This is a genomic window from Streptomyces sp. SM11 (genome assembly GCF_002910905.1).
Lineage (GTDB): Bacteria > Actinomycetota > Actinomycetes > Streptomycetales > Streptomycetaceae > Streptomyces.
The window spans coordinates 1-45,823 of the sequence record NZ_NEUE01000167.1 but is presented as its reverse complement, the minus strand read 5'-3'; the positions used below and the strand labels follow the sequence as shown (position 1 = coordinate 45,823).

Annotated in this window: 46 protein-coding genes and 2 pseudogenes; 14 read left to right on the top strand and 34 right to left on the bottom strand. The window is 71.9% G+C overall.

From position 1 onward, the window contains the following. Positions 1–110: 110 nt before the first annotated feature. The 14 genes from B9S58_RS37970 to B9S58_RS15205 form a co-directional block, all read right to left on the bottom strand. The gene (locus tag B9S58_RS37970; protein ID WP_181009316.1) at positions 111–251 is read right to left on the bottom strand and encodes a hypothetical protein; all 141 of its coding nucleotides are present in this window, start codon (positions 249–251) and stop codon (positions 111–113) included. Positions 252–893: 642 nt separating this feature from the next. Next, positions 894–1,487 (bottom strand): DUF1772 domain-containing protein, encoded by a 594-nt coding sequence (locus tag B9S58_RS15265; protein ID WP_103532653.1) that lies wholly within the window; start codon positions 1,485–1,487, stop codon positions 894–896. Between the two features lie 151 nt (positions 1,488–1,638). After that, entirely contained in the window at positions 1,639–2,574 is a 936-nt protein-coding gene (locus tag B9S58_RS15260; RefSeq protein ID WP_258044524.1) for an alpha/beta hydrolase, read from the bottom strand. Then, entirely contained in the window at positions 2,571–3,413 is an 843-nt protein-coding gene (locus tag B9S58_RS15255) for an indole-3-glycerol phosphate synthase (RefSeq protein WP_103532652.1), read from the bottom strand. Before B9S58_RS15255 ends, B9S58_RS15260 begins: the two co-directional genes overlap by 4 nt. Positions 3,414–3,424: 11 nt before the next feature. Further along, complete coding sequence (locus B9S58_RS15250) at positions 3,425–4,147, bottom strand: N-(5'-phosphoribosyl)anthranilate isomerase (protein ID WP_103532651.1); 723 nt, start codon at positions 4,145–4,147, stop codon at positions 3,425–3,427. Continuing rightward, complete coding sequence (locus B9S58_RS15245) at positions 4,144–5,289, bottom strand: acyl-CoA dehydrogenase family protein (RefSeq protein ID WP_103532650.1); 1,146 nt, start codon at positions 5,287–5,289, stop codon at positions 4,144–4,146. The genes B9S58_RS15250 and B9S58_RS15245 overlap by 4 nt, the downstream gene beginning before the upstream one ends. 179 nt (positions 5,290–5,468) lie before the next feature. Beyond that, positions 5,469–5,843, bottom strand: a complete 375-nt coding sequence (locus tag B9S58_RS15240) for an ectoine synthase (RefSeq protein WP_103532649.1) — start codon at positions 5,841–5,843, stop codon at positions 5,469–5,471. Continuing rightward, positions 5,806–6,669, bottom strand: a complete 864-nt coding sequence (trpA, locus tag B9S58_RS15235; protein WP_103532648.1) for a tryptophan synthase subunit alpha — start codon at positions 6,667–6,669, stop codon at positions 5,806–5,808. Before trpA ends, B9S58_RS15240 begins: the two co-directional genes overlap by 38 nt. Further along, the gene (locus B9S58_RS15230; protein ID WP_103532647.1) at positions 6,659–7,675 is read right to left on the bottom strand and encodes a hypothetical protein; all 1,017 of its coding nucleotides are present in this window, start codon (positions 7,673–7,675) and stop codon (positions 6,659–6,661) included. The genes trpA and B9S58_RS15230 overlap by 11 nt, the downstream gene beginning before the upstream one ends. A gap of 3 nt (positions 7,676–7,678) precedes the next feature. Further along, on the bottom strand, positions 7,679–7,942 hold the full coding sequence (locus tag B9S58_RS15225; RefSeq protein WP_103532646.1) for an acyl carrier protein: 264 nt from the start codon (positions 7,940–7,942) through the stop codon (positions 7,679–7,681). 97 nt (positions 7,943–8,039) lie between these two features. Then, positions 8,040–9,542 (bottom strand): AMP-binding protein, encoded by a 1,503-nt coding sequence (locus B9S58_RS15220; protein ID WP_103532645.1) that lies wholly within the window; start codon positions 9,540–9,542, stop codon positions 8,040–8,042. Next, positions 9,539–10,387 carry a MaoC/PaaZ C-terminal domain-containing protein gene (locus B9S58_RS15215; RefSeq protein ID WP_103532644.1) on the bottom strand — a complete coding sequence of 283 codons (849 nt, stop codon included), beginning with the start codon at positions 10,385–10,387 and terminating at the stop codon, positions 9,539–9,541. Before B9S58_RS15215 ends, B9S58_RS15220 begins: the two co-directional genes overlap by 4 nt. Beyond that, positions 10,384–11,643, bottom strand: coding sequence for a beta-ketoacyl synthase (locus B9S58_RS15210; RefSeq protein ID WP_103532643.1), 1,260 nt, complete (start codon positions 11,641–11,643; stop codon positions 10,384–10,386). Before B9S58_RS15210 ends, B9S58_RS15215 begins: the two co-directional genes overlap by 4 nt. A gap of 90 nt (positions 11,644–11,733) precedes the next feature. Beyond that, positions 11,734–12,948 carry an aminotransferase class I/II-fold pyridoxal phosphate-dependent enzyme gene (locus tag B9S58_RS15205; protein ID WP_103532642.1) on the bottom strand — a complete coding sequence of 405 codons (1,215 nt, stop codon included), beginning with the start codon at positions 12,946–12,948 and terminating at the stop codon, positions 11,734–11,736. 412 nt (positions 12,949–13,360) lie between these two features. Here B9S58_RS15205 and B9S58_RS15200 point away from each other — a divergent pair, with 412 nt between their 5' ends. Further along, complete coding sequence (locus B9S58_RS15200) at positions 13,361–14,167, top strand: bacterial transcriptional activator domain-containing protein (RefSeq protein ID WP_103532641.1); 807 nt, start codon at positions 13,361–13,363, stop codon at positions 14,165–14,167. Positions 14,168–14,236: 69 nt separating this feature from the next. Here the strand turns inward: B9S58_RS15200 and B9S58_RS15195 are convergent, their stop codons facing one another. The 3 genes from B9S58_RS15195 to B9S58_RS15185 are packed head-to-tail and all read right to left on the bottom strand — an operon-like array spanning position 14,237 to position 16,242. Next, positions 14,237–14,992, bottom strand: coding sequence for an SDR family NAD(P)-dependent oxidoreductase (locus B9S58_RS15195; RefSeq protein ID WP_103532640.1), 756 nt, complete (start codon positions 14,990–14,992; stop codon positions 14,237–14,239). Beyond that, positions 14,989–15,972, bottom strand: coding sequence for a 3-oxoacyl-ACP synthase III family protein (locus B9S58_RS15190; protein WP_103532639.1), 984 nt, complete (start codon positions 15,970–15,972; stop codon positions 14,989–14,991). Before B9S58_RS15190 ends, B9S58_RS15195 begins: the two co-directional genes overlap by 4 nt. 9 nt (positions 15,973–15,981) lie before the next feature. Beyond that, on the bottom strand, positions 15,982–16,242 hold the full coding sequence (locus B9S58_RS15185; RefSeq protein WP_103532638.1) for a hypothetical protein: 261 nt from the start codon (positions 16,240–16,242) through the stop codon (positions 15,982–15,984). A gap of 204 nt (positions 16,243–16,446) precedes the next feature. Between B9S58_RS15185 and B9S58_RS15180 the strand changes: the two genes are divergently transcribed. The 6 genes from B9S58_RS15180 to B9S58_RS15155 all read left to right on the top strand — a co-directional run bounded on the left by B9S58_RS15180 (position 16,447) and on the right by B9S58_RS15155 (position 22,669). Further along, positions 16,447–17,331 carry a class I SAM-dependent methyltransferase gene (locus B9S58_RS15180; RefSeq protein ID WP_103532637.1) on the top strand — a complete coding sequence of 295 codons (885 nt, stop codon included), beginning with the start codon at positions 16,447–16,449 and terminating at the stop codon, positions 17,329–17,331. A gap of 5 nt (positions 17,332–17,336) precedes the next feature. Continuing rightward, entirely contained in the window at positions 17,337–18,848 is a 1,512-nt protein-coding gene (locus B9S58_RS15175) for an NAD(P)/FAD-dependent oxidoreductase (RefSeq protein WP_103532636.1), read from the top strand. A gap of 40 nt (positions 18,849–18,888) precedes the next feature. Next, positions 18,889–20,397 (top strand): FAD-binding protein, encoded by a 1,509-nt coding sequence (locus B9S58_RS15170; RefSeq protein ID WP_258044521.1) that lies wholly within the window; start codon positions 18,889–18,891, stop codon positions 20,395–20,397. 67 nt (positions 20,398–20,464) lie between these two features. Then, positions 20,465–20,965: an SRPBCC family protein gene (locus B9S58_RS15165; protein ID WP_103532634.1), complete on the top strand. Its 501-nt coding sequence runs from the start codon at positions 20,465–20,467 to the stop codon at positions 20,963–20,965. Beyond that, positions 20,962–21,843 (top strand): alpha/beta fold hydrolase, encoded by an 882-nt coding sequence (locus B9S58_RS15160; RefSeq protein WP_103532633.1) that lies wholly within the window; start codon positions 20,962–20,964, stop codon positions 21,841–21,843. The genes B9S58_RS15165 and B9S58_RS15160 overlap by 4 nt, the downstream gene beginning before the upstream one ends. 58 nt (positions 21,844–21,901) lie before the next feature. Further along, positions 21,902–22,669 carry a 4'-phosphopantetheinyl transferase gene (locus tag B9S58_RS15155; RefSeq protein WP_103532632.1) on the top strand — a complete coding sequence of 256 codons (768 nt, stop codon included), beginning with the start codon at positions 21,902–21,904 and terminating at the stop codon, positions 22,667–22,669. Here the strand turns inward: B9S58_RS15155 and B9S58_RS15150 are convergent. From B9S58_RS15150 to B9S58_RS15100, 11 genes are all read right to left on the bottom strand, one after another. Next, positions 22,659–23,651, bottom strand: coding sequence for an AraC family transcriptional regulator (locus B9S58_RS15150; RefSeq protein WP_103532631.1), 993 nt, complete (start codon positions 23,649–23,651; stop codon positions 22,659–22,661). The genes B9S58_RS15155 and B9S58_RS15150 overlap by 11 nt on opposite strands. A 186-nt stretch (positions 23,652–23,837) precedes the next feature. Beyond that, positions 23,838–24,350 carry an anthrone oxygenase family protein gene (locus B9S58_RS15145; RefSeq protein WP_103532630.1) on the bottom strand — a complete coding sequence of 171 codons (513 nt, stop codon included), beginning with the start codon at positions 24,348–24,350 and terminating at the stop codon, positions 23,838–23,840. Positions 24,351–24,409: 59 nt separating this feature from the next. Beyond that, positions 24,410–25,045: a hemerythrin domain-containing protein gene (locus B9S58_RS15140; RefSeq protein ID WP_103532629.1), complete on the bottom strand. Its 636-nt coding sequence runs from the start codon at positions 25,043–25,045 to the stop codon at positions 24,410–24,412. Positions 25,046–25,186: 141 nt separating this feature from the next. Further along, a complete protein-coding gene (locus B9S58_RS15135; protein WP_103532628.1) occupies positions 25,187–26,014 on the bottom strand; it encodes an NmrA family NAD(P)-binding protein in 828 nt (275 codons plus the stop codon). A gap of 127 nt (positions 26,015–26,141) precedes the next feature. Beyond that, entirely contained in the window at positions 26,142–26,606 is a 465-nt protein-coding gene (locus B9S58_RS15130) for a DUF1772 domain-containing protein (protein WP_258044519.1), read from the bottom strand. Between the two features lie 126 nt (positions 26,607–26,732). Continuing rightward, positions 26,733–27,329, bottom strand: a complete 597-nt coding sequence (locus B9S58_RS15125; protein WP_103532627.1) for a hypothetical protein — start codon at positions 27,327–27,329, stop codon at positions 26,733–26,735. 71 nt (positions 27,330–27,400) lie between these two features. After that, positions 27,401–28,567, bottom strand: coding sequence for an ROK family glucokinase (locus B9S58_RS15120; protein ID WP_103532626.1), 1,167 nt, complete (start codon positions 28,565–28,567; stop codon positions 27,401–27,403). Positions 28,568–28,700: 133 nt separating this feature from the next. Beyond that, the gene (locus B9S58_RS15115) at positions 28,701–29,558 is read right to left on the bottom strand and encodes an ATP-binding cassette domain-containing protein (RefSeq protein WP_103532625.1); all 858 of its coding nucleotides are present in this window, start codon (positions 29,556–29,558) and stop codon (positions 28,701–28,703) included. Then, a complete protein-coding gene (locus B9S58_RS15110; RefSeq protein WP_103532624.1) occupies positions 29,555–30,601 on the bottom strand; it encodes an ABC transporter permease in 1,047 nt (348 codons plus the stop codon). The genes B9S58_RS15115 and B9S58_RS15110 overlap by 4 nt, the downstream gene beginning before the upstream one ends. Then, positions 30,598–31,578, bottom strand: a complete 981-nt coding sequence (locus tag B9S58_RS15105; RefSeq protein WP_103532623.1) for a sugar ABC transporter substrate-binding protein — start codon at positions 31,576–31,578, stop codon at positions 30,598–30,600. The genes B9S58_RS15110 and B9S58_RS15105 overlap by 4 nt, the downstream gene beginning before the upstream one ends. A gap of 302 nt (positions 31,579–31,880) precedes the next feature. Further along, on the bottom strand, positions 31,881–32,639 hold the full coding sequence (locus tag B9S58_RS15100; protein ID WP_103532622.1) for a GntR family transcriptional regulator: 759 nt from the start codon (positions 32,637–32,639) through the stop codon (positions 31,881–31,883). Positions 32,640–32,769: 130 nt separating this feature from the next. Here B9S58_RS15100 and B9S58_RS15095 point away from each other — a divergent pair, with 130 nt between their 5' ends. Continuing rightward, the gene (locus B9S58_RS15095) at positions 32,770–33,789 is read left to right on the top strand and encodes a Gfo/Idh/MocA family oxidoreductase (protein WP_103532621.1); all 1,020 of its coding nucleotides are present in this window, start codon (positions 32,770–32,772) and stop codon (positions 33,787–33,789) included. Between the two features lie 166 nt (positions 33,790–33,955). Here B9S58_RS15095 and B9S58_RS15090 read toward each other — a convergent pair whose 3' ends face one another. The 3 genes from B9S58_RS15090 to B9S58_RS15080 all read right to left on the bottom strand — a co-directional run bounded on the left by B9S58_RS15090 (position 33,956) and on the right by B9S58_RS15080 (position 37,208). Further along, positions 33,956–35,128: a cytochrome P450 gene (locus B9S58_RS15090; RefSeq protein ID WP_103532620.1), complete on the bottom strand. Its 1,173-nt coding sequence runs from the start codon at positions 35,126–35,128 to the stop codon at positions 33,956–33,958. Between the two features lie 36 nt (positions 35,129–35,164). After that, positions 35,165–35,887, bottom strand: coding sequence for a response regulator transcription factor (locus B9S58_RS15085; protein WP_103532619.1), 723 nt, complete (start codon positions 35,885–35,887; stop codon positions 35,165–35,167). A gap of 100 nt (positions 35,888–35,987) precedes the next feature. Then, the gene (locus B9S58_RS15080; protein WP_103532618.1) at positions 35,988–37,208 is read right to left on the bottom strand and encodes a sensor histidine kinase; all 1,221 of its coding nucleotides are present in this window, start codon (positions 37,206–37,208) and stop codon (positions 35,988–35,990) included. A gap of 145 nt (positions 37,209–37,353) precedes the next feature. On the opposite strand from B9S58_RS15080, the gene B9S58_RS15075 reads away from it, so the two are divergent. Next, positions 37,354–37,557 carry a hypothetical protein gene (locus B9S58_RS15075; protein ID WP_103532617.1) on the top strand — a complete coding sequence of 68 codons (204 nt, stop codon included), beginning with the start codon at positions 37,354–37,356 and terminating at the stop codon, positions 37,555–37,557. A gap of 34 nt (positions 37,558–37,591) precedes the next feature. Here B9S58_RS15075 and B9S58_RS15070 read toward each other — a convergent pair. Then, positions 37,592–38,422: pseudogene (locus B9S58_RS15070) on the bottom strand (DMT family transporter); the annotation flags it as partial. Positions 38,423–38,464: 42 nt separating this feature from the next. Here B9S58_RS15070 and B9S58_RS15065 point away from each other — a divergent pair. The 3 genes and pseudogenes from B9S58_RS15065 to B9S58_RS15055 all read left to right on the top strand — a co-directional run bounded on the left by B9S58_RS15065 (position 38,465) and on the right by B9S58_RS15055 (position 40,834). Continuing rightward, positions 38,465–39,220 (top strand): SDR family NAD(P)-dependent oxidoreductase, encoded by a 756-nt coding sequence (locus B9S58_RS15065; protein WP_103532655.1) that lies wholly within the window; start codon positions 38,465–38,467, stop codon positions 39,218–39,220. Positions 39,221–39,396: 176 nt separating this feature from the next. Further along, positions 39,397–39,750, top strand: a pseudogene (locus B9S58_RS15060) (aldo/keto reductase); the annotation flags it as partial. A 34-nt stretch (positions 39,751–39,784) separates the two neighbouring features. Continuing rightward, the gene (locus B9S58_RS15055) at positions 39,785–40,834 is read left to right on the top strand and encodes an IS110 family transposase (protein ID WP_374935681.1); all 1,050 of its coding nucleotides are present in this window, start codon (positions 39,785–39,787) and stop codon (positions 40,832–40,834) included. A 59-nt stretch (positions 40,835–40,893) separates the two neighbouring features. Here B9S58_RS15055 and B9S58_RS15050 read toward each other — a convergent pair whose 3' ends face one another. Further along, positions 40,894–41,763, bottom strand: a complete 870-nt coding sequence (locus B9S58_RS15050; RefSeq protein ID WP_103532615.1) for a patatin-like phospholipase family protein — start codon at positions 41,761–41,763, stop codon at positions 40,894–40,896. 218 nt (positions 41,764–41,981) lie between these two features. Here B9S58_RS15050 and B9S58_RS15045 point away from each other — a divergent pair, with 218 nt between their 5' ends. After that, positions 41,982–42,746 carry a DUF4239 domain-containing protein gene (locus B9S58_RS15045; protein ID WP_258044517.1) on the top strand — a complete coding sequence of 255 codons (765 nt, stop codon included), beginning with the start codon at positions 41,982–41,984 and terminating at the stop codon, positions 42,744–42,746. Between the two features lie 408 nt (positions 42,747–43,154). Beyond that, the gene (locus B9S58_RS15040; protein WP_146063509.1) at positions 43,155–44,162 is read left to right on the top strand and encodes a hypothetical protein; all 1,008 of its coding nucleotides are present in this window, start codon (positions 43,155–43,157) and stop codon (positions 44,160–44,162) included. A gap of 73 nt (positions 44,163–44,235) precedes the next feature. Here B9S58_RS15040 and B9S58_RS15035 read toward each other — a convergent pair whose 3' ends face one another. Beyond that, positions 44,236–45,684, bottom strand: coding sequence for an NF041680 family putative transposase (locus B9S58_RS15035; RefSeq protein ID WP_103532603.1), 1,449 nt, complete (start codon positions 45,682–45,684; stop codon positions 44,236–44,238). Between the last annotated feature and the right edge of the window lie 139 nt (positions 45,685–45,823).

Sequence of the window (45,823 nt, the reverse complement as noted above, 5' to 3'; positions counted from 1 at the left end):
TTGCCGTCAACAGCCACGCCCACCAGTTCCGCAGCGTCAGCGGCCGGGTCCATCGCGTGCCGGGCGAGCCAGGCGCCCACAGCATCATCCAGGACATCGCCGTCCAGCCGCTACAGCAGACGGCCCAGGGTCGTCGCACGTGGCAGCCCACGCAGCCCGATCCTCTCCCGCACTTCAGGGGCGGCATCGACGGCGAAGCGGGAGATGCCGGCCAGCGTCGTGGCGCCGCCGAGCACCGCGAGCAGACACAAGGCAAGCAGGGCGCCCAGCCGGTACCGCGGCGGCCCCGCACCCGCCGCGGATCGGGCAGGCGGTCCAAGACCTGGGACAGCGAGGCGAGTTCGGGTAGGTCGATGTTCCCGCGGTGGCGCTGCAGGACATCGATCAGGGAGGATGACACGCGAACGCGACCCCTGTTCTTGATCAACGGCTTCGAGAACCTTGATCATCAGAGGTCGCGTTCGTCACGTCCAGACCCGGGCAAGCAGGCCATCAGGGGCCGTCCACGGGCAAGTCACTCGTCTCGCCGCATGAGAACGCACGCGCCCTGTCCCGACGATCCGATGGATCGGCGCCCAGACCGCCGGATCGTCGACAGCACGACTGAGGTCCGTCATCCGGAGCTTCTCCGACCAATGCGACAGCACCAGCGCCTCATCAGCCGTGAGCTCAATCGTGACCTGACTATCGCCCATGCCCACCCCTACGGGGGGACAGGGTGCGTGATCCGCCGGGTCGAGCGTTACGGGGGATGGAGCGCCGAACACGCCAGTCGCCCCCTTCACTCACCGGAAAAGGAAGAAGGCTTCCCTACGCGAACGCAAACATAAGTCTATAAGCGGCGTTTCTCTTCCACGGGCAACGGCCAGCCCGTGAATCCGTTCACGGATTCCTTACTGTCGGAGCTCCACGGGGGAATCAGCCTTCCCATGACGGAGCAGCGCGGCGCACAGAGCACCGAGACTCAGTACGCAGAAAAGAGTCCGGAAGATGTTCGCCGGCACCCAGACCGACTTGAAGTCGTCGATCACCGCATGCAGATTCTGGGCGGACGCGGGGTCGCCGAGCGCCGCGAGGTCCGCGTTGAGGGGAAGGTTGACCGCGACGGTGAGGACGAGTGCCAGCAGGTAGCAGACGGCCGCGACGGTCAGCGGCAGGGCCACCGTGCGGCGCTTGCGGCGGAAGGCCACGGTCGCGGCGGCGACCGTGAGTGCCAGCGCGGCCAGGAAGACCAGGCCGAACAGCGCATTGCCGTCGATCGCCGCGTTGAACCGCTGCATGGCCGCCGCGTACGCGGCGTCGTCCAACTCGGCCAGGCCCGGCATCACGGAGATGTCGTAGGCGAAGAACAGTCCCGCCATCAGCCCTGTGCAGAGCACCGAAGCCACCAGCAACGGCGCGGTGACGCGGTCACGGGCGGGCGGAGTGCCGCCGTGCCGGCCCGGGCCCGCCGAGTAGGGGGCGGCGTGGGGTGGATAGTGGCTCATGTCGCGAGTCCTGTCGGTCGGATGGACCATTCCGGATGGTGGCGTACGGTTCGCGCGGCAGAACGGAGCGTGCACGCGGTGCGCGCGAACATCCCAGCAGGTACAGGGCCCCGAGGTCCATACGCCACACGCTCACGCGCATACGAGTACGTCACCTCGGGCGGTCCGAGGATGCGGCCAGGCACTCCTCCAGGAACGTCAGAGCCCGCGCGTGGTAGAGCGGGGCGGCCCGACCGAGGCTGAGGTTGTGCCCGGCCTCCGGCAGCCGTTCCACGACGGGGCGGCGCGTGCCCGTGAAGCTGGCGGCCACGGCCGCCAGTTCGTCCCGGTCCAGGCACCACCAGCCCTCGTAGGCGCCGAAGGTGAGTCGCACGGGGCAGCGGACGTGGGCGGCGGCGGCCGGGAACCGGGCCGGCCACCGCCCGGTCTCCTCCTCCTCGGCGGCCGGGACCTCGCGGAGCAGGGCGCGGCTGGCGCGGAAGGTGCCGCCCGGATAGAGGCGCAGCGGACCCCAGTTGAGCCCGCCCGCGCCGCCGCCCAAGGTGTCCGGGAAGTGGGCGGCGGCCGGTGCGTAGTGCCAGCCGCAGCCATTGAGGTCGAGCCCGAGCAGGCGGTCGGCTGCCGTCGCCCCGGACCAGGGCTCCCCCGCCAGGTGCAGGGCCGCCTTGCCGCCGTCGGAGTGCCCGAGCAGGAAGAACCCGGCTCCGACGGGGTGCAGTTCGGCGTACTCGGCGAGCGACCGGCGCAGCAGCCGTGCTTGTTCGGCGAGCGGCAGACCGCGCGGGAGGACGGCACGGGAGAGGCCGTATCCGGGCCGTTCCACCGCGAGGACGGTGTGGCCGAGCGCGGTGGCGAGCGCGAGCAGCGAGGTGTGTGGGGCGACCGGCCCGGCGAAATAGCCGGGCGACATCGCCCGGCCGTGGATGGCGACGAGCACGGACCTCGGCGCCCTGGTGGCCGGTTCGGCCCGCCAGGCGCCGAGACGGTGGGGGCCGCTGCCGAGCACGATCTGCTCCACACCCTCGGGGGCGGGGTCTCTCGGGGCGAAGGTCTGCCGGGCTACCGGCCCCGTCGACGCGGTGCTCACGCGGGCACGCCTCCGGCCTCGTCGACGGGACCCGCCGGCTGCTCCGGCCCGGCGGGCGTCAGCGTGCTGGGCGCGGGGACGGGGTGCGGCAGACCTGGGGGCGCTTCGACGGTCGGCGGGACCACGAAGCGCCCGGCCGCCCCGGTGTTCGCGGCCAGCTGCGCGTCGAGCTCGGCCAGCCAGGCCTCCACGCTCGGGGCGCGCAGGAGCGAGGTGCCGATGAGCAGGCCCCGGTAGCCCTCGGCCAGCAGACCGGCAGCGGTGGTGGGGGCGCTCACCGCACTGGCGCTCACGGGGCAGAGCGTGCCCGCGGCGCGTACGGCGGGCAGCAGCGCGCGGCTGCGGTCCAGGTTCCCGGCATCCCGTTCGCGTGCGGTGATGTCCTTGTTGTTGACCGCGACGACGCAGGTCCGCGGGTCCGGCAGACCGATCGCCTCCTCGGCGCGGGTGATCTCCACGAACGGGGTGAGCCCGTGCGCCTGGCACTCGCGGGCCAGGTCGTGCAGGGACTCCCGGGGCAGCAGCGCGGCGGTCAGCAGGACCGCCGAGACGCCCGAGCGGGCGGCGGTGGCGATCTGGTCGCGCCGGGTCACGAAGTCCTTGAGCAGAACCGGGACGTCCACGCGGGCGGTCACTTCGTGCAGCATGGCGGGCGACCCGCCGAACCACCGGCCGGTCACGACGGACACGCACGGGGCCCCGGCCCGCCCGTAGGCAGCGGCGATGTCGCCGGGGGTGCGGCCCCGCAACAGGTCGACGCCGTACGCGTCGCGAGATTTCACTTCCATGATCACGGGGCGCTCCGCGCCGAGGAGCGCGGAGAGGAAGGGCTGCGTCATCGGGTCTTTCCTCACGAGGTGACGGGGTGTTCCCCAGGGAGTGGGGCTGGGGTTGCGGTCCAGGCGCGGTCCAGCACCGCGACCCGGGCGGGGTCGAGCGGACCACCGTCGGCACGGGCGGCGTTGTCGATGTCGACGCCCCGGAACCCGGGGTGTGAGGCGAAGGCGTGGCCGGGGGCGTCGGCCTCGGTGAGGCCGCCCGCGAGGAGGAACGGCAGGGGCAGGGTGGGCAGCAGTGCCTCCAGCGCCTCGGCCGGCACACGGTGGCCGGTGCTGCCGACAGCCCCGCCCCGGGTCGCCGCGTCGACGAGGAACAGATCCGCCCCGGCACGGGCGTACGCCTGGAGGAAGGGCCGCTCCACGCACGCCCCGTCGAGGACGTGCACCGCCTTGACCAGCACCGCGTCGGGCAGGGCCGAGCGCAGGGCGGTGACGGCGGCGGGCGGTTGGTAGGCATGGAGCTGGATCCAGCGCACCCGGGCGGCGCGGGCGGCCGAGGCGATCCGGTCGGCGTCGTGCAGGAACGTGACGAGCACGGGCTCGGCACGGCCCGCGGTGCGGACGGCGTCGGCCAGTTCGGCCAGCTGAGTGCCGGTCAGGTCGCGGGCCCCGTTCTCCACCCCGTACCAGAGGCCGACGAGATCGGCGCGCGCGGCCACGGCGGACGCCTCCTCGGGGGTGGTGGCACCGCACACCTTGAGCAGGCGCGGGTGCGGTCCGGTCGGGGCGCTCATCCGCCCAGCCCCAGGACCGAGGCGACGTGGTTGTACTGGATGTCGTTGGTCCCGGAGTAGAGGGTGCCGGCGACAGCCGCCCGGACCTCCTTCTCCAGGCCGACCTCGGCGAGGTAGCCCGCGCCGCCGAAGACCCGGACCGCGGAGAGGCTGGTGGACAGGGCGGCCTCACTGGCGAGGATCTTGGTGATGGCGAGGTCGGCGGTGACGTCCTCGCCCGCCGCGAGTCGCTCGGCGGTGTCGTAGAGCCACTTGGCGGAGGTCTCGGTGCGGATCTTCATGTCGACCACGCGGTGGGAGACCGCCTGGTAGTCGCCGATGGGATGGCCGAACGCCTTGCGTTCCCTCGCGTGGGCGGCGGTGCGGTCGAGCCGGTGGCGCATCTCACCGAGCTGGACGGTGAAGCCGAAGAGGATCTCGCGCTTCATGACGTGGTCGAGGACGAGCAGTCCGCCGCCCACCCGGCCCAGCACCCGCTCGGCGGGTATCCGGCAGCCGTCGAGGTGCAGGGTGGACAGCGGGGCGGTCCGCAGCCCCATCTTGGCGGTCGATCCGCCGACGGAGAGCCCCGGGGTGTCCCGGTCCACGAGGAAGGCGGTGGTGCCGAGCGGTCCGCCTTCCGGGCGCGTACGCGCGTAGACGACGAATACGTCGGCGATCGGGCCGTTGCTGACGAATGCCTTGCCACCGGTGATGACGTAGTGCGTGCCGTCGCGCTCGGCACGGGTGGTCATCGCCATGGCGTCCGAGCCGCTGTCGGGTTCGGTGATGGCGTGTGCGCCGATCAGCTCGCCCGAGCAGATTCCGGGCAGATAGCGCTCGCGCAGCGCGTCGCTGCCGAAGGCGGTGAGCGGTACACCGGTGCTGGCCATCGAGGTGGTGGCGCAGAAGTTCAGTCCGGACTCCCGGCAGGTCTCGCCGAGGGTCTCCAGGACATGCAGGGTGGTGAGGAGGGGCTGGCCCGCGCCGCCCCATCGCTGGGGGAACGGCAGCCCGAGGACGCCGCTTTCGGCGAGGGACCGCCAGCGGTGCGGTTCGAACGCGGACCGGGCGTCCGCGTCGATGTGTCCTTCGCTCAGGATCTTGCCCCACTGGGCCATGCCAGCGCAGAGCGCCTGCTGATCCGCGTCTCGGTTCCTCATGGCGGAGCCTTCCGTACGGGCCGTGCGGGTGGCCTCGGTCGATGACGGGCTGAGAGGTGACGGCGGTTCTCCGCCGTCGTCAGGTCGGCGGGCGCCCGTGGTTCAGGCGCCCGTCGGGTGAGCGGCCTGGAGCGTGCGTGCCGGGCGTCGCCCGGCAGGCGGCGGTTCGACGACAGGCACTAGTAGGCGGAGGAGACGTTCTCGTCCAGGCTGTGGACCTCGTCGCCGCGGAGCGCCGGGGCGAAGACGCAGACCAGACGCAGGTCCTCGTGGGGCGAGGCGATCAGGAAGTGCGGGTCGTTGTTGTCGAGCGAGTAGAGGACGCCCGGCGTCAGCGGATGACTGGTGCCGTCGAGTTCCACCACCTCGCCGGAGCCCTCGATGCAGTAGCAGGTCTCCAGGTGGTTGCGGTACTCCAGGCGGGACTTGGTCCCGGCCCGTACCGTGGTGTCGGTGACGCTGTAGCCGAGGCCGTCGGCGTCCAGTATGAATCTGCGGCTGAGTCCGTTGCCCCAGTCAACTGTCTTGACGGTCTCGATGTTTCGGATGAGCACGGGTGTCCTCCTTCGGGCGGACGGTAGCGGGACGACCGAGGGCGGCTGCGAAGGAGCGGTAGCCGTCGACCGGGTCGGACCCGGCCTCCAGGCTCCGTTCCAGCGCGGCCACTCCGGCGGAGCCGACGATCGCCGCGTCCGCGCCGCTCAGGGCCACGGAGGCGAGATCCTCAGCGGTGGACACCCCGAAGCCGACGGCTATCGGGGAGGCGGTGAGGTCGCGAAGGGAACCGACGAAGGGCGCGAGGCCGGCGTGTCCGCCCTCGGGCGATCCGGCGCCACTGCGCCCGTAGCGCGCGACCAGGTAGAGGTATCCGGTGGCATGGGCCGCCGCCTCGGCGACCGTGGCCGGTGAGCTGGCCGGGTAGCAGGTGGTGACCTCGGGCAGGCCCGCCGAGCGCAGCGCCTCGTGGTGGGCCGACCGCAGCCGGGGCGGCAGGCCGTGGGCCAGGAGGGCGTCGGCGCCGCTGTCCGCCACGGCGCGGGCGTAGTCGGCGGGCGGGACGGTGCGCAGGCTGTGGCTCCAGTCGGCGAGGACCGCGATCCGCAGCCGCTTCAGCGTCGGTCGTACGGTGGCGACGAAGGCGAGGGTCTCGCGCAGTGCGACACCCCGTGCCAGCGCCCGGTCGGCGGAGCGGCGCACGACGGGCCCGTCGGTGGGCGAGTCGGGGAAGGGGACGGCCAGTTCCAGGCAGTCGACGTCGGACTCGTCCAGCAGCGCGACGAGATCGGTCAGGACGGGCAACGACGGGTCGCCCGCGTTGAGGAAGACCGCCAGGCCCAGCTCCTCGCGGGCGCGGGCCTCGGCGAAGAAGTCAGCGGGCACGGTCCACCCCCGTCAGCCGCTCCAGCAGGTCGATCGCCGCCCCTTCGTCGAGCGCTTCGCCCGCCTCGGCAACCGCCTTGGCCCAGTCGTCGCGATGCCCGGCCGCCATGGCGAGCGCGGCGGCGTTGAGCTGGAGGGTGGCGCGCAGGGAGCCGCCCGCCCGGCCCGCGAGGACGGTACGGAAGTGGCCCGCGGCAGCCTCCCGGGCGACCGGGGCGAGGTCGTCGGGCGCTCCGTCGGCGGGGACGAGGTCGCCCGCTCGAAGCGTCAGCGTGCTGCCGTCGGGAAGGTGGATGGTGTTGTCGCAGATGCTGAGGAGTTCGTCCGCGCCGAGCGGGTTGGTGACCAGCCACGTCGTCGGGGCTCCCGGCCGGGCTGCGACGGCCCGCAGAGCCGGTGGGATCTCATCCCCGCTGACCCCGGTGACCTGGGCGGCCACCGGGACAGCCGCGAGGAAGGGGCCGACGGTGTTGAGGAACCGGCCGAACACCCGCATGGACGTGGGGATGGCCAGCAGAGCGAGCCGGGCCAGCTGCGCGGGGTAGACGAACGGCCCGGTGAAGGCGATGCCGTGGGCGTCGAGTTGGCCGGACGCCTGGTCCAGTGAGGCGGCGAGCGGGACACCCAGCCGGTCCAGGAGATCGATGGAGCCGGTGCGCGCGGTGTGGGCGCGTGAGCCGGACTTGACGACCCGTACCCCGCAGGCGGCGGCGACCAGCGCGGAGGCCGTGGAGAGGTTGACGGTGGGCGGCCCGCCACCGGTGCCCACCACGTTGACGGTGCCGGGCCACGGCGTCGCGGGCCGCGCCGGGCGCCGCCGGTCCAGTGTGTCGAGGAGAGCGAGGAGGCTGTCGGGCTCGGGCAGGGCCGCGGTGAGCGAGGCGAGGAGCGCCAGCGTGTCTCCGTGGTCCAGTGCGCCGTCGGCCAGCGCCTGCCACAGTGCGTCCCACTGGTCCGGGCCGGCCGGTGCGCGCCGGTCGACGATCGGGACGAGGGCCGGGTGCACGGCTCAGCCGCCCGTGGCGGCGGCACTCCGGGAGCGCGCGATGTAGGCGTCGATGGCCTTGACGCTGCGGAAGTTGTCGGGGTCGAGGTCGGTGTCGCCGACCGCGAGCCGGAAGTGGTGCTCGACCCAGGCGATCAGCTTGAGGACGCCGAGGCTGTCGATGGCGCCGTCGGCCAGGAGGTCCAGGTCGTGCGGGAGCTGGGAGGGGGTGAGGTCGGGCAGGAACTCCCGGACGATGTACTCGCTGATCTGTTCGGTGTTGCTCACAGAGTGCTCCTTGGCGGTTTGCTCGTACAGGGTCTTCGGAAGGCTTCGGACCTGCCGAGGGACTGCCGGCGGCCCACGACGGGCGGGCCGGACCGGGTCAGGATGCGGTGGCCGCGGTTGCGGAAGCGGTCACCGTCGCGAGCGCGCGACGGTCCACCTTGCCGGTGCCGGTACGCGGCAGGGGCTCACGTACGGGGGTGAGGAGACCCGGTACCCAGCCGCGGGCCAGCCGGGCGGTGCAGTGCCGTTTGAGGTCGAGGCTGGTGGCGGTGGAAGCGTGGTCCAGCCGGACGACCGCGACCAGGCGGCGGCCCTCGACCGGGTCGGGGACCGTGGTCACCCCGGCCTCCAGCACGTCGGGGTGTTCCAGCAGCACCTGTTCGACCTCACCGGTGTTGACGGCGACGCCCCGGATCTTCACCTGGTGGTCGAGTCGGCCGACGAGCCGGAGGGTGCCGTCGACGTCCCTCTCGACCAGGTCCCCGGTGCGGAACCACCGGGTGCCCGTGCCGCCGTCCGCCGCCGGGTCCAGGACGAACTTCTCGGCGGCCCGGCGCGGATCGGCGTACCCGGTGCTCTGGAAGGGCGTGGCGACCTCCAGTTCGCCGCGGCCGGGCCCGGTCAGCAGCCGGCCGTCGGAGTCCCGCAGCCGGATGCGTACGCCCGGGAGGGGGCGGCCCAACGGCATCGGGACGGAGGACGGCAGGCGCCGGTCGACCTCGTGGATCAGGCTGTCGTTGGTCTCGGTGCAGCCGTAGATGTTGTGCAGCCGGGCGCCGGGGACGAGTTCCGCGAGATCGGCGAGCACCTGCTCGGGCAGCACGTCGCCGGTGAACGCCGCGTGCCGGACGGCCTCCAGCGGGTCGCCGTCCTCCGCGCGGGCCTGGGCGCAGACCAGGGCGTGGAAAAGGGGGACGGCCTGGACCACCTCGACGCGGTGGGTGCGCATCAGGCGGAGCAGCCTGGAGCCGCTGGCCGCCGTCGAGGCGTCCACCAGCACCACCTGACCGCCGTGGGCGAGGGTGGTCCAGACGTCGAGCAGGCAGAGGTCGAAGTTGAGCGGGGCGTAGTTGAGGACGGGGGTGGACTCGGTGATGCCGAAGGCGTCGGCGGCCCAGCCGGTGAAGGCGTCCACCGCCTTGTGCGGCAGGGGGACGGCCTTGGGGATGCCGGTGGAGCCGGAGGTGGTGAGAACCACGGCGGTGCCCGGCGGCACCGCTCCCGCACGGTACTCGCCACCGTGCGGGACCGCCGCCGTGACGGTCGGCCCGGCGAGCGCGTACCGGCAGCCCGACTCCGCCATCACCGCCGCGAGGTGGTCGGACGGCAGAGTGGGCGAGGGCAGCAGCACGGGGCGTCCCGAGGCCAGGCAGGCGAGGATGGTGGCGACGGTGCCGGGCGACTTGTCGTCGAGCACGGCGAGCGTGGCGCCGACAGGCACGTGCTCGGCGAGCCGCGCGCGGGCGGCGTCGGTCGCGTCGGCCAGTTCCCGGTAGCTGGTGGGGGCTCCGTTCCACCACAGGGCTGGGGCGTCCGGGGTCTTCTCGGCCCAGCGGAGTACGGCGTCGGCGGTCCCGCCGTACCGCTCGGCACCGGTCATCGGCCGGCTCCCGTCGCGGGGCCCAGCCGGAGCCGGCCGCTCTTGACCGCGGCGGCGCCCCGGGAGCGCACGGTGAACGCGACGGTGTCCCCGGCGGCGGAGGGGGTGAGGTCGAGGGTGGTTCCCTCGCCGGGCAGGACCGGGCGGGCGAAGCGCGCGCCGACGGCCAGGACCCGGTCGACATCCCCGTCCGCGTAGCGTTCGGCGGCCTCCTCCACGGCGAGCGAGACCAGACTCATGCCGTGCGCGATGACGTCCGCGAAACCGGCTCGCCGGGCGGCCCGCGGATCGAGGTGGACCGGGTTGAGGTCTCCGGCGGCGTGGCCGTAGTCGGCGATCCACTCCCGGTCGATTCCGAGTTCGCGGCTGACCGTGGCGCCGGGCGCCTCCTGGCGGGGCACGGCCGTGGGGACGAGCGTGCCGCGAGGTTCGGCGGCCCGGATGCCGACGAGCAGGATGTGGGCGGTGAGCCGGGCCTGTTCGGCGCCGGTCGTCCGGTCGGTGAGCGTGGTGGTCAGGACGAGCCGGGTGCCCTTGGGTTCGGCGCGTACGGCGTCCAGTCCGGCGGACGCGTCGAGCGGGGCCCCGGCGCGCGCCGGGTGGTGCAGCTCGATCTCCTGGGCGAGGTGCACCAGGGAGTACGGGCCGTGCCCGGCGGCGAGATCGGCGACGGTGCGTTCGGCGAGGGGGTGGGTGAGGACGAAGGCGGCGAGGGGGCCCGTCCCGGCCCGGTCGGACGCCGGGCGGCCGAGCGCCCGGCGGGTGACGGTGCGGTAGCGGCGGGCGGCGCCGGCGTCGAGGAGCGGTGCGGACGGGTCGAGTGCGGATCCGGGCAGGGTCGTCATGCGGGGGTCACCACCAGGCTGCTGTTGTGGCCGCCGAAGCCGAAGGAGTTGGTCAGCGCGGGGCCGGTGGGGACAGGCCGCGGGGTGCCGTGGACCACGTCGATCTCCATCTCGGGTTCCGTTCGTGTGTGGTTGGCGGTGGGCGGCACCGCGCCGGCGTTCATCGTCAGCACGGCGACCACGAGTTCGACGGCTCCGGCCGCTCCGATGAGGTGGCCGAGCACGCCTTTGCTGGCGGTGACCGGGGGGCCGTGGGGCCCGAACACCTTGGTCAGGGCGGTGGCTTCGGCACGGTCGTTGTGCACGGTGGCGGTGCCGTGGGCGTTGACATGGGCGATGTCCGACGGTGTCAGCCCGGCGTCGGCGAGCGCGCCGGACATGGCCTCGGCGGCGAACGCCCCGTCGGGGTGCGGGGCCGAGAGGTGGTGGGCGTCGGAGGTCGCGGCGTATCCGGCGACCAGGCCGTGCACCCGGCCGCCCCGGGCCCGTACGTCCGCCGCCCGTTCCAGCACCACGAAGGCGGCGCCCTCGCCCATCACGAACCCGTCCCGGCTCTCGTCGAAGGGCCGGCACGCGGTGGCGGCCTCGGTACGGGTGGAGGCGGCGTTGAGGTTGCCGAACCCGGCGAGGGTGATGGGGGTGAGGGTCGCCTCGCAGCCTCCCGCGATCACCACGTCGGCGCGGTGGTCGCGGAGCATGGCCGCGCCGATCCCGATGGCGTCGGCTCCGCTGGCGCAGGTGGTGCTGACGGTGAGCGCCGGTCCGTGCCAGCCCAGTTGGAGGGCGATCTGGGCGGCGGCCGCGTTCGGCATCGTCATCAGGGGCATCATCGGGCGCACCCCGCCGGGGCCTCTCGCCGCGAAGTTGACGGACTCGGCGTCGCTGGTGGTGCGACCGCCGACGGCGTTGCCGACGACGATGGCGCAGCGGGCGGCGGGCGCCTGCGGCAGCCCGGCGTCGGCGTGGGCGGCCAGCGCGGCGGCGAGCCCGTAGCGGGCGAAGGGATCGAGCCGCCGGGCGGCCTTGCTCGCCAGTGCCTCCTGCCAGGGCAGGCCGTGGCCGGTGAGCTCCGGCACCCGGCAGCCGATGCGGATGCGGTGGTCGGCGGTGTCGAAGTGGGTGAGGTCGACCGCGAGGGAGCGGCCTGCCGAGACCGCGTTCCACAGGTGGTCGGTGGTGAGTCCGGCCGGGGTGACGGTGCCGATCCCGCTGATGGCGACGTCCGGCCGGGCGGAGCGTTCCGCCTCGTTGCGCATTCTCCTGTGCTTCCTTCCCGTTCCGGTGACCGGCCGTCGGCCGTGGACACGGTGGGCCGCGAGCGCGTGGGTGCGCCGGCGGCGGGGAGGTCAGCCCGCCAGCAGGCCGCACTGCCCCGCGGCCTTGAGGAAGGCCTCGGCGGCGAGTTCCACGTCCGCGTCCGTGTGCCGTGCGGTGACGGCGATCCGCAGCCGGGCCAGGTCACGCGGTACGGCGGGGGTGACCACGGGCAGCCCGACCACGCCCAGGCGGCGTGCGGTGGTGGCCAGGTCGTAGGCCGACTCGTCACTGCCCGCGATGAGCGGGACGACGGCGGTCTCGCTGTCGCCGGTCCGCATGCCGCCCGCGGTCACCAGCTCCCGGAACCGGGCGCCGATCCGCTGGACGTGGGCGACGCGCTCCGGTTCGGCGCGCAGCACGCGCAGCGCCTCCAGGGCGGCACCCGCCGAGGCGGGTGCGAGGGCCGCGGAGAAGAGGAACGGCCGTGCGGCGTATCGGAGATGGCCGATGAGCTCGGCCGGACCGGCGACCCAGCCGCCCATGGAGGGGATGGCCTTGGACAGGGTGCCGAGCTTCACGTCCACCCGCACCTGCCGGTCGAAGTGCTCCTCCACCCCCAGACCGGTGCGACCGATGACGCCGAGGGCGTGGGCCTCGTCGGTCATCAGCAACGCCTCGTGGGCGTCGCAGACCTCGCGGAGTCGGGGCAGTGGCGCGATGTCGCCGTCCATGGAGTAGACGCTGTCGACGATGACCAGGCGGACTCCGCCGGGGGCGGCGGCCTCCATGCGGCGGGCCAGGTGGTCGGTGTCGTTGTGCCGGAAGCGGACCACGGTGGCGCCGCTGAGGCGGCAGCCGTCGACGATGCTGGCGTGGGCGTACTTGTCGACGTAGACGGTGTCGCCGGGACCGACCAGGGCACCGATCGTCCCGACGTTGGCCGCGTAGCCGGAGCCGAAGACGATGGCCCGTTCCCGCTCGGCGACGGCGGCGACCTCGGCCTCCAGCTCCTCGTGCAGGGGGATGGAGCCGGCGAGGGCCCGCACTCCGTGGTTGCCGGTGCCGTAGCGGTCTGCGGCGGCCCGGGCCGCCGCCACCACCCGCTCGTCACCGGAGAGGCCGAGGTAGCTGTAGCCGGACATCATCAGCAGCCGTCGGCCGTCGAGGTCGACGTAGGCCGTGTCCCGCTCGGCGGTGTAGGGGACGAAGCTGTTGCGGCGCTCGGACTCCCACTCCAGGGAGTCCACGCGGCGCCGCGTCGCTTCCAGTTTGTGCGCGACTCTCCCCCACGCTGCGGATGCCATCGGCCGTCCTCTCATTCGTGACTGCCATTGCACACGGGTGCAACGAATCTGATGCGCCTCGAATTCAACGGCCTTCTCGCAATCGAGACGCAACACGGGAGCAAGATCAAACAGTCACCAATCTTTTGGCATGTGCCAGAGCCCCCGATTCACCGTTCGTTAACGTTTGCAACTTTACCGTGCGGTTGACACACACCCCTTTTGAACGAGAATGCTGTTTACTCAGCTGTGGAGAAGATTTGACCAAGCCCGTTCCGGCCCACCGCAGACCTCGCACGGGATCCTCACGTCCGCTCGGTCCAGAGTCGCGCCCCGGGCCCTGCGCACGGAACCGCACGCACGCCAGAAAGTCGACTTCCGTCATCCATGTCGCCGAGGAAGTCGCCTCAACCATTTCTTGGGGGGATCGACCGTGCTCATCAGGCTTGTCGGCCTTGTCTCCATCGAACATGAATCCGAAGCCCCACGGGTCCTGGCCAGCCATCAGGCGCAGATCGCCCTGGCCCGGCTCTGCCTGGAGCGTCCTTCCGGCACAGGCCGGGAGCAACTCGCCGACACCATATGGCCCGATGGCCTGCCCACCACCTGGGCCTCGGCGTTACGCAGTGTCGTCAGCCGCCTTCGGCCTCTCCTCTCGGAGCAGGAGAACGCCGAGCCGGCGGTGATCGCATGCGGCGGGCGCTACCTGCTCCAGCTGCCGGAGTACGCCCAGGTGGATGTGGAGCGCGCGGAGCAGGCCGCCTTCACCGCCGCCGTCGCCCACCGTGAGGGCGACCACAGCACCGCGCAGCGGCTCGCCACCACCGCCGTGTCCCTGCTGCGCGGGCCGTTCCTCGCTTCCCACGAGAGCGAGTGGGTGGAGTCCGTCCGGCGCCACCTCAAGGAGTTGCGGGTCTCGGCCCTGGAGACCGCGAGCAGTTCCTCGTCCGCGCTCGGCGACACCCACCACGCCCTGCGGTACGCGGAGGAGGCGGTGCGTCAGGCGCCGTTCCGGGAGAGCGCCTACCGCTGCCAGATGACCGCTCACCGCCTGGCCGGGAACAGAGCCGAGGCCCTGCGGATATACCAGCAGTTGCGCGTCGTCCTCGCCGAGGAGCTGGGCTGCGATCCGAGCCCCGAGAGCGAGGCCGCCTACCTGGGCCTGCTGGAACGGACCCGGCTCCCGGTGTCTCCCGCCCGGGCGGAGCGGGAGGCCTTGTCAACACACCGGCTGAACTGAACCCGGAACGGCATCGGGGAGGAACGCGGTCCGCGTTCCTCCCCGATGCCGTTCCGCCGCGGTGCCGGCTCACATGATCGAGACCCCGCTGTCGATGCTGACCACCTGTCCGGTCATGCAGTCCTGGTCGAGGAAGAGGGAGACGCTGCGGGCGACCTCCTCGACCGTGACGAACCGCGGGACCGGCGCCTTGCGCGCCATGTCCGACACGATGCTCTCCGGCAGCTGATCGGTCATGCCGGTGATCATGAACCCGGGTGACAGGGCATTCACCGTGACCCCGCGCCGGCCGCACTCCGCCGCCAGCGCACGGGTCATCCCCATGACACCCGCCTTGGAGGCGGAGTACGCGGTCTGCCCCGCCGTGGCGATGAATCCCGACGGCGAGACCACGTTGACGATCCGGCCCCAGCGCCGCCGCAGCATGTACGGCAGCGCCACCCTGCTGGTGTGGAACGATCCCAGCAGGTTGGTACGGATGACCTCGTGCCAGTCGTCCGGGGACTGCATCGCCATCAGGGCGTCCTTGCGGACGGCTCCGTTGTTGACCACCACGTCGATGGGGCCGAGCGCCTCCTCGACCTCTCGGTGGAGCCGCTGGGTCTCCTCCCACGACCCGACGTCCGCGCCGACGACGACCGAGTCGTTCGTCAGCTTCTCGCTCACCGCCCGGGCCTGGTCGGCCGAGCTGCGGTAGTGGACGGCCACCCGGCAGCCCAGCGCGTCCAGTTCGACCGCCAGCGCCTGCCCGAGGCCGCCCGAGGCGCCGGTGACCAGAGCCACCGGCGCCTCGGGCCGCTTGCCCGCTTCCTTTCCTCCGCTCACGCGGCGCCTCCCCAGCGCATCAGGACCGAACCCCAGGTCATGCCCGCCCCGAACCCGGCGAGCAGCACCAGCTCCCCGGCCTTGATCCGATCCGCGTCCAGCGCCTCGGTGAGCGCCAGCGGGATGGAGGCCGACGCGGTGTTGCCGTACCGGTCCAGATTGGTGATCAGGGCCTCCGGGCGCAGACCCGAGTGCTGCATCACGGAGTTGATGATGCGGATGTTCGCCTGGTGCGGGATGACGTGGTCCACCTCCGTCGGAGAGATCTTGGCGCTCTCCAGCGTCTCGCGCACCGTCCGCACCGTGTAGCGGACGGCGTTGAGGTAGATCTCGTTGCCCTTGATCTGGGCGAAATGGAGCCCCCGCGCGACCGTTTCCGGTGTCGTGGGCATCCGACTTCCGCCCGCCTGGACCTTGAGTGCATCTGCACATGATCCGTCCGCGCCCAGGTTCCAGGCCAGAACGGGATCTTCCGGACCCGGTACGAGCACCACCGCGGCCGCGCCGTCGCCGACGAGGATGGAGAGGTCCCGGTCGGCGGGATCGGCGGTCAGGGTGTGGGTGTCCGAGCCGACGAGGAGGATCGGGCGGCGGTCCATGCGCAGGATGCCCATGGCCGCGACCAGTCCGTAGACGAAGCCCGCGCACTCGGAGTTGACGTCCATCGCCCCGCCGCCGATGCCCAGTTCGTGGTGGACGAAGGCGGATGTGGCGGGGGACGGCTGCTCGGGGGTGGCCGTTGCCACGATCAGATGGGCGATGTCGGCACCGGTCAGTCCCGCCTTGGCGAGTGCGGCGCGGCCCGCGTCGATGGCCAGGGACGCGGTGGTCTGCCCCGGGTCCACCGCCCGCCGCTCACGGATGCCGCAACGGCTGACGACCCAGTGCTCGTCGACCCCGAAGCGTTCGGCCAGTTCGGTGCTGGTGATGACCCGCTCGGGCAGGGCCTTGCCCCACCCGGCGACGGCGAATCCACTCATGGGCCCGCCTCAGGCCTCGGCCGGCTGCGGCGCCAGGTCGACCAGTTTCGCGTACACGTCCCGCATGGTCGTGCTGTCGTCCAGGTCCGCGAAGAGGGACTCGTCGGCGGGGACGTCCGGGTGCTCGTTCTGGAAGTTGTAGAGCCACTCCATCAGGTCAAGCGAGTCCACACCCGGGATGTGCCGGATCGGCGCGTCGGGCGTCACTTCGGTGGCTCCGGAGACGGCGGCGAGCTGCTCCGAGAGAACCTCGACAGTCGGCAGTGCCATGATTGTTCCTCTCTCAACGCGACGTACGGTCGTGTCGGCATGCAAGCCGCTCCTCGCAACCGGGCCGCAACAGGGCGGTCACACGCCGCTGTTGCGGACGGATTGCACAGGTCCGCTTGGCTCCCTCTGAGCACGGTTCAGGACCGGACAGCCGTACGACGCGCTCTGCGCCCGGTCGGCAGAAGCTGCGAGGAGAGGACGAGGATGGCGACGATCGCCTCCCACACCGCGGAGCCGGAGGTGGACGCAGTCCGCCACCACTACGAGGTGGGAAACGAGTTCTACCGTCTGCTGCTGGGTCCCAGCATGATGTACAGCGGCGGCTACTGGCAGGAGGGCGAGGGCCTCACCGAGGCACTCGACATCGCACAGGAACGCAAGCTCGACGCGTTCGCCGAGCTCGCGGAAGCGGCGGGCAAGGGCCGGGTGCTGGACATCGGCTGCGGCTGGGGCACCCTGATGGACCGGCTGACGCGGAAGCACGGCGTACGCGAGGCGGTCGGCCTGACGCTGAGCCGCACCCAGGCCGAGTTCATCGCGGGCCTGGACAACCCGGCCCTCACCACCCGGGTGCAGAGCTGGTCGGAGCACAGCGACCCGGGGGCCTACGACGCCGCGTTCTGTGTCAACGCACTGGAGCACTTCGTCCCCTCCAGCCTGTCGCCGAAGGAGCGCACCCAGCGCTACCGGTTCTTCTTCCGGCAGGTGCACGAAGCGCTGGTGTCGGACGGCCGGTTCGTCCTGCACACGATGACCGCCGAGGCCCAGCCGATCGGCCGGAAGATCCTGGCGGACCTGAAGTTCCTCCAGCGTTCCGAGTTCGCCGGGATGCACATCCCGCACCTGCACGAGCTGACGGCCGCCGCCGAGGGCCTGTTCGAGGTGGTGGAACTGGTCAACGAGCGTGAGGCGTTCGCCCGGGCGTGCCGCGCCTGGCTGGTGCTGCTCGCCGAGCGGCGCGAGGAGGCTGTGGCGCTGGAGAGCGAGGAGGTGGTGGCCCGCTTCGAGCGCTACCTGGACATCTTCGCGTACACGCTGGAGGACCGCTTCTTCAACAACTTCCGGCTGACGCTCGCCCGCAAGGGGTGACCGGGATGGCTCAGGCACCCCTGGACCCGGCCCGCGATCTGCGGGTGGCGGTGATCGGCAGCGGATTCTCCGGGCTCGGCACCGCTATCCGGCTCATGCAGCAGGGCATCGACGACTTCCTGGTCTTCGAGAGGGCCGACGAGGTCGGCGGCACCTGGCGCGACAACACCTACCCGGGCTGCGCCTGTGACGTGATGTCGCACCTGTACTCCTTCTCGTTCGCACCGAACCCGAACTGGAAGAGCACCTTCGGCAAGCAGGGGGAGCTCTTCGGCTATCTGCGCGACTGCGCCGACCGGTTCGGGGTGCGCTCACGCATCCGCTTCCGACACGAACTGACCGAGGCGCGCTGGGACGACCTGCGCAAGCGGTGGCTGATCTCCACCACGGGCGGCGACTACACCGCCCGGGTCCTGGTCACCGGCACCGGCTACCTCAGCGAGCCGGCCATCCCCGACATCCCCGGTCTCTCCGAGTTCCGGGGCGAGGTCTTCCACTCCTCGCGGTGGCGCCACGACCTGGACCTCACCGGCCGCCGGGTCGCCGTCGTCGGCACCGGGGCGTCCGCCATCCAGTTCGTCCCCGCCATCCAGCCGGAGGTCGGGCAGCTCGACCTCTACCAGCGCACCCCGCCCTGGATCGGCCCGAAGAACGACAAGGCCAACAGCGCCCTCCAGACAAAGCTGCTGACCTCCGTCCCCGGCTACCAGCGCTTCCGCCGGAACTTCAACATGTGGGGCCGGGAGATCCTGGCGTTCGTGATGGCGCGCCCGGCCGTCGCCGGGAAGATGCAGAAGATGGCCTCCGACCACCTCAAGAAGAGCGTGCCGGACGAAGCGCTCCGGGCCCGGCTCACCCCGGACTACGTGATGGCCTGCAAACGGCTGCTCTTCTCGAACACGTACTATCCCGCGATCCAGCAGCCCAACGTCGAGCTGGTCACCGACGACATCTCCAAGGTCACCGCGGACGCGGTGGTCACGGCCGACGGCCGGGAGCGCCCGGTGGACACGATCGTGCTCGGAACCGGATTCGAGGCGGTACGCCGCCCGATCGCGGAACGCGTCCTCGGCCGGGACGGCACCAGCCTCAAGGACGCCTGGGGCGAGGGCATGAGCGCGCTGCGCGGCACGGGCGTCGCCGGGTTCCCGAATCTGTTCATGCTCCTCGGACCGAACACCACCCTGGGCCACTCCTCCCAGGTGATCATGATCGAGGCGCAGATCGCCTACCTCCTCGACGCCCTGCGAACGATGGACAAGCGTGGTCTGGCCAGCGTGGAGGCGCTGCCCGAGGCCCAGCGCGCCTACAACCAGAAGCTCGACCAGCGGCTGGACGGCACCGTGTGGAACGCCGGCAACTGCCGCAGCTGGTATCTCGACGAGCACGGCCGCAACCCGTCCATCTGGCCGACCTACACCTGGCGCTTCCGGCGGGCCACCAGCCGGTTCGACCCCGCGGAGCACCGGCTGAGTACCAGCGAGGACCTGCGGGCGACCGTGCCCACCGCTTCCTGAACGCCGCACGCGTGACCGACGAGACATGGAGTCCCTCCCCGTGAACCTGCACAACCCTTCCCGAAGAGCAGTGCTCGGCACCGTCGGCGCCGCCGCCACGGTGATCGGCTGGAACGCCACCGCCGGCAGCTGGGCCTGGGCCGCCGACCCGGCTCGCCGACCCGGCGACCGCATCGTGTCCGTACCGCAGCTGGACGGCACACTCACCACGGACACCAGCCAGTTCGGCTCCTACAGCCACGACTTCGGGCGGCTGGTCAACGGCACCGTGCCCTGGGCGGTCCTCACGCCGGGCTCGGTCCAGGACATCGCCAGGATGATCCGCTACGCGCGGTCCAACCGGCTGAAGCTGGCGGTCAACGGCCGCAGCGGCACCGGCGGCGACCTGGAGTCCCACTCCTGCTACGGCCAGGCCGCCGTGCCCGGCGGCATCTCGGTCGACGCCCGCGGCATGGCGCGCATCCTCTCCACCGGCGGCGACTCCATCACCGTGGAGGCGGGGGCGACCTGGGCGGAGATCACCGACCACCTGCTGCCCCGCGGCCGCACCCTGCCCGCCCTGCCGGACTACCTGCCGCTCTCGGTGGGCGGGACGCTCAGTGTCGGGGGCATCGGCCTGACCATGGGCTCCGAGGGTCTCATCGCGGACACCGTGACCTCGATGACCGTGGTGACCGGCACCGGTGAGGTCGTCACCACCTCGAGGACCCGGCGCTCCGACCTGTTCCACACCGCGCTGGCCGGGGGCGGTCAGGTCGGCGTCATCGTCAAGGTGACGCTGCGGACCGTGCCGGCCGCCGAGCGGGCCACCGTCTTCAGCCTGTTCTACAGCGACGTCACGGCCTTCATGAAGGACTCGGAGATCCTGCTCGCCGACCACCGCTTCCAGATGCAGGGCGGCGAGATGGTCCGCAAGCCGGACGACTCCGGCTGGCGCTACAAGATCGAGGCGGTCGCCACGTACTCCGGCGGTCACGTCCCCGACCGGGCGAGGCTGCTGTCGGGCCTGGAGGACCTGCGCGCCGAGGCGCACATCGAGGACTACGCGCTGCGCGACTACCTCTTCCGGCTGGACGGCTACGAGGCCTTCCTCAAGGAGGCCGGGCACTGGTTCGAGGCCAAGCCGTGGCTGAGCCTCTTCCTGCCGCGCCGCTCGGCCGCACGCTTCCTGCGCCTGGTGGAGAGCCAGCTCACCACGGAGAGTCTGGGCGCCGGGGTGCTGCTCACCTACCCGTACCCGACGTCCAAGATCACCGCGCCCATGGCGGTCCAGCCGAGGGACAGGACCGGATACCTCTTCGACCTGCTGCGCTTCCCGAATCCGGGGACCAGCGACGCCGAGGTCGCACGGATGGTCCAGCAGAACCGCTGGCTGTACGACCGTGCCGTGGAACTCGGCGCCAAGCGCTACCTCGTCGGGGCGGTGCCGGACCTGACCGCCTCGGACTGGCGGCGCCACTTCGGCAGGAGCTACGGGGCGCTGTGCCACGCCAAGCGCCGCTTCGACCCCGGCAACGTCCTCACCCCCGGTCAGGGCTTCTTCGGCTGACCGAGCAGGGCCCCGGGCCGCTCCCGCGGGAGCGGCCCTTCCCGTTCACCCCGCAGGAGGAGGAGCAGTGAAGAAGTACGAGCTCGTCGACGAGGCCTTGCTCGCCGCCGGTCCTGACGCCGTCTGGGAGGCCCTGCTGGGCGAACTCGCGGGCGAGGCGCGGTGGTGGGTGCCCGACAACACCTTCGAACCGGTGGACGGCGCCCCCGACCGGGTCGGCGCGCTGACCCGGGTCACCGTCCACACCAAGGGCGTCGACAAGGGCGGCAAGAAGCTCCGGTTCACCGCCCGCACCACCGTCGTGCAACGGGCGGAGCGGCTGGCGTTGGAATACGTGGACGGGGCGTTCCGCGGCACCGCGGAGTTCACGCTCACCCCGCTGGGGGACGGCGGCACCCGGCTCGTGATGTCCTTCCGCGCCAGTCCGCAGGGCCAACTCGCCCTCCTCGCCAACCTGGTGGACGTCGGAGCGATGCACACCCGCGCCACCCGCGCGGCGTTCGGCAGGCTCAACCAGCTGCTCGCCACCACCCCGTCCGCCGCTCCGGCCGCCGGGAGGACACGGTGACCGCGCCCGCCGCCGGTGAGGTCTTCCTCACCACCGAGGACGGCGGGCGGCTCGCGCTCTCCGTACTGACCCCGCTGGAACACGACACCGAGCGGCGGCCCCCGGTCGTGCTGACGCACGGCTGGGGCGGCAGCCGCCGGGTCTGGAGCCCGGTCACCGACCGGCTGCTGCGCCGTGGCTTCCCGGTCGTCCTCCACGATCTGCGCGGTCACGGCGCCTCGACCGCGGGCTCCTTCGGTATCAGCGCCGAGGCGATGACCGCCGACCTGGCGAGTGTCGTCGATTACGCCGGTGGTGCGCCGATCATCGTCGGCCACTCCGGGGGCGGGTTCGCGGCGCTGTCGCTGGCGGCCGCCTCCGGGCCGGGCGCCGGCCCGGTGGGGCTGGTGCTGGTCGCCTCGGCCGCGCACGACCAGGACACGCCGGAGAAGGAAGCCTCGATGATGGAGGCCCCGCTGTTCTCCTGGGCGCTGCGGCGGCCCGCGCTCGGGCGGCTCCTGCTCGGCCGGATGACGGGTACGGCACTGGACCCACGCCTCCGCGAGGTGAACCGCCAGGTGTTCGCCGGGACCGCGCCACCGGTGCGGGCCGCCTGCTTCCGGTCGTCCCGGGGCATGGACCTACGGGCGGCGCTGGCCTCCGTGCGGGTCCCGGCCGCCGTGCTGGCCGGAGAGAAGGACAAGGTCATCCGGCCCGAGCTGGGCCGGGAGCTGGCGTCCGCGCTGCCGGACGCCACGTTCATCCCCCTGCCCGGCGCCGGACACGTTCTGCCGCTGGAGCGTCCGGACGAGGTGGTCGCGGCGGTCCTCCGAGTCTGCGGGGAGACCGCCGGACAGCTCTTGAGCGACGAGGCCGTGAAGCGGGCGGGCTCCCGGTGACCGGCGCCGCGACGCACCGCCCGGGCGTCCTCGGTGCGCTCCGGGCGGATCTCCGGCCGTGATCGAACGGGTCGTCCCGGAGGGGGTCGCGCGGGCGGAGGCGTTCGACGACGTGCTGCCCCACCTGCCCGACCCCCGGGAGCTGGCGCTGCTGCGCGGACGACCCGAGGCGACCGTCCGCCGGTTCGCCGCCGCGCGGTCCTGCGCCCACCGCTGCCTGGACCAACTCTCCCTGCCGTACGTACCGTTGCTGCGCACCGCGGAGGGCGGCCCGGTGTGGCCGTCCGGTGTCGTCGGGAGCATCACGCACTGTGCCGGCTACCGGGGTGCGGTGGCGGCGCGCACCGGGGTGTGGGCGGCGCTCGGTGTGGACGCCGAACGGGCCCTGCCGCTGTCTCCCGGCGTGCTGGACCTCGTGGCGACGGGGCCGGAACGGCGCGGGGTGGCGGAGCTGTCCGGTATCCGTCCCGACGTCCCCTGGGACCGGCTGCTGTTCAGCGCGAAGGAGTCGGTCTACAAGGCCTGGCACCCGGCAACGGCCCGCTGGATCGGGACCCGAGCCATCGAGGTGGCGTTCACCACCGACGGCCTGTTCACCGCCTCGGTACGTCCGGAGCGCACGCAACCGCCCCCGGCCCGTCGGCGCCCCGTGGACGCGCGCGCGACCACCGCCGGAGGCGGCGTACCGCATCGGGCGCGAGGCGCGTACCCGTACACCGGCCGCTGGTATGTCGGGGACGGACTGCTGCTCACGGCCGTGGCCGTGCCGGGCGCCGGTACTCGGAGTCCGGGGCTGCCCCGGCCGGCGGTGCGCCTCAGCGTCTGAGCAGCACGGTCCGGCCGTCGGACCCGGTGGCCAGGGCTCCCTCCGACCGCTTGCCCCGGCGGTACTCCTGCGGGCTGACGCCGCGTTCGCGTTTGAACGCGGCGCTCAGCGCGAACGGCCCCGAGTACCCCACCTGTTCGGCGATCCTGGCGACCGAGAGATCCGGGTCGCGCAGCAGGTCGGAGGCGAGTGTGAGCCGCCACCCGGTCAGGTAGGACATCGGCGGCTCGCCGACCAGCTCGGTGAAGTGACGTGCCAGCTTGGCCCGGGAGACCTCGACGGCGAAGGCGAGCGAGGCGACCGTCCACGGTTCGCTCGGCCGGTCGTGCAGCAGCATCAGCGCCCGGCCGACCACGGGGTCGCTCTGGGCGCGGAACCAGAGCGGCGCCCCCGTGCCGGGCTCGACCAGCCAGGAGCGCAGCACATTGATCAGCAGCAGATCCAGCAGCCGGTCCAGGACCACCTCCTGGCCGACGTCCTCCTGGTCCATCTCGGCCGCCAGCATGCCGATCAGTGGCGTCCGGGCGGCCGACGCGGGCTGCACCAGCAGGGCGGGCAGACTGGCCAGCAGCCGGCGGCCCACCTCGTTGGGCGCCTGGTAGGTGCCGCTCAGCATCACCGTGGAGCCGGAGCGGTGCGGCTCGCCCCAGGTTCGCACGCCCAGCGACATCGTCTCCGTGACGTCCTCGCCGTCGGCGGTGCTGCACCTCTGCTCGGGGGCGACCGTGACGCCGGGCGACGTGGCCGGGTCGTCGACGAGGGTGTACGGCTCGGGGCCGCGCAGGACGGCGACATCCCCGGCGGCCAGCTTGACCGGTTCGCCGCCTTCGCGGAGCACCCACGCCGACCCGTGCAGCAGGGTGACGAGCGACAGCGGCGCGCGGTCCTCGACGCGCAGGCCCCACGGGGGGTTGAACACGGATTTGAGCAGAAATGCTCCCCGGGCCTTGGGACTTCCCAGCAGGCCGCTGAACGCATCCACCACAGTCACCTCATACCGTTTCGCCATCGTGGTCCCGCGAGTCGGCCCGGCTCCGGCCGCCGCCCTCGTGGGAAGCGCCGGCCACCGCACGGACCGGTCCCGGGAGGCCGGTCGCCCTGTCCGGGTCCTCCTGCCAACGGTCCGGAGCCGGCGGCGGTTCCCGATTCTCCGCTCGACACCTCCCCATCACCGTGTCCGGGCGGCCACCCGCCGCCTGGCCGCGTCACCGAGCAGCGCGAGGGCCCCCAGGCAGGCGGCCGTACGGACGGCGTTGGCAGTCCGCCACGGCCGCTCGTAGGCGGTCCGGGCGGCCCGCACCGCCGCCGACGGTGCCACGGGAGCGTTCCGGAGCCGGCGGTTCAGCGGCAGGCTGACGCCGATGGTCACCGCGACGCTGAGCCCGTAGAGCACCGCGGCGGCCCTGGCCCGCCGGGCGGCTTCGCCCTGCTCGGCGTGGCGGAGCCGACGGGCGGCGACCCCGGTGGCCACGAACACCCCGAGGAAGAGGGCCCCGAAGGAGGCGCTGTCGTCGAGGGCGTCGTTGGCCCGGCGCATCGCGCTGACGAACCCCTCGTCGTCGCGGCGCGCCAGCGCGGGCATCACACCGATGTCGAAGGCGAGGTACAGCCCGGCCATCAGACCGGTGCCGACGGTCGCGGCGAGGAGGGCGGGTTCGGGACGGGAGGAGGCTGGGCTCATGGTGTCTCTCCGCTCGTTCGGTGGTACGGGCCGCCGGCTCCGGCGGACGCGGGTCCGGCTCAGGTGGGTTCCAGCAGTCCTGTCACGGAGCGGCGGTAGCGCTTCAGGAGCAGCGTGCGGCCGATCAGCCGCACCGGTCCCGGTATCACTCCGTCCGGGTCGGGGAGTCCGTCCAGCAGCCAGGGCGGCAGGATCCGCTTGACGCCGAAGGGGGCTGCGGCCAGGACCCGACGTTCCAGAGCGGTGAAGACGTCCGGCGGCACCCGGGCGAAGACCGGGAACGTCAGCTCCTCCTCCTCGTGCAGGTGTTGGTGGAGTACGGAGTCGAACATGCCGGCGGGGCCGTCCAGTGCCTCGGCCCGGCCCGTCTCCAGGGCCCGGGCCACCCGGAGCATGGAGTCGTCGAGTGCCACGTGGTCCTGGACCATGCGGTGCGATCCGGCGGCGATCTCGGGCGCGTGCTCGATCAGGCCCGGCCAGAGGATCTCGTCCTCGGTACGGTGGTGCCAGTCGACGATGGCGCGGAACTGCCGCCACCACTCCGCGACCGCGGGCACTCCGGCCGATGTCAACAGCGGCACCGCGGCTACCAGTCGGCGGGAGTCACGTCGCAGCGCGAGATGCGTCTGCGCGAATCCGCGGAGGTGGCGGGGCAGCGCGCCCACACCTCTGCCCTCCCACGCCGGCCCGTCCATCGCGTCCCTCTTTTCTCCGGGCGTTCCGGCGCTGCGCTGCCGGACCCCCGACTTGTCGGTATGTGGCGACACACGGTCGACAGGGTGGTCCGCCGACCGGCTCCCCGGCCGGCGGACCACCGCTGCTCGGAACAGGAGCGGTCAGGCGTTCCAGGCCCCGCCTGCCGCCGCCCCCTTGGCGTAGTCCGCGAAGTCCTTGGGCTCCCGCCCGAGCGCTTCGCGGACGCCGTGCACGATGCTGGCGTTGCGGCCGTCGACGATCAGCGTGAAGAGATCGGCGAACTCCTCCGGCTCGCCCAGCTCCCGGAGCGCCGCACGGTAGTCGTCGACGCCGACCGGGATGTAGGTGACGGTCCGGCCGGTGGCGGCCGACAACTCGCGCGCCACGTCGTGGAAGCTCAGCAGCCGCGGTCCGGACAGCTCGTACGTCTTGCCGATGTGGCGGTCGTCGGTGAGTGCGGCGACCACGACGTCGGCGATGTCGTCGGCGTCCACGAAGGGCTCGACGGCGTCACCGGTCGGCAGCGCCAGCTCGCCGGAGAGGACCGGGTCGAGGAAGAAGCTCTCGCTGAAGTTCTGGTTGAACCAGTTGCAGCGGACGACGGTCCAGTCGCAACCCGAGGCCTTGAGGGCGTCCTCGCTGGCGACCGCCCCTTCCTCGCCCCGGCCGGAGAGCAGCACGAGGCGCTTGACGCCCCGCGCCACCGCGACGGCGGCGAACCGCCCGACGGCCTCCCTGGCGCCGGGGAACGCCAGGTCCGGGTAGTACGTGACGTAGGCCGCGGAGACTCCGTCGAGAGCGGCCTCCCAGGTGTTCTCGTCCTCCCAGACGAAGGGGATCTCGCCGGAGCGCGAGCCGACGCGGGCCGGGCGGCCCAGCGTCTCCAGTCGCTCCACGACGCGCCGTCCGGTCTTGCCGGTGCCGCCGATGACGAGGATGGGCGGCGTGTTCTGTCCGTGAGTGCTCATGACTTCATTAAAGTCTCCGGAACGCAGACGTTGAATAGCTCACAGACTCATTTTCATTCGCCATCGTCTCATCCCGGCGGCGCTTCGCGTAGGTACGGACCCGCGCCCACGGAACCGGGGCACCGCCTCAGCCGGTGACGGCCACGGCGACCAGGACGAATGCGGCGGCGGCCAGCAGCGTGCGCAGGGCGTGCAGAGCGTTCCACCGGCCCTCGAACGCCGTACGGGCGCTCCGCTCGTCGCCCCGCCCCTTCGACGCCTCCAGGGCGTTGTTCAGCGGGACATTGCCACCCGAGGTGACGAGGTGGCCCACCAGCGCACAGACGGCTGCGACGCCCACCAGGGCCGTGTCGCCGCCCGCCCGCCCGTCCGGCTCGACGAAGAACGAGGCCACGGGGAAGGCGAGCGACCCGAGGAAGAGAACGAGGAAGAGCGGACCGGGAACCTTCCGGTTCACCGTCCGCATGATCAGGGTGAACGACGCGTCGTCCACCTCCTTGAGGGCGGGCATGACGCCCGACAGGAAGGCGAGCATGTATCCGGCGTACAGACCGGTACAGGCGAGGGCGAGGATCTCCAGAACTTCCGGCATAGCGATCATCATCGCCTCCCGGAACACTTCCTCGCAGGTTGTCTTCGAGACGAGCCGGGGGCGCGCGGCCGGTTCTCGGCTACCGGCGGTCCGCGCGTCCCGGTACGCCCGCCGGACGGCGGGGCGTCAAGGGGTCGCCGCCGAGACCACGTACACCACCGGGCTGGCCGGGTCGGTCATGTTGACCGTGATGTTCTGGGTGGGGCGCGGCTTCTTGTTGCTGTGCGTGGTGCTGGCCCAGTCCTCGCCCGGGCCGAAGAACCAGCCGGCGATCTTGATGTCCCGGGAGCTGATGTCGATCGTGTCCGGCTTCAGCGCCGCGCGTCCCGTGCCCACTCCGGTCAGGAAGCGGTCGAGACCGGCGGAGGTCGTCCGGAACTTCGCGTACATCCGGCTGGCTTTCCAGTTGTTCGTCTCGTAGTACTGGACGCCCTGCCCGTTGCCGGGGATCGGGATCTCGAAGATCCGGCGCTGCATCTTGGAGGGCCAGCCCTCGCGGAGGCCCTGGGCGGCAGCCTCGGCCTCCTTGTCCTGGCCCGAGCGGCGGCTCTGACCGGCCGAGATCAGCAGGTAGCCAGCCGGGATACCGATCAGCAGCACGATGATCGTCGCGGTGATGAAACGCCGTTTGAACACATGCCGCCGGTCCTCGGGTGGCTTGCCCTCGCCGTCGCCCGGAGACTCCGACTGGTGCGGCACCGCGGGGTGCTCGGCTGCGATCATGATCAGGTGGTCCCTAAGGTGCTGCGGTGACGGCGTACTGAAGGGTCGACGCCGAAGAGGGCGGCTGCGGTTCAGTCGGCGGTACGGGTGGACCGCGTGTTGCGGATGGTGCTCGCCGCCTGGTCGTAGATCTGGGCGTACCTCTCGTACCGCTCGACGCGCCGCCGGTTGGCCCGGCGGAACCGGCGGGCGACCAGCCGGGCCAGGTCCGCGGCGCCGACCATACCCGCCTCGGGGCCGAGCTGCGCCTTCACGATCCGGGCCTCGGGACGGTAGCCGCGGCCGGTGAGGTGGCGCTTGAAGGCGTCCCTGGCCGGGCCGATCAGGAGGTCGTCGGCGGCGCTGACGCCGCCTCCGATGACGAAGCAGGACGGGTCGAGCGCGGCGGCCAGGTTGGCGATGCCGACGCCGAGCCACTGGCCGATGTCCTGGAGGAGCTCGATGCACATCCCATCGCCCTCGCGGGCCAGTTCGGTGATGAGCGGCCCGGTGATGTCGGGGATGTTCCCCTTCACCCGGTCCAGCAGATAGTGCGCGACCGGGGAGTCGGCGGCGGCCAGCTCCCTGGCCTCGCGGACCAGGGCGTTGCCGGAGCTGTACTGCTCCCAGCAGCCGCGGTTGCCGCAGGGGCAGCGGTGGCCCGAGGGCACGACCTGCATGTGGCCGAACTCACCGGCCACCCCGTACTTGCCTCGCTTGACCTGGCCGTCCTCCAGGATCGCGCCGCCGATGCCCGTACCGAGGGTGATCATGACGAGGTGGTCCTCGCCGCGGCCCGCTCCGAAGCGCCATTCCGCCCAGGCCGCGGTGTTGGCGTCGTTGTCGACCATGACGGGAACGACGAGGCGGGAGGCGATGGCGTCGCGCAGGGGCTCGTCGCGCCAGGCGAGGTGCGGGGCGAACAGGACCTTCGAACGGTCGGCGTCCACCCAGCCCGCCGCGCCGATGCCCACCGCGTGGACGTCGTGGCGGTCGGAGAGGTCCAGGACGAGTTCGACGATGGTGTCCTCGACGACCTTGGGGCTCTTGGACTTGTCGGGCGTCTCGGTGCGGAGCTGCTCCAGGATGTTGCCGTCGGCGTCGACGACGCCCGCCATCACCTTGGTGCCGCCGATGTCGATCCCGACCGTGGGGACCCGGGGGGCGGTGAGGTGCGAGCGGCGTTCCTTGGTGCCGACGGTCTTGAGGACGGTGGCGCGGGCGGAGCCGCGGTGTGCGAAGTCGCGGTACGTGCTCATCGTCCCTGCGGGGTCTGGGGGGCCGGGCCGCGGTCGCGGCCGGCGGCGGACGGCGCCCGCCGGGCTCGATTCTGCCACTGCCCGGCCCCGGGTGGCCGGTGGGCGGGGTCGGCCGCGCCGGGCCGGTCGCCGCTCAGGGAGTCTCGCCCTTCGCACCATGGACGCCCGGGAGGGTGGGGGTCGGGGTGCGTTCCAGCTCGTGGCCGAGTTCCTCCAGCTCGCTGCCGCCCGCCATCTGCCGGGTCAGCTCGTCCAGCGTGACATCGTCCTTGGTGTGGCTGCCGGACATCGCGCCGCGCTTGAGGAGGATGAAGCGGTCTCCGACGAGATGGGCGTGGTGCGGGTTGTGCGTGATGAGGACCACGCCGAGGCCGGCGTCGCGGGCGGCCGCCACGTACTTGAGGACCACGCCGGACTGCTTGACTCCGAGGGCGGCGGTCGGCTCGTCCAGTACCAGGACCTTCGCACCGAAGTAGACGGCGCGGGCGATGGCCACGCACTGGCGTTCGCCGCCGGACAGGGTGCCGATGGGCTGGTCGACGTCGCGCAGGTCGATGCCCATCCGCAGCAGTTCGGTACGGGTGGTCTCGCGCATCTTCCGGACGTCGAGGCGCTTGAAGGGGCCGGCGCCGAGCGTGGGTTCGGAGCCGAGGAAGAAGTTCCGCCAGACCGGCATCAGGGGGACGACCGCGAGGTCCTGGTAGACGGTGGCGATGCCCCGGTCCAGGGCGTCGCGCGGGTTGGCGAGGGTGGTCTCCTCCCCCTCGATCAGGAAGCGTCCGGCGTCGTGCCGGTGCAGCCCCGCGATGATCTTGATGAGGGTGGACTTGCCGGCGCCGTTGTCCCCGAGGACGCAGGTGATCTCACCCGCGTGAACGACCAGTGAGACATGCTCCAGGGCCTTGATGTTCCCGTAGAACTTGGACACGTCGGCCAGCTCGACCAGCGGTCCCGCGGTCGCTCCCGCGAGGTCTTCAGGGGTGGCCGTCATGCCGTCGCCTCCGCGCGCTTGCGCACCCACGCGTTGAGCAGGGTGGCCAGGAGCAGCATCGCTCCCAGGAAGAATTTGAACCAGTCCGGGTTCCACTCGGCGTACACGATGCCCTTGCTGGTCATGCCGAAGATGAAGGCGCCGACGGCCGAGCCGATCGCGGAGCCGTAGCCGCCGGTGATCAGGCAGCCGCCGATGACGGCGGCGATGATGTACGTCAGCTCGTTGCCGACGCCCTCGCCGGACTGGACGACGTCGTAGCTGAACAGCAGGTGCTGTCCGGAGACCCAGGCGGCGAAGGCGACGCCCAGGTAGAGCCCGATCTTGGTGCGGATGACCGGGACGCCGACCGCGCGGGCCGCGTCGGCCTGGCCACCGACAGCGAAGATCCAGTTGCCGAAGCGGGTACGGAGCAGGATCCAGGTGGCGGTGCCGACGAGCGCCGCCCACCACAGGATCGTCACCTTGAACTCGACGCCGCCGAGGGTGAGCGTCGACGCGAACAGCGCACGGGCGGACTCGAAGCCCTCCATGTCGCCGATGGCCTTGGTGGAGACGGTGCCGCTGATCAGCTTGGTGAAGCCGAGGTTGAGGCCGGTCAGCATCAGGAACGTGCCGAGCGTGATGATGAAGCTCGGCAGCTTGGTGCGGGTCAGCACGAAACCGTTGAACGCGCCGATGGCGAGGGTGACCAGGAGCGACACGAAGACGCCGACCCAGACGTTGGCCGTCATCTGGTAGCTGAACATCGAGGAGATCAGCGCGGAGCTGGTCACCATGACCCCGGCGGAGAGGTCGAACTCGCCGCCGATCATCAGCAGCGCGACCGGGGCGGCCATGATGCCGAGGACGGAGGCCGCGTACAGCACGGTGCCGAAGCTGGAGGCCTGGAGGAAGCTGTCGGCGACGATCGCGAAGAACAGGAAGACGGCCGCCGCGCCGACGACCGAGCCGAGTTCGGGGCGGCCGAGCAGTTTGCGCAGCGGCGAGGTGCGCACCAGCCGCTCGTCCACCGTCTCCGGTGCGGCGGTCGAGCCGCTCATCGCGTACCCCGCTTGGTGTAGTCGGCCAGGGCGTCGGCGTCGTCCTTGGTGATGATCTGCGGGCCGGTCAGGACGGGGAGGCCGCCGCCGAGGACGTTGCGGTTGTAGCGGTGGAGCCAGAGCAGGTCGACGGCCTCGTAGCCCTGGAGGTAGGGCTGCTGGTCGACGGCGAAGCCGAGCTTGTCGGTCTGGAGACCGGTGGCGACCTTGGCGTTGAGGTCGAAGGTGTCGATCTCCGCCTTGCTCCCGGCGGTCTGCTTCGCCTGGACGGCGGCGTCGGCGAAGGGGGCGCCGAGCGTGACGACCGCGTCGATGCTCGTGTCGGACTGGAGCTTGGCCTCGATGGACGCCGTGACGTCGGGCATGTTGGTGCCGTCGACGTACAGGTTCTGCATCGTGCCGTCGAAGGTCTTCTTCGCTCCGGCGCAGCGCTGCTCGTGCCCCACGTTGCCCTGCTCGTGCAGGACGCACAGCGCCTTCTCGCGGTCCCGGCTGTTCAGCTCGTCGCCGACGGCCTCGCCGGCGATCGACTCGTCCTGGCCGATGTGGGTCAGGGCGCCGAACTCCTTCGACTCCGCGGAGCCGGAGTTCACGGTGACGACCGGGATGCCCGCCTTGACGGCCTTGGCGACCATGGCCTTCATCGCGTCCGGCTTGGCCAGCGAGACGATCAGCCCGTCGACCTTCTTGTCGATCGCGGTCTGGACGAGCTGGGCCTGCTGGTTGGCCTCGTCGTCGTGCGAGTAGAGGAAGTTGATGTTGTCCTTGCGGGCCGCCTGCTCGGCGCCCTTCTGGACGATGTCCCAGAAGGTGTCGCCGTCGCCCGAGTGGGTGACCATGGCGAAGGTCCAGCGCGGTGTGTTCACCGCGGCCCGGCCCTCGGCGGCCTCGGCCGCGCGCTCTTCCGCCCGCTTGCCACCGGTGCTGCTGCATCCCGCGAGGGAGGCGCCCAGCACCACTGCCAGCACGGCGCCCATCGCGCGTGCCCCTGTCCGAACCCTTGCCACGACGCCGTGCCCTTCTACTGCTGCTCGCTGTGCGCTTGACCGGGCCGGGGAGTGTACGGTCCCGGGCCGGCTGCCCAAGTATCCCCGAGCCCTGGCCGCTCCCGCCCGCACCCCCGGTCCGTCCGGCGTTTGAGGACGGACCCCGTGCGTGAGCGGGCCCGACGGAGACAGGAGCCTGGGGCACGGGGCTCGCCGAGCGCAACCCGTGTGCACGAGCCGGCTCGTGCGGCGCCCACCCCGGACGGGCTGATCGTGCGGGCCGCGAACGCCGTTCAGGTGCGGACCAGGAGCTGGAACTCGAAGGCGTACCGCTCCGCCCGGTAGACGTGCGAACCGAACTCGACCACCCGGCCGGTGTCGTCGTACGTGGTGCGCTCCATCGTGAGCAGCGGCGCGCCCACCGGCTCCTCCAGCACCCGCGCCTGCCGGTCGTCCGCGGCGCGCGCGCCCACCGACTGGCGGGCGCTGTGCAGTGTGATGCCCGAGGCGCGCATCAGCCGGTAGAGGCCGGTGGACTCCAGCTCCTCGGTGAGCAGGGGCAGCAGCCCCGGTGGCAGGTGGTTGCGCAGGAGGGCGACCGGTTCGCCGTGGGCGCTGCGCAGCCGTTCGACGAGGTGGACCTCGCTGCCCTCGGCGACGCCGAGCGCTGCGGCGACCCCGGCCGTGGCCGGTTCCACGGTGTTGCGCAGGACGCTGGTCGCGGGGCGCTGACCGGCCGCCTCCAGGTCGTCGTAGAGCGAGCTGAGCTCCAGCGGGCGGCGGACCTGGCTGTGGACGACCTGGGTGCCGACTCCCCGGCGGCGCACCATCAGGCCCTTGTCGACGAGCGACTGGATGGCCTGGCGGACGGTCGGCCGGGACAGGCCGAGGCGGGCGGCGAGGTCGATCTCGTTCCCGAGCAGGGCGCCGGGGGCCAGCCGGCCCTGTTCCACAGCGGCCTCCAGCTGCTGCGCCAGCTGGAAGTAGAGCGGCACCGGGCTGGTGCGGTCCACGCTCAGCGGCAGCGGCCGGTCGGTTCCATGTGCGGTCACGGGGCGAGCGTAGTTCGCTTGTCCGGACAAAGCCATGGCGGACCGGGGCGGGACCCGCCGATCGACGCGGCCGCCATTTGTCAGGACAAATGCTTGACATGATGACCGGGTGAACGTCACCTTGGGGCCCATGCGCATCGGACTGATCGGAACGGGACGGATCGGCACATTCCATGCGGAGGCGCTGAGCCGCCACCCCGCCGTGGAGGCCCTGCTGCTGGCGGACGCGGACCCGGAGCGGGCGGCCGGCGCCGCCGCCCGGACGGGGGCGGCGGCCGTCCCGGTGGACGGCCTGTTCACCGGAGAGGGCGAGGCCGGGGGCCCGCCCGACGCCGTGGTGATCTGTTCGGCGACCTCGGCCCATGCCGGACTCGTCGCCCGGGCCGCCCGCGCAGGGCTGCCCGTCTTCTGCGAGAAGCCGATCGCCCTGGACCTGCCCGGCACACTCGCCGCACTCGCGGAGGTCGAGGCGGCGGGCAGTGTGCTCCAGCTCGGCTTCATGCGGCGCTTCGACGCCGGGTACAACGAGGCCAGGGCCGCCGTACGGGAGGGAAGGCTCGGCCGGCTGCACACCGTGCGCGCGGTCACCTCCGACCCGGCCCCGCCGCCCGCCGCCTACCTCCCGCTCTCCGGCGGGCTGTACCGCGACTGCCTGGTCCACGACTTCGACATCCTGCGCTGGGTGACGGGCCGCGAGGTGAGCGAGGTGTATGCCACCGGCTCGGACGCCGGACCCGCGATGTTCCGGGAGGCCGGGGACGTGGACACGGCCGCCGCTCTGCTCACCCTCGACGACGGGACGCTCGCCACCGCCACCGCGACCCGGTGCAACGGCGCCGGGTACGACGTACGGATGGAGCTGGCGGGCGAACTGGACCAGATCGCCGTCGGCCTGGACGGCCGTACGCCGCTGACCTCGGCCGAGCCCGGTGGTTCCGGCGCCCCGGCGAAGCCCTGGCCTGGGTTCCTGGAACGGTTCGCCCCGGCGTACGAGGCGGAGCTGGCCGCGTTCCTGCGCGTGGCCCGCGGTGAGCTGGCCAATCCGTGCGACGGGCAGGAAGCCCTGCAAGCCCTGCGGATCGCCGAGGCGTGCGAGGTCTCCCGCCGTGAACGCCGGCCGGTGGCGATGACCGAGATCCCCGGCGGCTGAACCGGGGCCGAGCCTCCCGGCCGCTACCGGGCGACCGGGAGGCTCAGTGCCCCCGGGGGGTCACGGGGGTCACGGGTGAACCGCTCATGGGTGAACCGCTCGCCGAGCGCGGCGAGATCGACCAGGGGGTTCGGTGGTCACCACGGTTCCTGGTGCGGGCCGGTCCTCACCAGCGCACCGGAAGACCCCGCACCCCGCGCATCAGCAGACCGGGCAGCCAGTCCAGCTCGCCGCCGGACGGGTCGCGGGCGAGGTCCGGGCAGCGTTCCAGCAGTGCACCGATCGCGATGCGGGCCTCCATCCGGGCGAGCGGCGCGCCCAGACAGTAGTGCGCGCCGTGGCCGAAGCCCAGGTGCCCCTGGGGCTCGCGGCGGATGTCGAAGGTGTCCGGGGCGGGGAAGCGGCCGGGGTCGCGGTCGGCGGAGGCCAGGCCGACGAGTACCGCCTCGTCGGACGGGATCACGGTGTCGCCGATCGTCACCGGCTCCCGGGTGAAGCGGAAGGTGGCGGTCTCCACCGGTCCGTCGTAGCGCAGCATCTCCTCCACCGCGTTGTCGAGCAGCCCCGGGTCGGCGCGCAGCAGGGCGAGCTGGTCGGGGTGGTCGAGCAGGGCCCGGACCCCGTTGGCGATCAGGTTGACGGTGGTCTCGTGACCGGCGACCAGCAACACGAACGCCATGCCGACCAGTTCGGCGGAGGAGAGGCGGTCGCCGCCCTCGTCCCGGGTCCGGATCAGCGCGCTCAGCAGGTCATCGCCGGGCGAGCGGCGTTTGTCCTCGATGAGTTGGTCGAGATAGGCGCTCATCTCCCCGACCGGGTCGGCCTCCCGCTGCTCCGGGGTGGGGGTGACGATGCCGTTCGAGAGCGCCCGGAAGGCTTCCCGGTCGATGTCCGGGACGCCGAGGAGTTCGCCGATCACGGTCATCGGCAGCGGGAAGGCGAGCGCGTCGACCAGGTCCGCGGAGCCCTGGGGCACCATGGCGTCGAGCAGCTGTGCGGTGATCTCGGTGACGCGCGGGCGCAGCGCCTCGATGCGCCGGGCGGTGAACTCCCGGACGACGAGCCGGCGCAGCCGGGTGTGGTGCGGGGCGTCCAGCTCCAGCATGTTGGCGCTGAGCACGGCCTCGGCGGCTTCCCGGCGCCCGGTGTTCCGCCCGTCCTTGCCGAGCCGCTGGTCGGCGAGGGCCGCACGGGCCTCCTCGTATCCGACGATCAGCCAGATGCGCTCCATCTCCTCGGTGCGCACGGTGTGCACCGGCCCCTCGGCGCGCAGCTCGGCGTAGTACGGATAGGGGTCGACGGTGAAGTCCTGCAGGTCCCGCAGATCGAGCACAGCCATGGTGGTCAGCCCCTCTTCCGTTCCGGTCCACTCCGGTCAGCGTAGGCCGCCCCCGTCTTCCCCGTCCGTGTCGAGGAGGCCCGCATCGTGGACCAACAGGGCGATCTGGACACGGTTGTTGAGTTCGAGTTTGGCGAGAATCCGCGAGACGTGGGTCTTGACGGTCGCGACGCTGAGGTAGAGGGAGCCCGCGATCTCCGCGTTGGATCCGCCGCGTCCGACGGCGACGGCGACCTCCTTCTCGCGCTCGCCGAGCTGGTCGAAACGCCTGCGTGCGCGGTCGGTGCGGCCGGCCCGGTCGTCGGGTCCGCCGCCCGCTGCTCGGGCCATCAACTGACGGGTGACGGCCGGTGAGAGCACCGGGTCCCCCGCGTCGACCCGGCGCACCGAGTCGACGATCCGGGCCGGCGGGGTGTCCTTCAGGACGAACCCGGCTGCCCCGGCCCGGATGGCCCGGAGCACCTGTTCGTCCGCGTGGAAGGTGGTGAGGACGACGACTTCGGGAGCCCCGGGCCGGCGGCGCAGTCGTTCGGTCGCGGTGAGCCCGTCCATGACCGGCATCCGGATGTCCATCAGGACGACGTCGGGGCGCAGTCGCTCGACCAGCTCCTCGACCTCGTCGCCGTCCGCGCCCTCCCCGACGATGTCGATGCCCTCGTCGCCGCCGAGCATCAGGGTCAGTCCGGCCCGGACCAGCGGGTCGTCGTCGACGATCAGCAGCCGGACGGGCGGGGGGTTGGGGGACGCCGGGGTGTTCATGACGGCCACCGTAGCCAGCCGGGGCGCGAGCCCCGCAGGGCGGTCGTCCGGGCAGGCGTCGCGGCTGCGGTGACGCGGCGACGCGCCGTACCCACGGGCGTCACGCGGCGGGCCAGGGCAGCCGGGCCCGGACCGCGAAGCCGCCGTCCTTCGTCGGACCGTGCTCCAGCCCGCCGCCGGCGAGGGTGGCGCGTTCGGTGAGCCCGATGAGCCCCTGGCCGGAGCCGGGGACCCGCTCGAAGGGTTCGGTGGGGGCGGGGTTCTCCACCTCGACGGTGAGCCCTTGGCCGGGGCCGCCCGTCACGGCGAGCGACACCTCGGTGCCGGGTGCGTGCTTGCGGGCGTTGGTCAGGCACTCCTGCACGATCCGGTAGACCGTGCGGCCGGTGGCGGCGGGGGCGTCCCGGGGGTCGGTGACCCTGTTGTCGACGGCGACCTTCATGCCCGCGAGCCGGGACTCGGCGACGAGGGTGTCCAGGGTGGCGAGGGTGGGCTGCGGCCGGTGGCCCTCGTCGGTGTCGCCGGGCCCGCGCAGGACGCCGATGATCTCGCGGAGGTCCTGGAGGGCCTCGTGGGCGCTGTCCCGGATGACTCCGGCGGCCCGGCCGACCGCGGCGGCGGGGGCGTCGGGCCGGAATTCGAGGGCCCCGGCGTGCACGCTGAGCAGGGTCAGCCGGTGGGCCAGGACGTCGTGCATCTCGCGGGCGATGGCCTCCCGGGCCAGGCGCTGGGCCTGCTCGGCGCGGAGCTCCGCCTCGGCCTCGGCGCGGCGGGCCCGTTCGCGGAGCGTCAGGACGAGCTGGCGCCGGGAGCGTGCGGCCATGCCCCAGCTGATCACCAACAGGATCAGCAGAACGCCGAAGAGGACCGAGGCGAGGAAGGACGTCGCCGGGTCGGGGCGCAGGAACGGCTGGAGCGGCACCAGAGCCAGCGCGAGCGCGCCGACGATCGCCACGGGTTTGAAGGGGCGGTGGACGGCCAGGCTGAAGAGGGCCACCAGCAGTGCCCCGGCGGCCACGGGTTCGACGACGGAGACGACGGTCAGGGCGACGGCGAGGCCGACGGGCCAGCGCCGTCGGAGCCAGAGCGCGCAGCAGGCCGCCGCGCCGGCCACCGAGTCCACGAGCACGACGATGTCCGGCGTGGTGTCATCGGCATCGATCGCGCCGAGGGCCAGCATGCCGATGCCCGCGGCGCAGAGGAAGGCCATGATGTCGACGGCCCAGTCCCGCACGGTCCGCCGTGTCCTGACCCGGTCGCCGGGCAGCTCGGGATCGGCCATCGCCGAGGGGAGCAGCCAGCGGTACTCGGTGCGCGTCATATCGACAAAGTTACGCAGCGCCTCGTCCCGGAGGGGCGTCTCGGGGCCAGGCAGCGACCGAAGTCGCACGACCCGCTACTTTCGGCGCGGCGGACGGGACCGGTGGCCGACGCGGCGGGCTCGGGCCGGGCGGGAGGCTCGGCCCATGAAGAAAATCGTCGAGACGATCGGGTTCCTCGTCTTCGCCCAGGGCGTGGGCGGGCTGCTGTTCGAGTGGACCGGCTGGTTCCGGCTGTGGACGGTGGTGCGGCGGATCGACTTCCTCAGCGACCGCGGACTGTTCGTCAACATCGTGCTGATCGTGGCAGGGGCGGCCGTGATGATCGCCGCGGATTCCATCAAGTCCTGACGGCGGCGGTCGCGTCCCGACGGCGACGGCCCGCTCACGCCCCGGCGCGCTCCCGGTCCGCGCCGCGCCGCCCCCACGCGGTGCCCGCCAGGACGAGGACCGCCCCGGCCACCCCGAGCAGCCCGAGCCGTTCCCCGCCGAGGCTGATGCCGACGGCGGCGGCCCACAGCGGTTCCGTACCGAGCAGCAGACTGACCCGGGACGGCGAGGTGCGGCGTACGGACCACATCTGCACGAAGAACGCGAACAGCGTGCAGAACACCGAGAGGAAGACCAGGCCCGCCCACTCCCGGGCGCCGAAGTCCGCGGCCGCGCTCCACGGCGAGGCGCCGGTGCCGGGGACGGCCGCGAGGACGGCGAAGACGGCGACCGCGCCCCCGAGCTGGACGGTGGTCAGGGAGAGCGAGTCGGCGCCCTGGACCGCCTTGATCCGGGCCATCGCCAGCACGTGGACGGTCCGGGCGAGGGCGGCGAGCAGCATCAGCAGATCACCGGTCGAGGGGCTGGTGAACCCGCCGCCCTGAGTCAGCAGGACCACTCCGGCGACGGAGAGCCCGGCCGCGGCGACGAATCCGGCCGACGGTCGCACCCGGGTCACGGCGGCCTCGGCCAGCGGTGTGAAGATCATGGTGAGGCTGATCAGCCCGGCGTTGGTGGCGGAGGTGTGCACCACCCCGTACGTCTCCAGCAGGAAGATCCCGCTCAGCACCAGCCCCAGCAGCCCGGCGCCCCGCCACTGCGCGCCGGTCAGCGCCCGCAGCCCGCGCCATCCGGTCACCACGAGCACGGGCAGCACGATCGCGAAGCGCAGGACGAGGACGGCGATCACGGTGTGGGTGGTGGTGATGCCCTTTTGCTGGAGGAAGCCGTCGGAGCGACGGCCTCCCCCATCGGCAAGGAACCAGCCATGTCCAACGCCCTTCCCACCCCCGTCGTGTCCCGCGCCGCCCTGGTCACCGGCGGCAGCCGGGGCATCGGCGCCGCGACCGCGCTGCGGCTCGCCCAGGACGGCGCGGACGTCGCCGTCACCTATGTACGGGACGAGGAGGCGGCCCGTGCGGTCGTCGCGAAGATCGAGGGGTTCGGCCGCCGGGGCGTCGCCCTGCGCTGCGACGCGGCGGACGCCGACGCGTCCGCCGACCTCGTACGCCGGGCCGCGGACGCGCTCGGCCGGCTCGACATCCTGGTCAACAACGCGGGCATCGGCGTCCTCGGCCCGGTCTCCGCGCTCACCAGGCCGGAGCTGGACCGGACCCTGGCGGTGAACGTGCGGGCGGTCTTCCTCGCCTGCCGGGCGGCGGCGGAGCGGCTGGCCGACGGTGGCCGCATCGTCTCCGTGGGCTCTGCCCTGAGCCGGTACGCGGGCGGGCCCGGATCCACTCTCTACGGGCTCAGCAAGTCCGCCCTCGTCGGGCTGACCAAGCCGCTCGCCAGGGAGCTGGGGCCGCGCGGCATCACAGTGAACGTGATTCAGCCGGGCGCGGTGGACACCGATCTCAACCCGGCCGACGGACCGTTGGCCGAGGGCCAGCGCACGGCGAACGCGCTGGGCCGCTTCGGCACGACGGAGGAGATCGCCTCGCTCGTCGCGTACCTCGTGAGCGCCGAGGCGGGCTTCGTCACAGGCACGGAGGTCGTCGTGGACGGCGGCCACGCGGCCTGAAGGGGCGCCGCCCCCCGGGGCGCCGCCCCCCGGGGCGCCGCCGGTCCATCACCCGGCGCGCCCCTCCCGGTCCGCCGCGGGGCGCTCCCCCGGCGGCCCCGCCCGGCCTGCCCCGTCCCGGCCGCGCCCCTACGCTGGCCGGGACGGGGCAGCGACGGGAAGGACAGGATCAGCACGTGTCCGGCACACCGGTTCACATGCTCAACGACGGCACGCGGCTCCCCGCGACGGGACTCGGCACCTACCCGCTGGACGACGCGGCGGCCGAGGAGGCCGTCGCCGGGGCCCTGGAACTCGGCTACCGGCTGGTCGACACGGCCCTCAACTACGGAAACGAGACCGGCACCGGCCGGGGCATCGCCCGCAGCGGCGTCCCCCGCGAGGAGGTCCTCGTCACCACGAAGGTCCCCGGCCGGCATCAGGGGTACGAGGAGACGCTCGCCTCGTTCGAGGAGTCACGGGCCCGGCTGGGCGTCGAGTACGTCGACCTCTACCTGATCCACTGGCCGCTCCCCCGCGTCGACAAGTACAAGGAACCCGGCCACCATGTCACAGCCCATCGAGGTGATCGGCGGGATCGACACTCACACCGACGTTCATCAGGCCGCCGTCATCGACACCATCGGCCGACACCTGGGCACCAAGGGGTTCCCCACAACGCCCGCGGGTTACTGGGACCTGCTGGAGTGGCTGCATTCGCACGGCCGAGTACTTGTCGTAGGCATGGAGGGCGCCGGCTCCTTCGGCGCCGAACTCGGGCGTCACCTCCGAGCCAACCAGATCGCCGTAATCGAAGTGGACCGACCCGATCGTCGGGCTCGCCGAGCATCGGGGAAGTCGGATTCCATCGATGCCTACGCCGCGGCCACCGCGGTCCTCGCAGGCCGCGCCACAGGAACCCCGAAGAGCCGCGATGGCGCGGTCGAGGCGATCCGCGGACTGCGCGTCGTCGTACGTGCCAGCGCCGTCAAGTCCCGCACCCAGACCATCAACCAGATCAAATCACTGATCATCACCGCGCCTGCCGCGGTACGCGAGGCACTACGCTCGCTGGCCACCCCCGAACTGGTCCGACGGCTGGCCGCCAGCCGTCCCGGCGCCGATCTCGCCGACCCTGGCACGGCCGTCAGAATCGCCCTCAAGCGCCTGGCCAAGCGGTACCTGCACTTGAGTGAGGAGATAGCGGACGCGGACGCTGACCTGCGCGTCCTGATCTCCCGCACCGCGCCCGGCCTGCTCGCGCTTTTGGGCGTCGGGACCGAGACTGCCGGACAGCTGCTGGTCACCGCTGGAGGCAACCCCGACAGGCTCGCCTCGGAAGCGTCCTTCGCCCACCTGTGCGCCGCCGCGCATGGGCCGGCCTCTTCTGGGCGCACCGACCGCCACCGACTCAACCGTGGCGGAGACCGCCAGGCCAACCGTGCGCTGCACACAATTGTGCTGGTCCGCATGCGTCACGACCCGCGCACCCGGGACTACGTCGCACGGCGCACTCTGGAAGGACTCAAGACGAAGGACATCTTCAGATGCCTCAAGCGGTTCGTCGCGCGCGAGGTCTACCACCACCTCACCAGCGAGTTCAGCGGCGCAACCGACCCTTCTCCCACAGCTTGACGATCTATAGAAGCTTCAGAGTCAAGCTAAGGCCCCGCATGCCCCACCAGCCCTCGGCGTCAGCCCTTGGCCGGTTCCACGGATTCAGATGCGTGGTCCAGATACGCGGATGTGGCGTCGTAGCCGATTCTGATGCGTCGTCGCACGGTCTCCAGCTCGTCTCTGGCACTCTTGAACAGGCTGCGGCCGACCTTGACCAGATCGTCCTCGCCGCTGGGGAGGGCGTGCAGGGTCACCCCGGGGCGACTGCGGGAGACTTCGGCCTCGACAGCAGCCCTGCGGCTCACCTCGAACGTGACGTAGGCCAGTTCCCAGGGCATCTTCGGTGGGCTGAGCTGCGTCTCGGTCTGGCGGATGCGCAGGGCGTAGATCGTCGTCGCACCCAGGGACGCGGCCACACCGACGGGCAGGGAGTCGATGAGTCCTCCGTCGAGGTAGTGCTCTCCGTTGATTTTGACCGGCGGGAACACTCCGGGCACACAGCACGATGCCAGCAGCGCCGGAATCAGGAGCCCCCGGTCGAAGTAGGCAGGGGCAGCTCGCTCGATGGAGGATGCGGGACAGATGAAGGGCAGCTTGAGGTCCTCGATCCGGGAGTGCGGGGCGAAGTGGTTGAGCAACATGCGCTCGGCCGCCGCCTCCGAGGTCAGACCGATCCTGGCATGGCGGAGGTTGTCCAGCACTGCGCGCAGGGACGGCTTCATCACCTTCATGCTGATGAACTCCATCCAGAGTTCGGTCAGCTCGGAGACGACGGTGGCAGTCGGGTTCTTGGCGATGATCGCCCCTTGGACCGCTCCGATGGAGGTGCCGACGACCACGTCGGGGACGATGCCCCGCTCCAGCAGCGCCCGCACCATGCCGACCTGGTTCCCGCCCCGCTCACCGCCACCGCCCAGCACGAATGCGACCTTGTCCTGACCGTCCATCGCTTGCCTCCCGTTCGTGTCGGCCGGGATGGTAGATACCTGGGCCGATCATGTGGTCTGTCGTCAGGACCGGCAACTCGGGGATGCTCCGGGCACGTCTCTGGAGTGAGTCTCCCGCCCAGGGCGCGTCGTCCACGCCTCCGAGCGCCGGTGGCGGCCGCGTGATAGCCCTATGGCATGGAACGCACAGTGCTGTCCCCGGCCACGGGCAGGACCTCGTGAGCTGGTGGGACATCGTTTTGTTCCTCGGCGCTCTGCTCGTGGCAGCCGTCGCGCTGGCCGTGGTCCAGAAGTTTGCTCCGTATGAGCGACGCAGCCAGTACAACGACGTTGCCAGCTTCGTCTTTGCCGCGGTCGCGGGGCTCTACGCGGTCCTGCTCGCCTTCGTGGTGGTCACCGTCTGGGACAACATCGCAGAGTCCCGCAAAGCCACCTTCGAGGAGGCCGACTGCCTGGCCGGCCTTTACTGGATCTCGCGCGAGATGCCCGTCGAGACCGGTGCTCCGCTGGAGCGTCTGACCCTGGAGTACGCCCATCGGGTGATTGAGGTGGAGTGGCCACTGATGGCCTGGCATCGCAGCGATCCGGAGGCGACCCGCATGATGTACGAGATGCGCCGACGCACCCTGGACTGGAGTCCGCCGGGGTCCGACGTACGCGACGAGGTACGGTACGACCACGCACTCAGCCATGTCGAGGGCTTGGCCTCGGGGCGCAGGGAACGTCTGAGCGCGATCAGGAACGCAGTGCCGCCGCTGTTGTGGCTGGCACTCATCGGCGGAGGCGCGATCACCGTCGGCTTCTGCCTGGTGTTCGGTATCTCCAATCGTCGGCTGCACCTGGTGATGGTCCTGTGTCTGACGGCCCTGATCGCGTTCTCCCTGATCGCGATCCTGGAGATGGACTATCCCTTCAACGGGGTCGCCAGGGTGGGACCACTGGCCTTCGACGTCTTCCTCGACCGGCTGCCCCCGCCGCGATGACGTCGCCCCCGCCGCTCCCTCGATGGTGGCTCACTGCCGTGCACTGCTTCCGTGGCGCGGCCCGCGCGGACGCGGCGCGGCATCAGGTTCCTCTTCCCGGATACGACCGTGCCCCCACCCGGGGCGGCCGGCACCCACCCGATCGTCGTGGGGGGGTGCACGCCTTTGGCCACGGGGGGCAAGCGGCCCTGCGGGGGCGGCCGGTGAGAACCGGGTAGGCCTCCCGGGGAGAACACTCGGCGCTCAATGAGTCTCGCTCACGGAATGCCTCGCGCTCTGGGCCAGGGGGCTCCGGTTGCTGCTGCGGATGTCCCATGGCAAAGCTGAGACATGCACAGATCACTTCCTGGTGCGGGATCCTCATGGTCCAGCCGACTCGGAGCCATATGCGCCACGGTGGCCGACGGCATGGCGCTCGCGGCTGTCTGCGTCCTGCTGGTCCTCGCCGCGCCGTTCCTGCTCGTGCTGCGGGCACTGCTGCCCGTCATGCCGCCCACCGGCATGCGTCTCGCCCGACTGCTGCTGGTGTGCGCGGCCTACCAGCGGGGTTTCGCGGTCACCTGCCTGAGTGGATCGCTGCGGATCCGGCTGCGGCGGCTGCCGGAGCACGAGTGCCTGCGGGCCTTCGACCGGTTGACCGCACTGGCCGCCACACGATTCGCCCGGATCGCCATGGCGTGGGCCCGCGCAGGCATCGCCTTCGAAGGGCCGCTTGCTCTGCCGGATCGTGGAGCGCCGGTGGTGGTGCTCGCCAGGCACGCAGGGATTCTGAACACCCAACTCGCCCTCAGCGTCGCGAGCGTGGTGCTGCGGCGCAGCCCGCGGGGCATCGCCAAACGCTGTGTCGCAATCGACCCGGGGCTGCGTGCGTTGCTGAGGGGCGAGCCGCTGGAGCTCTTCCGATGGCACCGCGCCGGGCGGGCCGCGGCACTGGCGCAACTAGCGATCTCCGGCGCGCAGCTGACCAACCGTGAAGTCCTCTGCCTGTTTCCCGAAGGAACCAACCTCACTGCGAAGAGGCGGGCTTCGGCGATCGCCTCCGTGCGGTCCCGGGAGGGCGGTGCCGCGGCCTACGAAGCCGAAGCGATGTCCTGCGTCATGCCGCCTCATCTGGCCGGAGCCCTGGCAGTGCTGCGAGCCGCCCCCACGGCGCAGGTCCTGGTCCTCGCGCACACCGGACTGGAGGACCTGCTGTCCTGGAGGCTTCCCGAGGGCTATCCACCCGGGGACGGCTCCATGCTGCGGATGCGCTGGTGGTCATTCCGGCCGGGAGAGGTTCCCCGTGAAGCCGGGGAACTCGCCCGCTGGCTCCAGACCCGCTGGCGAGCCATCGACGACTGGATCCTGCTGGCCCGTTCCGAGACCGACGAAAGAGGCACCGAACCACAACCGCTCCGTCGCTTCGACGCCGCGTGAGGGCGCTGTCACGTTGTCGGGGGGATCGTCTGGCCTTAGCTTGACTCTGAGCTTGCCGTAAAACCTGGGGTGGTCAGCGGGGTCCTTGTTCGGTTGCTCGCTTGTCTGTCTGATCTGCTGTGCCGAGCAGGGCGTTTCCGACCTCGTAGGTTGGCGCCTTCCGTGTGTTGCGTCGGCCGGGCGGACGGCCGGGGCCGGGACGGGAGGGTTTCGGCGCGTTCGTGAGGACGGGCAGTGATCTGCGAACTTGACGAAACCCCCGGCGGACGCGGCCGGGTGTGAGCTGGTGGGCGGCCAGGGGTTTCTCCCAGGGGCGCTTGAGGTCGGCGGTCAGGGGCCGGGCCAGGCGTAGCTGGGTGTAGACGGCCAGGACGAGAGCGGTCCAGCGATCGGCGGCGGCAGGAGAGCGCAGGCAGATGCTCGTCCAGCCCAGGTGTTGCTTCCAATAGCGGAAGGTGTGCTCAAGATCAAATCTGCGCAGGAAGCACGACCATGTGCTGTCGGCGAGGTCGGCGTCCGCGCCGGTGCGTGACCACCACAGCCACAGGGGCTTCGGGCTGCCGCCGGAGGGCAGGCGGTCGACGTCCAGGCGGATCACCGTGCCCGGGAGGATGGGTAGTTCGGGTTCGGGGTGGTGCTGCCAGATCGTCTGCCGGTTGAGCTTGGGGTGCAGGCGCTCGAAGCAGCGCACACGGACGTTCCCGTACTTGTCGAGGTTGCGGACGGTGTCGTGGGCGGGTGGTTGCCAGGTGTCGGGGTTGTGGAACTCGAAGCGCTCGCCGTGGCGCCGGGGCCGGCCGCCCTTCGCGCCGACGCCTCCGCCTGGGGGCGCGTCTTGATAGAGGACGCGGTCGCCGCGCAGGCGTACGCAGACCTCGACGGGCAGGTCGGCGAGCTGGTGGGCGAGGTAGGGGCCGTCGTAGCCGCAGTCGGTCACGATCCGGATCGGCGGGTCGCCCGCGGTCCAGCGTCCGAGGGCGACGATCCGGCTCACGACACCGCGCAGCTGGTGGGCGGTGATCTCTTGGAGGTGTTCGCCCGGGCATAGGCGGCGGGCATCCAGGGGTGCGGTCCAGGAGGTGGGGCCGCTGGTCAGGGCGGCGACAACGGAGTAGCACCAGCCGGGGATCATCTCGTGGGCGCCCTCGGCGCGGCCGTAGGTATGACAGAAAGTGCGCTGGTCACTGGTGCCGGCGTCCGGGCGTAGCCAGGGCGTGGTGTCCACGGCGAGCACGATGCCGCCGCCGGGGCCGCGCGGCAGGTCGTGCAGGGCGAAGGACCAGTTCAAGCGCTCGAAGTCGACACGGCCGTTGTTCATGGCGCGCTGGACGGAGCCGTGGGAGCGGGCGTGTTCGGGCACGAGGCTGAGTTCGGCCAGGTTGCGTACCGGGCCTTCGCTGCACAGCACCGCGTCGGTGATCTCGAAGAGCGCATCACCCCAACGCGTGAGGCAGGAGCGGACATCGACGCGGAACTCCTTGAGTTCACGCAAGGCCGCGTTGCGGGCACTGGGATCGGGCACACTGACAGCGGCGGTCGCGCCGGTTTTCGTTGGTCTCACAACCCGAGGATCACGGCGCGGCCGTCGCCGTGTCCGGCGTTTCCCCATGTGGGGGACTCGAACACCTACCGCCGCGCGACCTGAGGTTTTATCTCAAGCT

Coding starts and splice junctions, on each gene's coding strand:
- B9S58_RS15210 (WP_103532643.1), bottom strand. CDS start 11,643: ATGCGCAACGAGGCGGAACGCTCCGCCCGGCCGGACGTCGCCATCAGC.
- B9S58_RS15080 (WP_103532618.1), bottom strand. CDS start 37,208: ATGACGCGCACCGAGTACCGCTGGCTGCTCCCCTCGGCGATGGCCGAT.
- B9S58_RS15050 (WP_103532615.1), bottom strand. CDS start 41,763: ATGGACGGTCAGGACAAGGTCGCATTCGTGCTGGGCGGTGGCGGTGAG.
- B9S58_RS15135 (WP_103532628.1), bottom strand. CDS start 26,014: ATGAGCACTCACGGACAGAACACGCCGCCCATCCTCGTCATCGGCGGC.
- B9S58_RS15065 (WP_103532655.1), top strand. CDS start 38,465: ATGTCCAACGCCCTTCCCACCCCCGTCGTGTCCCGCGCCGCCCTGGTC.
- B9S58_RS15180 (WP_103532637.1), top strand. CDS start 16,447: ATGGCGACGATCGCCTCCCACACCGCGGAGCCGGAGGTGGACGCAGTC.
- B9S58_RS15220 (WP_103532645.1), bottom strand. CDS start 9,542: ATGACCGGTGCCGAGCGGTACGGCGGGACCGCCGACGCCGTACTCCGC.
- B9S58_RS15090 (WP_103532620.1), bottom strand. CDS start 35,128: ATGGCTGTGCTCGATCTGCGGGACCTGCAGGACTTCACCGTCGACCCC.
- B9S58_RS15255 (WP_103532652.1), bottom strand. CDS start 3,413: ATGACGCAGCCCTTCCTCTCCGCGCTCCTCGGCGCGGAGCGCCCCGTG.
- B9S58_RS15175 (WP_103532636.1), top strand. CDS start 17,337: ATGGCTCAGGCACCCCTGGACCCGGCCCGCGATCTGCGGGTGGCGGTG.
- B9S58_RS15190 (WP_103532639.1), bottom strand. CDS start 15,972: ATGAGTGGATTCGCCGTCGCCGGGTGGGGCAAGGCCCTGCCCGAGCGG.
- B9S58_RS15085 (WP_103532619.1), bottom strand. CDS start 35,887: ATGAACACCCCGGCGTCCCCCAACCCCCCGCCCGTCCGGCTGCTGATC.
- B9S58_RS15130 (WP_258044519.1), bottom strand. CDS start 26,606: ATGCCGGAAGTTCTGGAGATCCTCGCCCTCGCCTGTACCGGTCTGTAC.
- B9S58_RS15265 (WP_103532653.1), bottom strand. CDS start 1,487: ATGAGCCACTATCCACCCCACGCCGCCCCCTACTCGGCGGGCCCGGGC.
- B9S58_RS15040 (WP_146063509.1), top strand. CDS start 43,155: ATGGCGCTCGCGGCTGTCTGCGTCCTGCTGGTCCTCGCCGCGCCGTTC.
- B9S58_RS15185 (WP_103532638.1), bottom strand. CDS start 16,242: ATGGCACTGCCGACTGTCGAGGTTCTCTCGGAGCAGCTCGCCGCCGTC.
- B9S58_RS15110 (WP_103532624.1), bottom strand. CDS start 30,601: ATGAGCGGCTCGACCGCCGCACCGGAGACGGTGGACGAGCGGCTGGTG.
- B9S58_RS15105 (WP_103532623.1), bottom strand. CDS start 31,578: ATGGGCGCCGTGCTGGCAGTGGTGCTGGGCGCCTCCCTCGCGGGATGC.
- B9S58_RS15145 (WP_103532630.1), bottom strand. CDS start 24,350: ATGAGCCCAGCCTCCTCCCGTCCCGAACCCGCCCTCCTCGCCGCGACC.
- B9S58_RS15120 (WP_103532626.1), bottom strand. CDS start 28,567: ATGAGCACGTACCGCGACTTCGCACACCGCGGCTCCGCCCGCGCCACC.
- B9S58_RS15075 (WP_103532617.1), top strand. CDS start 37,354: ATGAAGAAAATCGTCGAGACGATCGGGTTCCTCGTCTTCGCCCAGGGC.
- B9S58_RS15205 (WP_103532642.1), bottom strand. CDS start 12,948: ATGGCATCCGCAGCGTGGGGGAGAGTCGCGCACAAACTGGAAGCGACG.
- B9S58_RS15115 (WP_103532625.1), bottom strand. CDS start 29,558: ATGACGGCCACCCCTGAAGACCTCGCGGGAGCGACCGCGGGACCGCTG.
- B9S58_RS15095 (WP_103532621.1), top strand. CDS start 32,770: ATGCGCATCGGACTGATCGGAACGGGACGGATCGGCACATTCCATGCG.
- B9S58_RS15140 (WP_103532629.1), bottom strand. CDS start 25,045: ATGGACGGGCCGGCGTGGGAGGGCAGAGGTGTGGGCGCGCTGCCCCGC.
- B9S58_RS15215 (WP_103532644.1), bottom strand. CDS start 10,387: ATGACGACCCTGCCCGGATCCGCACTCGACCCGTCCGCACCGCTCCTC.
- B9S58_RS15250 (WP_103532651.1), bottom strand. CDS start 4,147: ATGAGCGCCCCGACCGGACCGCACCCGCGCCTGCTCAAGGTGTGCGGT.
- B9S58_RS15125 (WP_103532627.1), bottom strand. CDS start 27,329: ATGATCGCAGCCGAGCACCCCGCGGTGCCGCACCAGTCGGAGTCTCCG.
- B9S58_RS15245 (WP_103532650.1), bottom strand. CDS start 5,289: ATGAGGAACCGAGACGCGGATCAGCAGGCGCTCTGCGCTGGCATGGCC.